This window comes from Azotosporobacter soli, assembly GCF_030542965.1.
Lineage (GTDB): Bacteria > Bacillota > Negativicutes > SG130 > SG130 > Azotosporobacter > Azotosporobacter soli.
On the sequence record NZ_JAUAOA010000002.1, the window covers coordinates 173,014 to 230,684 of the forward strand.

The window sequence follows — 57,671 nt, forward strand, 5'->3', positions numbered from 1 at the left end:
TCAGCCGCCGGATCGCTTCCGTTCCTCCCGTTGAAGCGCCGATCGCAACAATCTTTTCGCCTTTGCCGCTGCTTTTCACCTTCTGTTCCGGCCTGCGGGAGAGCATCTCCCTAAACAAAGCCGAGTCAGTCGCGCTGTTCGCCCGGATCTGTGTCATACGCCCTTCCCCCTTTGCAATCAAGCGTGCTTAGCTTTCTTTACGAAGGCGGCGCAATGTTTCTCTGTCTGCCTTGCTGTACGAGCCGCCCGCCAAATAGATAGGCAGCGCCATAGCTTCATTCGCGTGCGATTCTTTCCAGCACTTCAATGATTTCATCAATATTCACCGGTTTGCTGAAGAAATAGTAAGCGCCATAGTTGACCGCGGCGATCGCCGTATCGACATCGCCGTAACCGGTCATCAGCAAGACCTTCGCTTTGCCGTTCTTCGCTTTGATAAGACGCAGGACCTGGATGCCGCTTAAACCCGGCATTTTGATATCGGTAATGACCGCCTGATGCTTCACGCCATCATAAGCGGCTACCGCCTCTTCCGGCACCGTATAAATATCACAGCTATGTCCGGCCGGTTCAATCACTGCCGCCAGACTTTCCAAACAATCCCTGTCATCGTCAATCAGCAAAATATTCATCCTGCTCGCCGCTCTCCTTTCCGTCGCTTGCGTTTTCAGCCCCGTCTGAGAACAGGCAGTCGAATCGTAAACAAAGCGCCGCCGCCCGTCCGGTCTTGCACTTCGATAGAACCTTCCAACGAGCGAATGATATTGTTGACAATCGCCAGTCCCAGCCCCATGCCGTTCCCCGCCCCTTTCGTCGTGAAGAACGGTTCGAAAATCCGCTCACGCAGGCTGCTGTCGACGCCCGGACCGTTATCGGCCATTTCCAGCACGACGCAATCGTCCTGGCAAAACGTCTTTAAACTGATTTCCTTATCCGGCTTTTGCAGTTTGTCCAGTTCCTGCATTGCATTGATCAGCATATTAATGACCGCTTCTTCCAATCGTTTGGCGTCCGCATTGATCTTTGGCAATTCGGCGGCAAACTGGCGGCTGATGCTGATGCCGTGCGCCTGCATTTGAGCTCCCACCAGTTCCAAGGCATCGTATACCGCCTGGTTGCAGTCGCAGACACCTTCTTTAACGTCAACCTGACCGGAAAATACGCTGCGCAGATGCTTGATGATGTTGTCGATGCGGTTTACCGCACCCGATATTTTTTGCAAACTCGTCGTCAACTTTTCCAACTCCGGCGCTTTGCCTTTTTCCTGCCAGTATAAGAAACCGTCCGCCGCCAATTTGATCGCATGTAACGGCTGATTGATTTCATGTGCGATGCTGGCCGTCATCGCACCGAGCGATGCCATGCGTTCCGCTTTTTCCGCCATTTTCAACGCCTGCAAGCGATCTATCTCGGCTTGCTTCATATCGCTGATATCATAACAAGCGCCAATGTGACCTGCAAAATGTCCCTCTAAATCATAAAAAGGCATTCCCATCGCCACAATCCAGCGATATCCGTGATCTTGAGCGCGCAAGCGGTATTCGATTCTAAAAGGAGTCTGGCGTTCCATGTTTTCACGATACACCAATTGGCACAACTGACGTTCCTCCGGATGGACGCCTTCCAACCAGCCGGAGCCTTCTTCTTCCGTTTTACTCCGTCCGGTAAATTCGAGCCATTTCTTATTAAAGTAATCCAGTTGCCCATTACGATCCGCCCGCCAAATCAAGGTCGGGAAATCCTCGAATAATTGAATATAATAATTTAGCGACTGACGAACTTTTTCCTGCGCCTCGTGCCGTTCGGTGACATCCTGCTTGATCGCAATGAATGCGCTGATTTCTTTATGCTCATCCAACACCGGCGTGATGCTCATTTCTTCGACGTACAGACTGCCGTCCTTACGCCGGTTGACTATTTCTCCGCGCCACAAGTTTCCGCTCAATATTTGTCGCCACAGCTGCTGGTAAAAATTCTTGTCTTGATAGCCGCTCTTGAATATTGCCATACTCTTGCCGACAAGTTCCTCGGCAGCATAGCCGCTAAGGCGACAAAAAGCCGGATTCGCCCACTGGATCACAGCCGCACAGTCGGTAACGACAATGCCGTCGCCGGCATATTTTACAACCGTCGACAGCAAGTTTACCCGTTTGCGCTTTTCCGCCGCTTCCAGCGCAACAGCCGTCTGACTGGCAAAATGCTCAATCTGCTGCAGCAAGCCCGTATCAAAATATCGTTCCTGATTCGAATAGAGATTGATCGTGCCGATCACGTTATCACGGCAAATCAAGGGCACCGCCGCAATCGTACGAAAGCCGAACTGTGCGGCTCGCTCGCGCCATGGTTTAAAGTCAGGGTGATCGACGTCGAACAATTGCGTGCTGGCGCTGCGAATACTCTTGCCTGCCGGCCCCTGGCTTTCCGGTCCTTCGTCCCAGCAAACCTTTATATCTTCCAGATAGTCAACGCTCTCACCGGCCCAGGCCTGCACGGTGAGCGAGCCAGCCGCCTCTTTGCTGCCCACCCAGACCAGTTCCAGCTGATAAATATTGACTAGCGAGCGACAGATCAGTTGCAAAATTTCCTGCGCCGGTTCTTCCGTCAAGACGCGCATCGCCACTTCATTGAGCAATAGATGGCAGACATTGCTGCGCACCAGATCCGTTTCAATTCTGCGCTGCTCTTTTTCGGCCGCCTTGCGGTCGCTGATGTCGCGCACCACGCTGACAATGTACTCTTCACCGTCCAGTGTGATGCCCTGACTGCTGACCTCTACCGGAAAAAACGTACCGTTCTTGCGATAATGAACCGCTTCAAATAGAATGGAGCCGGTATGCGCCTGCTTCATTTGCTTGCTTATCTTTTCTATCGAATCCTGCCGCCTCAATTGATGGATGCTCATGCCAATCAGTTCTTCCCGCGTATAGCCGTATGTCTGCAGGGCAGCCCGGTTCACTTCCTGAAACAAACCGTCCGGATTGATGAGAAAAACACTGTCGCGCGCATATTCACCCAGACACCAGCCGTAGTCACGCGCCTTGACCGTTTCCTCTTGCATACGCTTCACCTGCCTTTTTTTCAACTTGCCGCGCGCAGTTCGCGCATAAAAAGGAGAAGAAGAAAGAGAGTTTATTTTTATCCCTTCGACATTATTCCATTTTTTACCTGCTCTTTTTTTAGCGCACGTTGAAACTAAAAGCATCCCAATCGACAAAGCCGATCGAGATGCTTTTATAGTTTCAACGCCAATTCTTCCAGTTTACGCAGCCGGTGATTGAGGCCGGAGCGACTCACTTTTCCATCCAGCAAATCGACCAGTTCCTGGAGACTCGCTTCCGGGTGCGTGATGCGCAGATGCGCGGTCTCCTGCAACGTTTTCGGCAGTTTTTCCAATTCTCCCCGGCTGGCCAGACGCTGAATCCCTGCCGCCTGGCGTACGGCGGCATTCACGGTTTTTTGCAGATTGGCCGTCTCGCAGTTGACCAGGCGGTTCACCTGGTTGCGCATGCCTTTGACCACTCTGACATTTTCAAAATCAAGCAGCGCATTATGCGCGCCGATAATTTGCAGAAACTCGGTGATCGCATCGCCGCCCTTTAAGTAGACCACATAATCCTGTTTACGTTCGGTCAGTCCGACCGGCAGCGAGAAGCCCTTCATCACCTTCGCCAGCGTCCGGGCGAAATCAGGATTGGCGCTGACAAGTTCCAAATGATAATCGCCTTCCGGTCGATTGACTGAACCGCCGCCGAGAAAAGCGCCGCGCAGATACGCGCGCCGGCAGCATTGTTTCCTGAGCAGCGGACTGTCCTGGCCGATGTTCAGGCCTTCACCGCCCAAGATGCCAAGCGAGAGCAGCACCTCTTTCACATGCGGCGACGGTGTGACCTTGACCAGATAACTGTTGTTCTTTTTCAAGCGTCTCGCCCGACTGACTACGACTTCGGTACGCAGCGAAACGCCGCGTTTGATCAGGCTCAGTACTTTTCGGGCGACCGCCGCGTTTTCACTGGTAAAATTCATGCCAACGCCGCCGCCGCCCAGCACCATCGCGCCGCCCATGCGGAGCAGCGCCGCCAGTTCGGCCCGCTGACAGCAGGTACTTTCCTCATTCAGCCGGGCCAGTTCATTGCGTACTTCGGTAGAAAAGGACGCCATCACTCCAACTCCTTGCTGCCGCTTTTCTGCAACTTCTTCAATTGATTGCCCAGCAGATAATAATCGAGTATCCTGACGCCTTCCGGATTCGGCTTGCATTTATAGATCGTTCCCATCAGCGTGCGACAGAGTTTCAGCGGATCGTGGCGCACCAAATCGGTTTCGCTGATGATGTTTGCGCCGACGACCTTGACGCCCAGCGCTTCAATCGCCGCCGCATCGGCCAGGACCGCTTCCGCTCCCTGATCCGCATAACGCGCTTTTTGATCTTCGGCGACTGCCTGCGTATTAACGATAACATAATCAATAATTCCCGGACCGCCGTGTTTCAGGATCGCCCGGACATGTTCCAATGCGCCATAGCCGTCTGTTTCGCCCGGCTGCGTCATGACATTGCAGATATAGATCTTGACCGCTTTCGCCTGGCGCAGCGCATCGGCGACGCCGTCCACCAAAAGGTTCGGAATGACGCTGGTATACAGGCTGCCCGGCCCAAGCACGATCGCATCGGCCTTCGCAATCGCCTCAAGCGCGCCCGCGAGCGGCGCGGGATTTTCCGGCTGCATCCGGATGCTGCGGATTTTCTTGCCTGACTTCGGAATCGCAGATTCCCCTTCCACGAGGCTGCCGTCAGTCATCTGTGCGATCAAGCGAACTTCCTCCAGCGTAGAGGGCAGCACCTGACCTTTGACAGCCAGAACCTTGCTGGCTTCCTTTAACGCCTGTTCCATATCGCCGGCTACTTCGGTCATTGCCGCGAGAAAGAGATTGCCGAAGCTATGTCCGCCCAGATCTCCTTCGCCTTTAAAGCGATGCTGAAACAGTTTTTCCATCAACGGTTCGGTGTCGGCGAGCGCAACTAGGCAGTTCCTCAGATCGCCCGGCGGAATCATGTGCCGTTCGCGGCGCAAACGGCCGGAAGAACCGCCGTCATCGGCTACGGTGACAATCGCAGTGATATTGCTGGTCACGCCTTTGATGCCGCGCAACAGCACCGACAGTCCGGTGCCGCCGCCGATGACCGCGACGTTCGGCCCCTTGTTCAACTTACGTTTTTGAAAAATCATCTCGATCAAACTGTCCGAACCGTCCGGAATCATCACTTCGACGACGGAACGCACGATGCGGCGCGTCGCAAGCAGCATCAGACCCAAACCTGCGGCCACAATCAAGCTGCCGACGATCGTCGTCACCGCGTAATAATATTGGCCGGTCGTCCGGTATACCATGCGAAAGATCGCTTCTTCCAGCGTACCGGCGTATTGATAATTAAAGACGATCGCCAAGCCCATACTGGCAGAAACCACGCCGAGGGAGAAAAGAAACAGCCAGCGTTTCAGGCGAATGCCAGGATACAGCCATTTTAAAAAATGCATCTTCAGATCCTCACACTTCCTCGATATGTTCTTCGACGACGTTCTGCTTCACATCCCGGTGTTCCAGCGTGACTTTCATGCCCATCTTCTTCACCTGCTCGTAGACTTTGCTGGCGACATAGACCGAGCGATGCATGCCGCCGGTACAGCCGATGGCGATGACCAGCTGGCTCTTGCCTTCTTTTGTATAGTTCGGCACAAGGAACTCGATCATGCCGGATAACTTCTCCATGAACTGCTGCGTCACCGGCCATTTCGAAATATAGTCGCGCACCGCCGGAACCATGCCGGTCTTGCGGCGTAAGTTTTCCACATAATAAGGATTCGGCAGGAAGCGGACGTCAAAGACCATATCGGCATCCATCGGCATACCGAATTTGAAACCGAACGAAACGACGGTGATGTTCATCTTTCCCATGTCACTGCCGTTGGCAAATAAACCAGTGACTTTTTCTTTCAGCTGCGCGGTCGTCATATCGCTGGTGTCGATGATATGCGTCGCCCGGCCGCGAAGCGGCGCGACCTTCTGCTGTTCGCGCTCGATTCCCTCGCTAATCCGGCCGTGCGGCGCCAGCGGATGGCGCAGACGGGTCTCCTTGTAGCGACGGATCAACGCCTGATCGGAAGCCTCAAGAAAAATCATTTCATATTGAATGCCCTGCTCTTCCATATCTTCAAGCACCTGCACCAGATGGTCAAAAAAGCCGCGTCCCCGGCTGTCGACCACCAGCGCCACTTTGCTGACCTGTCCGGCAGACTGCGAACACAGTTCGGCAAACTTCGGAATCAGCATCGGCGGCAAATTGTCCACGCAAAAATAGCCCAGTTCTTCCAGCGCCCGCACGACCTGCGTCTTGCCCGCGCCGGACAGGCCGGTGATAATCACTAATCTTACAGCCTCCATATGCAATCCTCCTTATTTCGGAGCGCGATGCCGCGCCAAATGCGCCAGCACCCGTTCCGGCATCGTGTTCAAGACATAATCGAGCGGTACGCCCGCTTCTTCAAGCAGCACCAACGCTTCGCCAAAATCGCCGACCGCATCGGCAAAGTGGCTGTCGGTGCCCAGCACCAGCTTCGTGCCGGACTGGTAAGCGAGTCTGGCGAATTCCAGGCAAAGCGGGCGGCTGCCGCAGCGCGATTGTTTCAAGGAACTGTTGTTGATTTCAAGCGCCACATCGTTCGCCTTCGCCGCTTCGACGACCGCGCGAATATCGACCGGATACTCCGGGTTTCCCGGGTGGACGATGACGTCGACCAGCGGATTGCGCATGACCGCGATCAGCATCGCCGTATTGGCTTCGCACCCCTGATTTGGCGCGCATTTGGTATGCAATCCGGCCAGGACGATATCGAGCTTATTGAGGCGTCCCACCGGCAAATCCAGTTTTCCCGCCGCATCGAGCACATTCGCTTCAATGCCTTTTAGGATACGCACACCCGACAGATATTCCGGAATCACCTTTTGATTGCCGAAATGATATTCGTGCGGCCCACCCGGCATCGCCGGCCCATGATCGGTCATTGCCAGCATCGTTATGCCGCGCTTGGCGGCCGCCTGCGCATTTTCCATTATCGTACTGTACGCATGGCCGCTGGAAACGGTATGCGTATGCAAGTCCACTAAAATCTGCATGCAAAATCACCTTCCTTATATTTCTCCAATTATAGGGGAAAAGGCGAAAAAAAGCAAAAGCAGCCGAAAACTGCACCTGACTTCAACACGAAAAAAGAAGGGAAGGATTTTTTATAAAAACCCTTCCCTTCTTTATTTTTTTCTTCTCTCTTCGTGTTAAAGCCTTCCCGCTTGCCGTTAAATAAACACCGCCGGACTGTCTTGGCCTGCGCCATCTTCCGTTACGCTGCGGATCGCTTTTTCCAGGATTGCGGTCATTTCCGCCAGTTCTGTTTCCTTGCTGGCGAGCGGCGGCATAAAGACAACGATGTTGCCGAGCGGGCGGATAATCATGCCCAGCCGTCTCGCTTCGGCGCAAACGCGCGCGCCGACTGCGGCTTCCCAGGGATACGGCGTCTTCGTTTTGGCGTCAGCCATCAGCTCGATGCCGACCATCAGGCCGCACTGCCGAATATCGCCGACATGCTTTAGCTTACCAATCTTGTCTAATGCCGTTTTTACCTGCACCACCTTGCCTGGCAGACTCTCCAACAGGCGCTCTTCGCGAAAGACCTGCAGATTGCCGAGCGCCGCCGCACAAGCCAGCGGGTTTCCCGTATAGGAATGGCCATGAAAAAATGTTTTTTGCTCGCCATAGTCGCCCAGAAAAGCCTCATAGATTTCCTGCGTCATGAAGGTGGCGGCCAGAGGCAGATATCCGCCGGTGATTCCTTTGGCCACCATCAGGAAATCCGGCGTAACTCCTTCATGTTCACAGGCGAACATCTTCCCGGTACGACCGAAACCGGTCGCCACTTCGTCGACCAAGAGGAGCACATCATACTTTTTCGTCAGCTCACGCAAACCTTTCAGATATCCCTTCGGCTGCGTCAGCATGCCGGCGGCAGCCTGGATCAGAGGCTCCACGACCAATGCGGCGATTTCTTCATGCCGCTCTTTCAGCACGGTTTCGACAGCCGTCAGACAAGCCATCGCACAAGATTCTTCCGTCTTTGCCAATTGGCAGTGATAGCAGTTCGGACAGGGCACCTGGATGCTGGGAAAGAGCAGCGACTTGAAGATGCGATGAAAGAGATCGATGCCGCCGACGCTGACGGTTCCGACCGTATCGCCATGATACGCGTTGGCCAGCGTGACAAACGTTTTCTTTTTCGCTTTGCCTTTCAACTGCCAATACTGATACGCCTGCTTGATCGCAATTTCAACGGCGGTCGATCCGTCGTCGGAATAAAAGACCTTCTTCAGACCGGCCGGGACAACCTCCATCAGCTCCGCCGCCAGACGGGCAGCCGGTTCATTGATCAGCCCCAGCAAGCTGGAATGGGCGATCTTATCGAGCTGTTCGACAATCGCGCGGTTAATCGTCGGATGGCGATGCCCATGCAGATTGACCCAGAGCGACGAGACGCCGTCATAGTAGCTTCGACCCTCATCATCGATCAGCTTGACGCCTTCGCCGCCGACAATCGTGAGCTGAGGCTGCGCCACCCACTCTTTCATTTGCGTAAACGGATGCCAGACATACTCCTTATCCCACTGTTCCACCTGTTTCATTTCACTTCTCTCCTTCCAGCCACCGCTGTATCGCAGATAAATTTAAATGTTGCTTCGCCAGTTGCGCCAATTGCGCCGGATCCTCAAAGCGCGGAAATCGTCCCAGGATCGGCAGGCCACTCAAACGCTCGATATAGGAGGCATTGCTTTCTTCCAACACGCCCGCCTCCGCCGGCCATTGGTTCAGGATGATGCCGGCGATTTCAAAGCCGCGCCGTCTGGCATATTCGACTGTCAGAATCGTATGGTTAATCGTGCCCAGATTCGCACGCGCGACGATGATCAGCGGCAGCGCCAGTTCCTGCGCCAAATCAGCCAGAATGTAATCATCGCAAAGCGGCGAAATCATTCCGCCGACGCCTTCCACCAGCAAATATTGGTGACGTTCTTCTAATTGATGGTAACTTTGTATGATCTGCTTCATGTCGACGCTGACGCCGCTCACTTTGGCAGCCAACGCCGGCGTCAGCGCCGGTTCAAAGCAGAGCGGATTCACCAGCGGCGCTTCTGACGGGGAAATACCGGCCGCCTGCATTAAAAAAGCGGCGTCTTCCGCCACACGCACACCCTTCCATTCTACGCTGCCGCCCGAAGCCAGCGGCTTCATGACGCCGACGTCAAGCCCCATTTCCTTCAAGCCCGCCGCCAATGCGCCGGTGATCACGGTCTTGCCTACCTCCGTGTCCGTCGCCGTGATAAATAATCCAGCCATACAAAATCCTCCCGTTTTCTTTTGACGTTATCTACTTTATTGCAAAGCCCGCCAGCAACGGATGATTTCATTCGCCGCATAATCGAGCTGTGTTCGGCTATGCGCGGCTGAGACCGTCAGGCGCAGCCGACTTTCGCCGCGCGGCACCGTCGGCGGTCGAATCGCACTGACCAGGATAGAGGCGCTTTCCAGTCGCTTCGACATTTCGCTGGCAGCAGTAGCAGAACCCAGCAAAAGCGGTAGGATTGGCGTCTCGCCCTCAGGAATCGGCAAACCGGCCGCGCGCAGCGTTTGCCGCAGATACTGTCCGTTAGCCTGCAACTTCGTCAGATGCTGCGGTTCGCGCCGCAATACGGTCAGCGCCTCGCGCGCCGCCGCCAGCGTCATCGGCGAAGGCGCGGTCGAAAAAATGAAGCTTCGACTGCAGTTCACCAGATACTCGATGACCTCACGCGAGGCAGCGACATATCCGCCCATGCCCGCCAAACTCTTACTCATCGTCCCCAGCTGGATCGTCACTTCTTTGCCCACGCCGAAATGATGCGCCGTACCGCGCCCCTCGCCGAGCGTGCCCAGCGCATGTGCATCATCCACCATCAGCATGGCGTCATGTGCCTTCGCCAGCGCCGCCAGCTTGTCGAGCGGCGCGACATCGCCGTCCATGCTGAAAACGCCGTCCGTCACGATCAAGCGTCGTCTGACATTCTTGCGTGCAGCGAGTTTTCGCGCCAGGTCGGCCAGATCCAGGTGTTCATAGACGGACACCGCTGCGCCCGATAAACGACAGCCGTCGATAATGCTGGCATGGTTCAGCCGGTCGCTGAACACCGCATCGCCCGCACCGACCAGCGCGCTGATCGTACCGACATTCGCCGCGTAGCCGCTGCTGAAAACAAGCGCCGCTTCGGTCCCTTTCCACGCCGCCAAGTCGTGTTCCAACGCCTGACATAAAGGATGGCTGCCGCTGATCAGGCGCGATCCGCCCGCGCCGACTCCCTCTTCTTGCGCCGCCAACTGCGCTTTTTGCGCAAGCGCCGGGTGCTGCGTCAGACCGAGATAGTCGTTGCCGCATAAGAGCAAACATTCGCGGCCCTGGCGCAGCACCCGTACGGCGTCAAGCGCCTTTGTTTCGACCACTGCGCGATATAGACCGTCGCTGCGCCGTCTTGCCAGATATTCACGGCAGAACTTCATGCTGCAGCCAACTCCTTTCCGTCGCCTCCGGCACGTTCACCAACACCGCCGTCTCTTCCAGATAAAGGCGCAGCGCTCTAAGATCGGCCTCCGGACGAACAAAAAAAATACGGCCGCCGACAGGACTTCCCAAGACTTTGAGATGCGGCAAACGGACATAGCCTGTTTTTGCGGCGACATAGCCTGTCGTATATTCCGGGTCATCCGACCAGCAAAGTTCCGCGACCATACCTGGCGCGGCCGCCACTTTACTCGCCAAAAGAAGTGCTTCTCTTACATGCACGCCGCGCATCGCATGCTGATGCAGCCAGTCGGCAAACGCAGCCGGCTCCGCGCTGCCAATTCGGCTTACTCGTATGCCGCGCGCACCGCTTTCATCAAGACGACAACCTGTTTTTGCGCAGACCAGCATCGCACCGCGCATGCTGTCAGACAAGCCATCCAGCATATTTAGTCCGGAGAGCGCCGCCTCTTTGGCAACGCCCATACGCGTCAACGCCTTTAAGGCCAAACGCCGTCCCTGCTCTATATCCGAATTCGCCTGCGCATAAACCGGCAGCAACGGCGTCGTTTGCAATTCTTCCGGCGTCACACATTCGACTACCAGTTGCAAAAAATCAGCCTTGCCCCGGCTATGGCCCAGCGCGCGTTCCAGCATCGCAAGCGCAGCGCTTTTCAGTTCCGCTTCCGGCAATATCGCTTCCGCGCCGGAAATATGGCGTCCGCCAGCTTCATGCGCTCCGCCCTGCGCGGCGCGCATACGCAAACTATAGAGTTCGCTCATGGCGCGACCACCCGATTCAAGTCGGCAATCATCCTCAGGTCGGCTTGCGGCTCGCGTCCGCCTGTCGTCAGATAACCGCCGATCAGCATGCCGCTGACGCCGCCCAAGAGTGCCGTTCCCTGCAGATCGCGCAAGTTCACTTCCCGCCCGCCGGCAGTGCGGATGCCGCGTTCCGGCAGCAAAAAACGAAAGACAGCCAGCGTTTTGAGAATCTCCTGCGGCGCGAGCGGCGGCTGTCCGGCAAGCGGCGTACCGGGAATCGGGTTGAGGATATTGACCGGCACCGAATGAACGCCGAGCCTACGCAGCGTCAACGCCAATTCGATTCGCTGCGCAAAGCTCTCGCCCAGACCGATGATTCCGCCCGCGCAAACCTCGAGTCCCGCCGCCATCGCATGCTGTATTGTCACGACCCGGTCTTCGTAAGTATGCGTGCTGCAAATGCGCGGATAAAAGCTACGCCCGGTCTCCAGGTTATGATGGTATCGGCTGACGCCCGCCTGTTTCAACTGCAGTGCATGTTCCTGCGTCAGCGTCCCGAGCGAAGCGCAGACTTTAAGCCCCGTCTTTTCTTTGATCGCCTGCAGCGCTTCAAGAATTAGAGAAAACTCCTTATCCTTTTCCGTGCCGCGCCCGCTCGTCACAATGCTGAAACGGCGCGCCCCGGCTTCTTTCGCTTGCAGCGCGGCCGCGACAAGCTCCTGTTTTTCCAGGAGCGGGTAGACCTTGACCTGCGCCCCATAATGCGCCGACTGCGCGCAAAAACGACAATCTTCCGAACATTTCCCCGAACGTCCGTTGATGATCGCGCAGAGATCGACCTCCGCGCCGACAAATTCCTGCCGGATCCGATCCGCCATCGCCAACAGGAACGGCAGATCTTCATACGGCACCGCCGCCAGTTGCAGCGCTTCCTCTTCCTTTAAAGTTCCGCCCTCGAGGACCTTTTCGCCTAAGCGCAGGATGTTTTGTAAGTGTTCATTCATTTTCATTGCTCCTCGTAAACTATTTTATTTTCAAAGTTAACCATGTCTCTAAAAAAAATTACCATTCTATATTTAGAAAGCAATTTAAAGCACGCTTCCCTAAAACAGAATCCGCCCAACTGCTCTCTGAAAAGCAAAGACGTTAACTGTTTTAAAAATACAGTTAACGTCTTTTATCATACCGCAACGTTACTTATTTGTAAAGGCCGCTAGGCTAAGATAAACTGTTCAATCGCCTGCGCGACGCCGTCCGCGTCATTGCCGTCGGTCACGAATTGCGCCACTTTTTTTACCCGCTCTGAAGCATTGCCCATCGCAACACCAAGCCCTGCATATTCAAGCATCGCATAGTCGTTGTTGGAATCGCCAATCGCCATGATTTCGTCGCGTTCGACGCCCAAATGTTCGCCCAGCATGGCAAGCGCCCGTCCCTTATTGACGTCGGGATGCATCAGTTCGAGATAGGTCGGCTTCGAGGTGGCAGTAAAAATCCGCCCGCCTAATGCCGCATTGACCGTCGCTTCTATTTCCGCCAACAGCTCCGGTTCAGCCATCGCCAGCATTTTGGTCGGCGCCTGCGCCTGCGCAAAAAAGTCGTCGCCCAAAGCGATCGAACGGATGCCCGCCAAGGCTTCATAAGACTTCGCTTCCCTGCCCCGTTCTTTCACATATAATTGGTCATTCACATACGCCTGCAGATACCAGCCACGCTCTTTGAAGAGCTGCCTGACCTTCGTCGCCGCTTCGTCTTCGATCGTCTGATGAAAAAGCGTGGCATCCGTTTGCGGATGGCGGATCAGAGCGCCGTTGTAAGTGATGATCGGCACCTGCATCGCCAGCTGTTTCGCATACGGCAGTGCGGAGGAAAACATCCGCCCGGTCGCAATCGCCACTGCGACGCCTTTTGCCTGTGCGGCCGTCACTGCGGCAAATGTCCTTTCACTGATCGCCAGTTCGCTGTTTAAGAGCGTGTCATCCATGTCAATTGCGATTAATTTGATTTTCATCGTGTTCCTCCTAAATAGTGTGTGACGAATGGCTATGGGCTATGGGCTTTGGGCCCGTGGCTCGAAGTCGTTCTGCCCATCCTGCCATTAACTATGCGCCATGCGCTATGAGCCGTCCTGCCATGTGTCCGTTCAAACTAAAAACAGGCGCCTCGGCGCCTGCTGTTATCGGTCTTGTACAACTTTGCTCAGCGCTGCACTAGAAGCGCTCAGGAGCAGTAGTGCCGCCGCGGCCTGGATCGCGCTGTCCACGCGAAAGCCCGGTAGCAGTTTCATCAGCATACCAGGAACAATCATATTTACGAGCAACGCCGCGCCAACCAGCCATGCGCCCTTCATCGGCCAGCCTTTACGGGCAAAGACGGGACGCAATATTCCATTCGCCAGGCCAACAACCAGTGCGGCAACCAGCAAAGCGCCGAGCGTATCGACAAACAGCCCCGGCAATTCGAGCGCGACCAGCATCACCAATAGCGCGATCGCCAAGATTCGCAGTAAAAACCCGCTCATAATCAATGATATCCTCCTTGCACTGCATCAAGCTAGCCCCTATTATACTCTCTCTTGCAGTCCAAGACAATGCCTTCTTTGCCAGCATTCATACTTTCTGCAGCCAAATTTCAAGTTCTGCCGCGGCCAGCGCATATTGCCGCCGAACCGGCTCGATCCTCGTCGCCGCATCGGCCACATTCTCTGCGTTCGCGAACGCTTCGATCGCCGCCAGTTCACCGGCCAGATCAACCGCTCCCACGTAATGGCTGGAGGATTTGAAACTGTGCGCAACGCGCTTTAAGTTCAGCGCATCTTCCGTTTCCACAGCCTGCGCCAGTTTAGCCACACAGTCCGAGCCGGCAGCCAGATATTCTCGGACGATCTCCGTTACGCACGCCTGATCGCCGTCCATCATTTCCAAGAGTTCCTGCAGTTTTTCCACCTGTATGCAGTTCATCGTCCGCGCCTCCTCCCGATTACTCTAAGCGCACCAAGGCCATCGCCACATCGTCTTTTAGCTCCGCTTCGGCTAAGAAGGCCTGACGCAAATATTCCAGCACTTCCTTTTCCCGTCCGGGCAACCAGTCCCTGCAGTCGTGGAGCAAACTCGTCAGGCGACGCTTGACGTCCGCCTGAAACCAATTGCCTTCCGTCAGCAAGCCGTCCGTATATAAAAGCAGCCAGGCACCGTCTTTGATCGGGCACGTCTCCTCTTCGTACACGGCTTCGGCAAACAGGCCGAGCGGCAAACTGTCCTGTCCGAGAAAATCAGGCGCCGCGTCTTCTCTCCACCAGGCAGGATTCGGATGTCCAGCATTGGCATAACGAAATACACCGTCGCTTGCCTGACCGACAAAAGCGGTCAGAAAGACATCGCCTTCTGTCAGATGGTGAAAAACCGCATTCATCTGCATTAAGATCTCTGCCGGACTGCCGCCGCGCATCACGCAATGATAAAATTCCAATTTGACCATCGAAGCCACCATCGCCGAGACCATGCCGTGCCCGGAAACGTCGGCCATCATCACCCAGAACGCGTCGCCGACCTGCAGACAATCGTAGACATCGCCGCCGATCATCTGGCAGGGCAGGTATAAGCCGACCAGGCTGCCATTTGTGCAAATGCGTTTTTCTTCGCCGACAAGACGTCGCTGAAAAGCAGCAGCCAGGCGCAATTCGCGCGCCACCAGTTCATTGGCGCGGCGCAACTCCTTTTGCACGCCATAGCTGTCAAGTGCGTTGCGCACTTTTAACGGGATGATGTATTTCATTTGTTCCGGCGTCAAAGGCTTGGTGAAATAATCATACGCGCCCATGCCGAGCGCCTGATGGATGCTGTCAAGATCCTGCACCGCCGAATGAACGAGAATCGGAATATGCTGCAGGCTGCGTTTGGCGCGCATCGCCTGCATCACTTGAAAACCGTCCATATCCGGCATCAGCAAATCCAGCATCAGCAAATCGACGTCCTCTTTCTCCATGATCTCCAATGCTTCACTGCCGCTGGCGGCTTCCAACCAAACCACATCCGGCATCTTGCCGAGCACTTTGATCAAAAGCGTCCGGTTTACCGGCAAATCATCGGCTACCAGTACATGCCACATTCCTTTCCCTCCAGTACAGCCTGCTCAACGCTTTACCGTCTTTGGCTCCACTATCCTTTCGGGCCGATACTCCAGCGCCGCAGGAATTTCCTGCCCAGCGCCTTTGCTCTTTCTACAATGATTGTATATTCTCGCCGCGATTCTCATATTCCTTTTTTTAACAAGCGTCCGTCGCGCAGAAAAAAACGCAGTACCTGCGCTCAGAGTGTAGACAATTGAAAAATAGCATGCGATAAAATTAAGGGGCAGAAGGAGTAAAAAAAACGATAACACGAAGAATCGAAGCGGACCGATCATATCGGCCCGCTGGGAAGAGAGGAAGAAGAATTTAAAAATCCTTCCGCTCTTCCCTTCTTCAACTCTTCGTGTTAAAAACGCCCCACTTGATTGCGTTTTGGCGAAAGTCTCAAAGCACAGCATCTGCGCTTTTTTCGTTCATATTTTAAAACGCGCCGCCTGTTGCGCCAGTTCTCTTGCCAGGTTTTCCAGATCGACCGCGCTACGGTCGATGCCGTGCATGCCGGCTGCCTGTTCTTGCGCTGCTGCGGCAACGGCCTGTGAATTCGAGGATGTACCTTCGGCAATGCCGCTGATCGACTCAATGCCATGTACCATCTGCTGCGTGCCGCGCGCCGTCTCTTCCATCGCCTCGGCGATGCTGCGAATGCCCTGCTGCACGGTCGCCAGTTTCTCTTGAATGGAGGAAAAGCCTTGCCGCGTGCTGTCCGCAGCCTCGCGCCCTCTGGCCGCTTCCTGGTTGGCATCGCCGACCGCAACGGCAGCCCGGCCGATTTCATCGCCCATTACGCCAATGATCCCGGTGATGTCTTCCGTCGCCTTGGCGCTTTGTTCCGCCAGTTTGCGCACCTCTTCCGCCACGACCGCAAAGCCGCGTCCGGCCTCACCGGCCCGCGCCGCCTCGATCGCGGCATTGAGCGCGAGAAGATTCGTCTGCGCCGCGATCGAACTGATCACGCCAACGATGCCTTTGATCTGCTCCGAGCCTTGAACCAGGTGATCGGTCACTTCGGTGATATTGCCCATTGCCTGACCAATCGAAGCGTTCTGTTTCACCACCTGCTCGAGCAGCGCCATTCCCTGGTTCGTTTCACCAACGGCGATTTCCGTGCTGCCGCTCACTTCCGCCGCGCTGGCGCTGATCGCCTGCGCATTGGCCGATATTTCCTGCACCGTCGCCGACAAACCGGCGAGGCTGTTCGTATTTTGCGCGACGCCGCCGGCGATTTCCGTCACGCTTTGCGCAACGGTATCGACCGCCTTCAATTGTTCGGCAACCGCCTGCGACAACATTTCGCTCGCACCGGCCAGCGACTGGCTGCCTTGGTTGACGCCGCCGACAAAACGGCGCAGTTCGCGTTGCACATCCTGCAGCGCAGCGGCCATATCGCCGATCTCATCGTTCAGCGCTGCCCGATGGCTGTCCTGCGATAAATCAAGCAAACTGACGCGATGCAGATCGTTCTTCAGTTTCTCCAAACGACCGGCCGTACGTTTGCTGTAGAAATAGACGATCAAAATCACCAAGAGCAAGATCATCACCGCCGCCGCGACGGCCAGGCGCACGCTCGTCCGGCTGTTTTCCACCAGCTGATTGGCGCCCGTTTCCATATACTGTTCCTGCAGCTGCGTCAGGACCGAGAATTGATCATCGATCTCCTTGACCAGTTTTCGCCCCTGCGCCGTCATGGCGGTCAGACCCGGATCATTCTTCTGCTTCGCGACGATCAGTCGCTCACCCAGATCAATATAGTCCGCCACCAGTTTTTGCAGCTTCTTCGAGGCTTCGACCGTGTCCGGCTGCTTTGAATTTTCCTGGAAGAGCTTCACATTATCAAAACTCTTTTTGATATTATCACGGTAGCCTTGCGCATATGCCGCGCCATCCGGATAAAACAAGAAGCCTCGCATATCCAGCAAAGCCCGCGTAAAATCGGTATGCGCGCTCTTAACGAGCGACAAACGAGCCGCCGTGTGTTTCAGCAGATTCTCCCCTTGCGCACTACTTCCCTGCAGCTGGTAAAGACTAAAACCCAATACGCCCAACAATAAAACCGCTACCAAGGAAAACATACAGGCCAATTGCAGCGCCATCGGCATCCGACGTGTCGACAAAAGAATTCCCTCCCCATCCCTCTGACCTTATTGTCAGAAAAAACATTACTTTCTTATTTTACGACATTTTTTTCTAAAAAGCGACACGTTTTTCTCCGCTTTCATAAATAAAAAACGGAGCGACCGCAGTCGCCCCGTTTTTTCACTTCGTCAGCCTGACTTAGATCACTTTCATGTCGGCCAGGACCTGGTTCATTTTGCGAACCGCATCGGCGCTCTTATTGAACTCGGCTTGTTCTTCCGCGTTCAGTTTGAAATCGACGATTTCTTCGCAGCCGTTCTTGCCGATAACGACAGGAACGCCCAGGCAGATATCTTTTTGGCCATATTCGCCATCCAATGCTACGCAGCAAGGATATACTTTCTTTTCATCGCGTACGATCGCTTCGACCAGCAACGCACCGGCAGCGCCAGGAGCATACCAGGCAGACGTTCCGAGCAGACCGGTCAGCGTAGCGCCGCCGACCATCGTGTCAGCCGCCACTTTTTTCAGGCAATCGGCAGACAAGAGCTGAGCAGCCGGGATGCCTGCACGGGTAGCAAAGCGAGTCAACGGAATCATCGTAGTGTCGCCATGGCCGCCGATTACGACGCCTTGTACATCACTGGACGGGCATTCCATCGCTTGGCTGAGATAATATTTGAAGCGGGAGCTGTCCAAAATGCCGCCCATACCGATGATGCGGTTTTTAGGCAGTCCGCTGGCTTTCAACGCCAAATAAGTCATCGTGTCCATCGGATTGCTGATGATGACGAAGATTGCATCCGGGGAATACTTCAGGATGTTTTCGACAACGCCTTTTACGATACCAGCATTCGTGCCGATGAGTTCTTCGCGGGTCATGCCCGGTTTGCGGGGAATACCGGAGGTGATCACGACTACATTCGAGCCAGCCGTTTTGCTGTAATCGTTAGTGCTGCCGCTTACGCGGCTGTCGAAACCAAGCAATGCCGACGTTTGCATCATGTCCATCGCTTTGCCTTCAGCTACGCCTTCCTTGATGTCCAAGAGCACCAATTCGCTAGCTAATTCTCTCTGCGCAATGACGTTTGCACAAGTTGCACCGACATTGCCTGCACCTACAACGGTAATTTTCATTCTGACATCCTCCTCTTAAATCGAATTCAAAATAGAGTATATAGATGTGAACCCAACTCAAATTATATCCTTGCCTTTCCGCTTTGTACAGGGGCAAGTGAAATTTATTACGAACCGTTCAAATAGCAAGATTCGTCACTCAATTCCGACATTTCTTCCGCTTCCCGCCGCCTCTTGCGCGGCGATTCCTGCGAGACATTCTTTCAACTTCGCCGTCAGCGCCGGAATTTTTTCCACTTCGCCGCCCTCGATCGATGTTTCCGCCGTTTTTGCCATTTCGGCGACTTCATCAATGCGCAAACTGGCCGCGGCTCCCTTTATCTTGTGCAATATCGCCTTTGCCTCCGGCTGCTGCTGCGCCGCCAACACGGTCTCCAGCTCCGTGAGCAATGCCGCGATGCCGGGCAGCCCCTCGCGCAAAAGTTCCGTCGCGGTTTCCTTTTCGAAACCGACTTCCGTCATCAGACGTTCCACGGCCGCCTCATATTCGTTTGCCGCGCTCGGTTCGCCACAGGAGGCGGAGTAGCGAAGGATTACGCTTAATAAGCGCTCCACTTCCAGCGGTTTGCTCAAATAATCGTCCATCCCGGCCGCCCGGCATTTTTCGGCCTCGCCGGCCATCGCATTCGCAGTCAGCGCAATGATCGGCGTATGCCGCGCGCTGCCTTCCGCCGCACGGATGCGCCGCGTCGCTTCGTAGCCATCGAGCAGCGGCATCTGACAATCCATGAATACCATGTCATACGACTTGGCCAGGCAAGCGCGCAGCGCTTCTTCACCATTGACCGCGATATCACAGCGCAGCCCTTTCAAGCGCAAAAGGCGGATGAAGAATTTTCGGTTGACCTCGTTGTCCTCGACCAGTAAAATCTTAAGCCGCTTGTTAAAGACGACTTCCTGCACGGAATGGCGCGTGACGAACGGAACGCTTTCCTTCGCTCCCGCGCTGCGGCCTTGCAGAACCATCGCCATACAGTCGAGCAGCTCTCTGCGCCGATAAGGCTTGGCCAAATAACTGGAAAAGCCTTTTTCCTGCGCCTTTTTCGCTTCTCCCTTTACTGCCGCAGACGTCAAGAGGATTCTTGGAATGTCACGCGTCCCCGGAATCATCTTCAGCATAGCCGCCAATTCATAGCCGTTCATGCCCGGCATATTGGCATCGATCAAAAACAGATCGCACGCCAGCTCTCCGTCCTGGCCGATAGCGGCAATCGCCGCGGCCGCGCTGTTAGCTTCGCTCGCTTCACACGCTACATCCTTGAGGTACATTTTGACAATGCCCCGATTAGTCGCATTGTCGTCAACCACCATGATTTTCTTGCCTTGCAAGACGGCATAGTCCAGTTCGCACGCTGCCACCTGATTGGCGGCAGGCGGCAAACGGAGGCTGAAACTGAAGCGGCTGCCGCGTCCGAGCTGGCTTTGCACCTCGATTTCGCCGCCCATCAGCTCGACGATGTTTTTGCAGATCGTCAGTCCCAAACCGGTCCCCCCGTAATAACGCGTTGCCGAACTGTTCCCTTGTACAAACGGCCTGAACAGTTTTTGCAGCGTCGGCCCGTCAATGCCGATTCCGGTATCCTGTACAGCAAAACGGATTCGCTCCGCATCACGCTCGACTTCCAGCGTGACTTCGCCAAAATCGGTAAATTTTACGGCATTGCCGATCAGATTGATGATCACCTGCTTCAACCGCGTCGGATCGCCGCTGACAAATTGCGGCACATCGCCTTTGATCAGAAGATTGAGCTCGAGCTTTTTTTCTCTGGCGCGGGCAACCAGCGGCAGCACCGCCCCTTCGACCGTCGCCCGCAAATCAAAATCAATCTCTTCCAGTTCCATTTTTCCGGCTTCGATCTTTGACAGATCCAAAATATCGTTGATGATCGCAAGCAAGGTATCGGTCGAAGCTTCCATCGTCCGCACATATTCCGCCTGTTCCTCTGAAAGCGGCGTATCCGCCAGCAGTTGCATGAAACCGAGGATACCGTTCATCGGCGTTCTGATCTCATGGCTCATATTGGCGAGAAAATAACTTTTCTCAATATTGGCGGCCTCCGCCTGGAGCGCTAATTCTTTCGCCTGGCAGGCCGCTTCATTCAACTGACGGTTGCTGGCCTTCAGCTCCCGCTCCCGGCGGACAAGTTCCTCCAACAGCGCATTCACCGCATTGCGCAGCATTTCAAGTTCTGGAATATCGTTCGCGCTAAAACGCTGTTGGCGATCCGCCCCAGGCTGCGCCATTTTATGGATCTTCAGCGTCAGTTCGGCCAAGGGCTGCGCAATTCCGGCGCCGATTTTCTGCGCCAGCCCGACGCTAAAGAGCAGCACAAGCAGCATCGCCGTCAAGTAATAATTCATGAAATTCCGGATCGGTTGGTACGCTTCCTCGAGAGGATAATTGGCCGCCAGGATCCAACCGGTCGTCGGCAGGCGTTTAAAAGAAGCCAGCATCGGCACGCCATTGGAATTGATCGTTTCGCCCGATCCCTCAAAACCGAGCAGCGCCTTGTCAAACAACTCATTTTTCCCCGCTGCGGCATCCTGTTTCATGATGCGCGACATCTCCGGATGCATGATCAACGTCCGATCCGGCGCAAACATATACAAATAGCCCGTTTCTCCATCCTTCGTCGCCCGCACAACATCAAAAAAGCCGCTTTTGTTGTAAAGATCGATTGCGCCGCCAAGCAGTCCCAGCACTTCGCCCTGCGCATCATAAATCGGCGCTGTCATCATGATGACCGGATTGTCGTTCACTACTGTCTGAAATGGCGCGCTGACATAAGGCTTTCCGCTTTGCATACTCTCTTTAAAATACTCACGGTAGGCATACGATTTACCGTAAATCTCCGGCCTGGCCGGTGACGCCGAAATTAAGACGCCATTTTTATCCAGCAGGATCATACTGTGCGTGAACACCGTCCGAATGCCGGTACGATTATCAAGCCACGTCTGCGCTTTTGCCGGATTGGTTATGACATCTCTCGGCGCAACGGCGGCCACATTGCTTAAACTCTCCAAAGAAACGGAAATATCCGTATCGACGCCTTGCGCCATACTGGAGACCAGTGCAAATTGCTGCTGCAGGATCAATTGCTTTGCCGAATGCCAAAAGTAGGCGTAGGTTCCGCCGGCAATCGCCAACAATAATGCGGTCACCAAAAAACTGATGCTCCAGATCAGGCGTTGGCGGATGCTGCTTTTCACTTTGCCCATCTCGTCGCCTCCTTACTCCGGCTTTAGCCGACCATTCAACGCATCTCTTTGTGTTTTTCTATATTATTCCAATTTCCCCTGCTCTTTTCGTTCCGCTAATTGCAAAAGCAATAAAAAAAAGAGCCCCGAAGGGCTCTGTTTTGCTAAATCTTAACGACCTTTGCTGAAGCAATCGCGGCAGTATACCGGACGATCGCTGCTCGGACGGAAAGGCACTTGGGTGTTCACACCGCAAGCGGCGCAAACGACATCATGCATTTCACGTTGACGGCCAGCGTCGCCACCAGTGCGTTGCTTGCGAGCTGCACGGCAAGTCGGGCAACGGCCCGGCTCATTAGCGAAACCTTTTTCAGCGTAGAACGCTTGTTCGGATGCGGAGAAAATGAATTCCACACCACACTCTTTACAGGTCATTGTTTTGTCTTCGTACATGTTCAAACTCCTCCTCAGGACAAATATTGGGCCAGAACGGTTTGGAGTCCACTACGTCCCATGCCAAGGACTTCTCTTGAGCAGGAGCATAAGTTAGCTCGCGAAACCAATTTTCATGGCTACACCTCTAGTATATCTATTTTTATATAAATGTAAAGAGGAAAAATTCTGTATAAACAACGCTCCAAAATTCACAAAACAAATGGATTTTATTCCACTTCCAGTGTACATTCGCGTTGTCGAATATTTTTCAGCGCCTTCGCTGCTCCTACGGATCGGAACTGCAAAAGAGCATAAAAAACACGCGGAGACGATTGTCATTCGCGTGTTCACACTTCTTATTGCTTTTCGAACTGATCCTTGCCAACGCCACAGAGAGGGCAGACCCAGTTATCAGGAATATCGGCAAATTTGGTTCCCGCTGCAATACCGCTGTCCGGATCGCCGACCTCTTCGTCATAGACATAGCCGCATACTACACATACCCATTTTTCCATTTGCTTCGCTCCTCTTCATTTTTTTACTGGCTCCATTTTACCATAATCAATAAACATTCGCAACTAACATTCTGTATCTTTTTCTACCAGTTGCGATTGGAACCGCCTCCGCCACCGCTGCCGCCGCCAAATCCATCGGAGCCTCCGCCGCTTCCGCCACCGCCGCCTCGGCGTCCCATCGTTAGAATCAGGATGATCAGCGACGTGATATTGCCGCCCAAAAACAGCCAGTCAATCAAAAGCAAGCCGATCAGGCCAAGCGCAGCCAAGACCTTGACCCAGGTCGGCAGATCATCGAACCAGTTTGCGGAGTGTTTGGCCGGCGCGGTTTGCGTGCCGCCGGCCTTTAGATCCACGTTGTATTCTTTCGCCACAACCGTCGTCAGCACCTGATAGCCATTGACGATTCCGGCTTCATATTTTCCCTGCTTAAAGAACGGCACCATGCTTTCGTCCTGGATCCGCCCTGTCTTGCCATCCGGCAATGCGCCTTCCAGACCATAGCCTACTTCAATGCGCGATACCCGATCCTGAACCGCGACCAGCATCACGACGCCATTATTCAACGTCTTATCGCCGACGCCCCATTGACGCAAGATCGCAAGTCCGAATTCATCCGGATTTGCGCCGTCCAGTGTCGGAACCGTCACGACAATGACCTGCGCCTTCGTTTGCGAAGCAAGCTTCGCACCTAGTGAACGGATGCGCCCCTTCGCTTCTTCTCCCAATACGCCGGCATAGTCCTGTACGTAAATGCTGGATGTCGGACGCGGCGGAATCGGCGTTTCCGCTCCCGCCGCACCGGCCCAACTCATCAGCAAAAGCAGGAGAAGCAAGGCAGACAACCATCGTTTCATATCCATCGCCCCTCTATCTACCCTTTTGGACGGCAGATCTTCGCTTTCTAAAATAATAAAAGCAAAGCATATTTTTTCAACACGAAGCTGGGAAGGGGCAGATAATATCTGCCCTGTTGAAGAAGCGCTTCGCCTCTAAAAAGTCTTCCGTTCTTCCTTCACGCTTTGTGTCTTCGTGTTAAAAACTTATCCTTATCGCATCGTTAAAACTTAACCTGCGGCACTGCTTTGGCAGCTTCGTCCGCTTTGAAGTATTCTTTCTGCGTAAAACCGAATGCGCCTGCAAAGATGCTGGTCGGCAAGGATTTTATCTTCGTATTGTAGACCTGCACCGCATCGTTATAATCTTTGCGTGCTACCGCGATTCTGTTTTCTGTGCCGGCCAGTTCATCCATCAGTTGTTTGAAGCTGGCATCCGCTTTCAGGTTCGGATAATTTTCCGCCACCATCAGCAAACGGCTAAGCGCGCCGTTCATGTCGCTGTTGGCTTGCGCCTTGGCTGCAGGGCCTTGGGCGCCCGCTAATTTGGCACGCGCATCCGAAACAGCCTGAATTGCGGCCTGTTCATGCGCCGCATAGCCTTTTACCGTATTGACCAGATTCGGAATCAGATCGCCGCGTCGCTGCAGCTGATTTTCAATCTGACTCCATTTCCCGTTAACGCTTTCGTTCATGCCGACCAGACCGTTATAGCTGGAAAAAGCGCCTATAGCGATCACCGCGACTAAAGCCAGGACTATCCACAATGCTTTATTGTTCATTTTAAATTCCTCCTTAGATGCTGTGCCTTATTGCACAGAATTCCCTTTCATTGTACTACGACTCGAAGCAACTTGTCACGCGAAGATGAGACTCAGGCGGATTGTCTCGTAGCTATTGGCTTAGGGCTCCTGGCTCAAAAAGCTTCTAGCCGTTCTGCCCGTCCTGCCATTAACCATTCTTTTATTAACCATCCTGCCGCCGTTGCTCCGTAGCGCGAAAGAAATTCTGCATCTCTTCCGCGGCCTTGCGGTTCATGCCGGGAACAGCGCACAGCTGTTCGAGCGTCGCCGCGCGCATTTCCTCGATGCTGGCAAACGCCTGCCAGAGCGCCTGCCTTCGTTTCGGCCCAATGCCTTCGATATGATCGAGTACGGAGGCGACATTACGCTTGCTGCGCAATTTACGGTGATAAGTGATCGCGAAACGATGCGCCTCGTCGCGAATGCGCTGCACAAGGTACATCGCCGCCGATTCCTTCGGCAGGATGACAGGCTCGCTTTCGCCTTCGCGAAAGATATGTTCGAATTCTTTCGCCAGTCCAACGACCGGTATCTGATAATGTCCCGCAGCGCGAATGATTTCAAGCGCCGAGGAAAGCTGGCCCTTACCGCCGTCGATGATGATCAGATCCGGCAAGTCCTTCGGCGTACCGCTGTAGCGACGGCCGACGACTTCGCGCATCGAATTGAAATCATCCGGTTTGCCGTCCTGGCTTGCCAGCCTGAATTTTCGGTAGGCGGCCTTATGCGGTCGTCCGCCTTGGAAGACAACCATCGATGCCACCGTTTCCGCGCCCTGGATATGGGAAATATCGAAACACTCGATGCGCTGCGGCGCTTCGCTCAGGCCGATCGCATCGGCAAGCTGTTCGATCGCCCCGTCTTCCAACCTGATCTTGGCGGCGAGGCGCAGATTCTCCGCCGCCAAAACGGTGGATGCGTTATCCGCAGCCATTGTCACTAAATCTCGTTTGCTGCCGCGTTGCGGCACCAATAGTTCAACCTTGCCTTCGCGTAGTCCGCCCAGCCAACCAGCAATCAACTCCGCCTCCGGCAGTGCAGTCGGTAATAATATTTCCCGGGGAATAAATGCGGCCTGACTATAATATTGCTTGAGAAAAGCCGTCAAAACATCAGCCTGTTCTTCATCCAATCCCGCTCCCGTCAAAAGGAAATGATCGCGCCCCACCAATTTGCCGCTGCGAATAAAAAACACCTGTACGCAACTGCCATTTTCACTTTGCGCAATACCGATCACATCCTGATCGCCTGCACCGGTCACACCGTTATTCCGTGCGGTAATCTGCTCGACCGCCGCCAACTGGTCACGAAAGCGGGCGGCGCGTTCGAACTCCATCGCCTCCGCCGCTTCGGCCATACGCCGTTTCAACTCACGCGCCAGCGTATCGCTGCGACCTTCCAGAAGCAAACAGACATCCTGCACCATCTGACGATAGGGCGCCGCTTCAACGAATCCCGCGCAAGGGCCCAGGCAACGCTTAATGTGATACTCCAAACAAGGACGACGCTGTTCAAGCGTCCGGCAGCTGCGCAACGGAAACATCTTGCGCAACAGTTTTATCGTTTCATGCACCGCGCCGGCGCTGGTATACGGCCCGAAATAGCGCGCGCCGTCCTTCGCCACGCGCCGCGCAACGTATAGACGCGGGAATTCCTCCTGCAGACTGACTTTGATATACGGGTAGGTCTTGTCGTCGCGCAGACTGATATTGTATTTGGGCCGATGCTGCTTGATCAGATTGCATTCCAGGATCAACGCTTCCACTTCGCTGCCGGTCACGATATATTCGAGATCTTCAATCCGACTGACCATCGCTTTCACTTTAGGCGAGTGATTCTTATGCGATTGAAAGTAGGAACGCACACGGTTTTTCAGAACAACGGCTTTGCCGACATAGATGATATGACCGCCGCGATCCTTCATCAGATAAACGCCTGGTTTTTCCGGCAGATGTTGCAATTTTTCTTTGATTTTTTCTCTGATTTCTTCGTCCATCCTGCTCGTCCTTTCTTCCTTTCACTGTCAAACACCTACTCTTAGTATCTGCCTATAACGAATCGCTTGCAAGCCTTGTTTTCATTGCTTTCTGACAACTCGTTGTTCTTTGTATACATTGACATTATCGGTTGTGGAATCGCTTTTCCTATACTATAATGAAAACTATTAGTTTATTTTTTAACACAGTAAAAATTTTTGCTGATGCAAATGGGGGGTCTACTTCGATGTTCAAACGACTACTAATCGCCAACCGCGGCGAAATTGCGGTCAGAATCATCCGGGCCTGTCAGGAGCTGGAAATCGAAACCGTTGCAGTTTATTCCGACGTGGATGCGGAAGCCTTGCATGTAAAGCTGGCTGATCAGGCATATCACATCGGTCCGGCGGATCCGGCCAAGAGCTACCTGAACATGGACGCAATCATCATGGCGGCAAAAGCAGCCAAGGCAGAGGCCATTCATCCCGGTTACGGCTTTCTCTCGGAAAGCGCCGAATTTGCTGAAAAGGTCACGAACTCCGGACTGATTTTTGTCGGTCCGCACGCAGAAACCATCCGCCAGGTAGGCAACAAGGACGCGGCCCGCGAAGCGATGCGCAGCGCCGGTTTGCCGATGACGGTCGGCAGTGAGCCGATCAGCAGCGCCGATCACGCCTGCCGTATGGCGGAAGAAATCGGTTACCCCGTCATCTTAAAACCCATTTCCGGCGGCGGCGGCAAATCGATGTACGTCGCACAATCGCAGGCCGAATTATTATCCGCTTTGGTAAAAGTTGACGTCAGTCATAAAGGTTTCTACCTGGAAACTTATATTTCGGAAGCCCGCCACATTGAAGTGCAGATTATGGCCGACAACTTCGGCAATGTCCTGCATGTCGGCGAACGCGAATGTTCCTTGCAGCGACGCAACCAAAAGATCCTTGAAGAATCACCGTCCAGCGCCCTGACGCCGGAAATGCGTCACAAGGTCGGCGCACTTGCGATTCGTGCGGCGAAAAGTATCCATTACACCAATCTCGGTACAGTCGAATTCTTACTTGACGTACGCACCGGAAAATTCTACTTCATGGAAATCAATCCGCGCATCCAGGTGGAACACGCGGTCACCGAAATGGTGACCGGCATCGACCTGGTTCGCCGTCAGATCCGCATTGCGGCCGGTGAACCGTTAAATAAGAAACAGGAAGACATCGATTTTATCGGTCACGCGATCGAATGCCGCATCAATGCGGAAGATCCAGAAAATGAATTCCGTCCGTCGCCCGGTTTGATCGACTTTTACCATCAACCCGGCGGCCCCCGTGTTCGCGTGGATAGCGGAGTTTGCGCCGGTGAGACCGTGCAGCCCTACTACGATCCGATGATCGCCAAAGTCATCGCACACGGGCGCACCCGCGGCGACGCGATCAAGATCATGCGCCGCGCCCTCTCCGAATTCCGTCTCTCCGGCATCAAGACGAATATCGGCTTTCATTTGGAAGTCCTGAATAACTCCCATTTCTGCAGCGGCAATATCGATACGCAGTTCATCTATAAGCGGATGACCCCAGCCAAAGACAGCTCCCCTGCAGAAGCGGAAGAAAAACTGATCCATCATCACAGATAGGTTATCAAAAGCGACCGCCGCTAGGTGGTCGCTTTTTTATGGAGTTACGATTCAACACGAAGAGGGGAAGAGCTGAAGAATTAAAGAAATTCAAACCTCTCCTTTTCTTCTTTTTCTTCTTTTCTTCGTGTTAAAACTCCACCTTTTTCACCCTTTATTCTTTTATCCCTTTCGCCAGGACCGGCGCGAGGTATTGGCCGGTGTAGGACTGTTTCACTTTTACGACCTGTTCCGGCGTGCCTTTCGCGACGATCATACCGCCGCCGCTGCCGCCTTCCGGCCCGAGATCGATGATGTAGTCCGCCGTCTTGATCACGTCGAGATTGTGTTCGATCACGACCACCGTATCTCCGCCGTCCACCAGACGCTGCAGCACTTCCAGCAGCTTGTGGATGTCCGCGGTATGCAGGCCGGTCGTCGGCTCGTCGAGAATATAGAGCGTCTTGCCGGTACTGCGTCGCGCCAGTTCCGTGGCCAGCTTGACGCGCTGCGCCTCGCCGCCCGACAGCGTCGTCGCCGGCTGGCCCAGCTTGATATAGCCCAGTCCTACGTCCTGCAGCACCTGTAGCTTGCGGTGGATCTTCGGTATGTTCTGAAAGAATTCTACGCCATCGGAGACTACCATGTCCAGCACTTGTGAAATCGTCTTGCCTTTATAATGAACCTCCAGCGTTTCACGATTATAGCGCGCGCCCTTGCAAACTTCGCACGGCACGTAGACGTCGGGCAGAAAATGCATTTCAATCTTAATGATGCCGTCGCCGCGGCAGGCTTCGCAACGGCCGCCTTTGACGTTGAAGCTGAAGCGACCCGGCTTGTAACCGCGCATCTTTGCTTCCGGCGTCTGGCTAAACAGTTCACGAATCGAATCAAACAAGCCGGTGTACGTTGCCGGATTGGAGCGCGGCGTGCGCCCGATCGGCGATTGGTCGATGTCAATGATCTTGTCGACATGCTCCAGGCCCCGGATGTCGTCATGCGCACCGGCGCGCAGGCGGCTTTCGCGCTGCAGACGATTCGCCAGCCCCTTATAGAGGATCTCATTGACCAGCGTACTTTTGCCCGAACCGGACACGCCGGTCACCGCAGTAAAGACGCCCAGCGGAAATTTCACATTGATCGAACGCAGGTTGTTTTCCCGCGCTTTCCTCACTTCCAAATAGTTCCCTGTACCGCTGCGCCGTTTCAAAGGCACGGGAATATAACGCTTGCCGTTCAAATATTGTCCGGTGATCGACTCCGGCGTCCGGCAGATCTCATCGACCGTTCCCTGCGCCACCACCTGCCCTCCGGCCGCTCCGGCCGCCGGGCCGATGTCAATGATCTGATCGGCCGCATACATCGTGTCTTCATCGTGCTCGACCACCAGCAACGTATTGCCGATGTCGCGCAGATGTTTCAGCGTCGCCAGCAAACGATTGTTGTCACGCTGGTGCAGGCCGATGCTCGGCTCATCAAGAATATAAAGCACGCCGACCAGGCCGGAACCGATCTGGGTCGCGAGACGGATCCGCTGCGCTTCGCCGCCGGACAGCGTTCCGGCCGCCCGATCAAGAGTCAGGTACTCCAGGCCGACATTCAGTAAGAAGCCCAGTCTGGCATTGATTTCTTTCAAAATCTGCTGCGCGATTTTCTGTTCGCGCTCCGTCAGCTCCAGGCCGTCCAAAAACGCCTTTGCCTCGGCAATCGTCAGACAGGTGTATTGGTAGATATCCTGACCGCCGATCTTCACCGCCAGCGCCTCCGGTTTGAGACGCGCTCCGCCGCAGGCCGGGCAGGGACTGGATGTCATATAAGCCTCGATGTCCTCGCGCGACCAGTCCGAACTGGTTTCCATATAGCGGCGGTTCAACATCGGGATCACGCCTTCGAACGGCGTATGATACATTTTGTTGTCGCCGTACATGTTCTCATATTGGAAGGAGAAGCGTCGATTGCCGGAACCGTGCAGAATCAATTTCTGCAGTTCCTCCGGCAACTCATTCCAGGTGACTTCGAGACCATAGCCATGTTCTTTCATCACCGCTTCCAACTGGCACATGAAATAAGAATTCATATTTTTGCTGAGCGGCGCGATCGCGCCGTCCTGCAACTCTTTCTCCCCATCCGGTACCACCAGCTCGGGATCCAGTTCCATGTTGCTGCCGAGTCCGGTACAGACCGGACAGGCGCCAAATGGGCTGTTGAAAGAAAAAAGGCGCGGCGCAATTTCCGGCAGACTGATGCCGCACTCCACACAGGCAAAATTTTGGCTGAAGACCAGTTCCTTGCCGCCGACCACATCGACGCCAACGACTCCTTCGCCCAGTTGCAGCGCCGTTTCCAGCGAATCGGCCAAACGGGTTTCCATGCCTTCCTTGACCACCAGCCGATCGACAACGACTTCGATCGTATGCTTCTTGTTTTTTTCTAAAGTAATCTCTTCGTTGACGTCGAGCACCTGACCATCGACCCGCACTCTGGCAAAGCCCTGCTTGCGAATGTCGGCCAGGATTTTTTGGTGTTCGCCTTTTTTGCCCCGCACAACGGCCGCCAATAAAATGATCCGACTGTCCGACGGCAGTGCGGTGATTTGATCGACCATCTGTTCTACGGTCTGCTGACTGATCGCTTTGCCGCAGGTCGGACAATGCGGCCGCCCGGCCCGAGCGTACAAGAGGCGCAGATAATCATAAATTTCCGTAACCGTGCCGACCGTGGAACGCGGATTGCGGCTGGTCGTCTTTTGATCGATCGAAATAGCCGGCGATAAGCCTTCGATGTAATCGACATCCGGTTTGTCCATCTGTCCGAGAAATTGACGGGCATATGCCGAGAGCGATTCGACATAGCGTCGCTGCCCTTCGGCATAAATCGTGTCAAAGGCCAATGACGATTTTCCGGAACCGCTGAGTCCGGTAATGACAACCAGCTTATCGCGTGGTATTTCCAGATCGATATTTTTTAAATTATGCTGCCTGGCGCCTTTAATGATGATATTTTCCTGCACAACCATTTCCTTCTTTCTCATTTAGGATGCGACGGATTTTTAACACGAAGATGGGAAGTGAAAAATAAAGAATAGAAGAAATGCATTTTTATTTCTTCGTGCCTTTTGATTTTCTTCGTCTCTTCGTGTTAAAATCCCCATTACTTTTTCCGCTTTCCAGTCGCCTTTTTCTTTACAGTTCCTGCCGCGCCGAGGCGTTGGCGCAGTTCCAGTATCATGTCGCGCAGCTCGGCCGCGCGTTCGAATTCCAATTTACGCGACGCTTCGCGCATTTCTTTATCCCAAGCCGCAATCAAATCTTCCATTTCGTCGCGGCTCATCGTTTCCACCCGGCCGCTATGATAGGACACGCTTTCCTCGGCCACTTTGGTCGTTTCAATCAATTCCTTGACCTTCTTGATGATGCTCTTCGGTTCGATGCCGTTCAGTCGGTTGTATTCCATCTGCACTTCACGCCGCCGTTTCGTCTCTTCCATCGCCCGCGCCATCGAATCCGTTATCTTGTCGGCATACATGATGACGCGTCCTTCGACGTGACGCGCCGCGCGGCCGACCGTCTGAATCAGCGACGTGTCGGAACGCAGGAAGCCTTCCTTATCAGCATCGAGAATCGCCACCAGACTGACCTCCGGCAAATCGAGGCCTTCGCGCAGCAGATTGATGCCGACCAGGACATCGAATTCGCCGGCCCGCAGATCACGGATGATTTCCACCCGTTCAATCGTCGCGATATCGGAATGCAGGTAACGCACGCGAATGCCCATTTCCTTCAAATATTCGGTCAGATGTTCCGCCATTTTCTTCGTCAGCGTCGTGACAAGCACGCGCTGGTCGTTGGCGCTGCGTCGTTTGATTTCAGCGAGCAAATCATCCATTTGGCCGGGAATCGGGCGGATTTCAATTTCGGGATCGACCAGTCCGGTCGGACGGATGATTTGCTGTACGACCTGGCCGTGAGCCTCTTCCATTTCAAACTTGGCCGGCGTAGCCGAGACATAGACGACCTGATTCACGCGCTCCTGAAACTCCGGAAACGTGAACGGCCGGTTGTCATAGGCCGACGGCAGACGAAAGCCGTTTTCGACCAGCGCGGTCTTGCGCGCCCGGTCCCCCGCATACATCGCGCGGATCTGCGGCAGCGTGACATGCGACTCATCCATCAAGATCAAGAAATCATCGGGGAAATAATCGATCAGCGTAAACGGCGGATCGCCGGCCTTGCGTCCGGTCAAATGTCTTGAATAATTTTCAATGCCGGAACAATAGCCCATTTCCAGCATCATTTCCAAATCATAGCGCGTCCGTTGCTCGATGCGCTGCGCCTCAAGCAGCTTGCCCTGGCTGCGAAACGAAGCCAGCTGTTCCGCCAGTTCGCTTTCTATATCTGTAGCCGCGCGCAGCAGGTTTTCTCGCGACGTGACATAGTGAGACGCCGGATAAATCGCGATATGCTTGCGCTCCGTCAAGATCTGACCGGTCAGGACATCCACTTCCAAAATCCGTTCGATCTCATCGCCGAACCATTCGACGCGCAGCGCCCGCTCGCCGTAAGCAGCCGGAAAAATTTCGACCACATCTCCGCGTACGCGGAACTTGCCACGGACAAAATTGACGTCGTTGCGTTCATATTGAATCGCGATCAATTTACGCAGGACCGAATCGCGGTCGCGCATCTGTCCCTGGCGCAGCGACAGTACCTGGTCGCGGTATTCTTCCGGCGAACCGAGGCCGTAAATGCAGGATACGCTGGCTACGATGATTACATCGCGGCGTTCGAAGAGCGAACTGGTCGCGGAGTGACGCAGCTTATCGATTTCATCGTTGATCGACGCATCTTTTTCAATATAGGTATCCGTCTGCGCGATATACGCTTCCGGCTGATAATAATCATAGTAACTGACGAAATACTCGACCGCATTATTCGGAAAGAATTCCTTGAACTCGCTGGCCAGCTGCGCGGCCAGCGTTTTATTGTGCGCGATGACGAGCGTCGGACGCTGCACCGCTTCGACCAGTTTAGCCATCGCAAACGTCTTACCGGTTCCGGTCGCGCCAAGCAAAACCTGGCAACGCTCGCCACGCTCAACGCCGGCCGTCAGCTGCCGAATCGCTTCCGGCTGGTCGCCGGTCGGAACGAACGGCGCTTCGACACGAAAAGGAATTCCGCCCTCGCGGGTTATCGTATTCAACTTTGGTACCGTTGCCATAATTGCACCTCATATCACGAACAATTTTCCATTGATAGATATTATATGATATATCCTGTCAAAAACCAAGTTGTTTTTGCTCAAGAAAAACGTGCCGTGGTTTTGACGCGAAGAGGGAAAGAGACTATTTTCTTCTTTTTTTCGTGGTGAAATCAAAACTTTCGCTGCAGCCAATTCCAAGCCTTATTCAGCAGACTGGACTGCGCTAGAGTCAGATACGCGCCGACCGGGCGATTGGGTACGAGCAGCAGGCCGAGCGCCGTCAGATCCGACGACCAGGTCTGCCGGATGCTGAAAACCCGGCCTTCGCGCAAGATCAAAAGTTCCTGCGGCCACTGCGCTGAAAGCGTCAGCGCAAGAAAGAAATCGTCCCTCGAATGCAGCGAAAGATCATCCACCGCCAAAATAACGTCTTCGCGCCGCAAACCGGCACGACTTGCCAGGCTGCCCGGCACGACATCCAGGATCAGCACGCCGCGCTGCGCCGGTGCGTAACGCGCTTCGCCCTTCAGTTCACGACGCATCTGCCACTGCACCATGCCTTCGTGTCCGAGCGGAGCCAAGAGCGCCGCCGGCCAAGCAAAAACTGGCCATTTTAACGAAAGCAGCGCCAAAGCAAGCAGGCTGACGCTATAAAGCACAAGCTGCGCGGCCGCGCGTCGCCCGCGTTCTTCCGGCGGACAAACGAGCGCCAGATCGCCATAGCCCAGCGCGGCAACAACCGGTAAGAGCAAATAGGTCAACTGTTCCGGCGGCGCCAACGCCGCGGGGAAAACAGGCCACCACGCAGGCATCGCCAGTGTGCCGCTCAGCACCTGCGTCTCCTGCAGCGGAACTGCCAGTAAAAGCGCCAACGGCAGCGGCCAAAAATTGAGTAGACTAAAGCCGCCGACAATTCCGTTCTTACCCTGAACGAGAACCGGCAGAAAACTGTCCTGCCCGCTCGCATAAATCAACAAACCTTCGGTCAGGTGAAGCACCGCGACCAGTGCAACGAGCTGCGCAACATCGACGTCCGGCCAGCCGGTGATCAGATGACAAAGGGCAATCAGGCCGCCCGCATAAGCAAAACAAAGCAGACGCAGATCGATCAGCAGAAGTGCGATCGCGACCGGCCAGATATAAGCGAGTCCCAAGCGACCAAGATCGATGCCGATCAGCGCAATGACCAGGCTGGCAAGAATACCGCCCGCGCTGCCCAAGAGCAGCGCGCGCAACGTGTGACGCCAGACCTGAAAACCGGAGAGACCGAACATCAGCCGTTGCTGTTTGGCGCTGCGCCGCTGCTGCAGCCAGACAAAGAAGATGATCAGCCAAAAGACCGGCTGCAGATAAACCGCTCCAACCGTAAAAAGAATCATCGCACCCAGAGAGTATAACACTTCCATCGTCACGCCCCCCTTTTTTCTCTAAAGGGTTTCACGCACCAAACATATGTTCCTCATATTATATCATAAACTTCTCTATAACAAAACAGCTGATGCGGCATTCCTCTGCCGCATCAGCTGTTTTTATCATTGCACCGCCGACGCGCCCTGCGCCAGCTTCATTTTTAAAACGTCGATCGCCTTCTCTAAGACAAGGTCATTCTGCCCCGCTTCCTTGCCGCCTTCGACCGGGATGTCGGGTTCGATGCCGACGCCGTTGATCGAACGGTCTTTCGGCGTCAGATATTTGGCAATCGTCAGTTTGACGGCGCCGCCGTTAATCAGCATCGGTTTAATCGTCTGCACCGAGCCTTTGCCGTACGTCTTGCTGCCGACCAACACGCCGACGCCCGTATCCTGCAGCGCTCCGGCAACGATTTCCGAGGCGCTTGCGCTGCCGCCGTTAACCAGTACCGCGACGCTGTACTTGGCGTCCTGCAGCGTCGAAGAATGCACTTCACGCTGTCCGTCGCGCGTCACGACCGAGACGATCGGGCCTTTCGGCACCATTTTTCCGGCCACTTTTACCGACTGATCGAGCAGTCCGCCCGGATTATCGCGCAAATCGAGAACCAGCGCCTTCATACCAGCCTGCTCAAGTTCACGGAATTTGGCATCAAAATCGGCGCCGGTATGTTCATTGAACATCGAGATGCGGATATAGCCCAAGTCACCCGACAGCATTTTTCCCGCCACCGTCTTGATTTCAATCTTCGCTCGAGTCAGCGTATACTCTTTCGGCTCTTCTTCGCCGCGCCGCACGGTCAAGACAACTTTCGTCCCTTCGTCGCCGCGAATCTTACCGACCGCTTCGTCGAGCGCCATGTCTTTGGTGTCTTTGCCGTCAATGCGCAGCACCTGGTCGCCGCTCTTGATGCCGGCCTTTTCGCCCGGTGTTCCTTCAATCGGCGCGACAACGGTCAGCATCTTGTCCTTGACGCCGATCACAACGCCGATTCCGCCAAAGGAACCATTGGTCTCGAGCAGAAATTCCTTATACATTTTTTCATCCATATACAGGGAATGCGGATCGCCGAGCGATTTAACCATGCCCTGGATCGCACCCTGCACCAGCATTTCACTCTGCACCGGCTCCACATACTGCGTGCGCAGCATCTTCATCGTCCGCTGCAGACGAAGCACCGCGCCAAAATCGCCGGTATCGAGCCCCATCAAATAAAGCATGCCGCCCACCGTGCCGGTCATCGTCAAAAACACCAAAAGAATCGCGCTGATAATGAGTTTGCTGCGTTTCAATCCATCCACCTCAATTATAGTAAAATAGGGTGCCCAAGCGGGCACCCTGCTCTTCGATCTACGGCAAATAGCCAGTGGGATCCACCGGCGAACCGCCTTGGCGAACCTCGAAATGCACATGGGGTCCGGTGGAATAGCCGGTCGAACCGGCACGGGCAATCATCTGTCCTTTCGACACCGCCTGCCCCTCGCTGACGACCAGTTCCGAATTATGACCATACAGCGTCTGTAAGCCATTGCTGTGTTCAATGATGACCGCCTTACCATAACCGCCGAGCCAGTCGGCATGTACGACTACGCCGCCATCGGCCGCCACTACCGTATCGCCATAATCGGCGGCGATATCGAGACCGCTATGGAAACGGGCGCTGCCGAAGACCGGATGCGTCCGCCAGCCGAACGGCGATGTGATTTCCCCGTTAATCGGCCACATCATTGAACCGCTGCTGACCGCCGGACCTTTCTTCCCGCCGCCGTTTTGACGGTTGCGCAGCATCTGCTCGATGCGCCGCGACGTATCCATCAGCTCATTATACGCCTGTTCGGCGATTTCCTTTTCGCCGACCGCCATATTGAGCATTTCTTTTTGTTCATTGCGGCGCGCTTCGATGATCTTTTTCCGCTCATCGGCCGCACGCTTCAATTCCAGGATGACGGCCCGATCCTGTTCGAGCTCTTCCTTCTTCTGCATGACCAATTGACGTTCGGCTTTGACCTTGACGATCAGCTCCACGTCGCGGTTGATGACGCGTTTCAATAAGTCCATCCGGGTGGTAAAATCGCCAAAATCGCTCGCACCGAGCAATACGTCAAGATAGCTCAGCTGACCGTTTTGATAAATATCCCGGATCCGCTTGTCAAGCACCTTGCTCCGCTCTGCCAGACGGCCTTCCGCCTGGACGAGAATGACTTTGTTCGCTTCGATCTGGCTTTCGGTCTGGCTCAGTTGGGCCTGAATGCTTTTGTATTCCTTCTGCGCGGTTTCCAAATCGGATTGTATGCCCTGCAGCCTTCCCGATACGCTATTCACCTTTTCCTGCGCCTGCGCCGCCTTGTTCTGTTGCGACTGCATTTGCTGCTGAACCTGCTGGTGCTGCTCTTCAAGCTCATTCGCCAACACCGGCGCAACGAGTCCGCTCAGCATCGCTCCGGTCACTAAAATCGCCGCATAATTTCGGAATTTCAAATCCTCATCCCTCCTGTCCTTACCTCTTAGCTCTTAATCCTTAGCCGCAAATTATACATCCATAAAGCGCCGCAGCGAAATCGTGCTGCCCAGCGCGCCGATGCCGGTACCTAAGAGAACCAGCACTACACTCAGATTCGTAATAAACGGGTATTTCGGAATCAACGGCAAAAATGCCAGCGAATCATGCACCTGGTTGACTAGCGCTCCATACGTCTGGTTTAAAAGAAGCACCGCCAACAGTGCGCCGCCAAAGCCAAGCATCATCCCTTCGATCAAGAACGGCCAGCGGATGAACCAGTCGGTCGCGCCGACATATTTCATGATGCCGATCTCGCGCCGTCTGGCAAAAACCGTCAGGCGAATCGTATTCGAGATGATGAACAGCGCCGCCAGCGCCAGGAAGATGATCAAAACCAGGCCAAAAATCCGGATCATTTTCGTCAGCGTGAACAGCTGTTCCACCACGTCCTGACCGAATTTGGCGTTTTCGACGCCCTTCAGCTGGCCGATCGCCTGCGCCACCGGTTTGACGCGCTCCGGCTGCTCGACCTTTACTTCAAACGCATTCGGCAGCGGGTTTCCGTCGCCCAAAGCATTCAGCAAGCCTTTTTGATCGCCTAAACGATCCTTGAAGCGTTTCATCGCTTCATCTTTGGTGACAAACGTCACCTGAACGACGCCCGGTAATTTGCTGATCCGCGTTCCGACTTCGCGCATTTCGAGATCGCTTTGATTATCCTGAAGAAAGACCGATATCTGAACCTGCGATTCCAGGTTGGAGGCCATGTTGTTCAGATTCAGCACCATCACGAGGAACATGCCGAGAATCAAAAGCGACAAGGCCACTGTGCTGATCGAGGCGAAACTCATCAGGCTGTTGCGTTTTAACGAGACCACCGCATCTTTGATGAAATATTCCCAGGTACTAATCTTCATAGCCGTATAGTCCTCCCGTCTGGTCACGGACAATGCGGCCCTTTTCAATCGCAATGACCCGTTTGCGCATCGCATCCACGACGGTTTTATCATGGGTCGCCATGACCATCGTGGTGCCGTCCTTGTTGATCCGTTCGAATATCTTCATGATTTCCCAGGACGTTTCCGGATCCAGATTGCCGGTCGGTTCGTCGGCAATCACGATCGCCGGTTTGTTGACGATCGCCCGTGCAATCGCGACGCGCTGCTGTTCGCCGCCGGAGAGTTCGGTCGGGAAATGTTTCGTCTTGTGACGCAAGCCGACCAAATCGAGCACATGATAGACCCGTTTTTGAATTTCGCGGCGCGGCGCTTCAATAACCTGCATCGCAAACGCGACATTTTCATAAATGGTCTTTTTCGGCAGCAGACGATAATCCTGAAAGACGATACCGAGACTGCGGCGCAGAAAAGGAACATCTTCATTCGCCAGTTCACTGACGTTGCGTCCGTTAACAATCAGATGACCGCGCGTCGGCAACTCTTCGCGAAACAACAATTTAATAAAGGTTGATTTTCCCGCGCCGCTCGGCCCGACGACAAAAAGAAAATCGCCGCGCGGAATCGTGATGTTAATATCGGACAAGGCTACCGAGCCATTGTCATAAATCTTAGTTACGCCATCCATTTCAATCAAAGTTTTGCCACTCCCACCGTGAAAAATCGTAATAAACTATCCTGTTTTAAGTTAGACGCCGATCGAAAAATCCCTTTATTTTTAATAAAATTATTAGCTCGTGGCTAGGGAGGCTATGAGCTTATGGCTTATGGCTCAAAGCGGTCCTGCCCGTTCCGCCATGCGCCATCTGCCCGTTTTCCCCTTTGCCTTTGCGGTCGAATCCGTTCAACCGCAAAGGCAAAGGGCGGTGTGCGACCACCGCCCTGATCCAACGACGCTATGCCTTGCGGCTGATCGCCTTTTTTGCTGCGGCTACGATATCGTTAGCCGTCAAGCCGTATTTCACCAGCAAATCGCCGGGCGTACCCGATTCGCCAAAGGTGTCTTTTACGCCAACCCGTTCCATCGGCGCCGGCGTGGTTTCCGCCAATACTTCAGCCACGGCGCTGCCGAGACCGCCAATCACGCTGTGTTCCTCGCAGCTCACCAGCGCGCCGGTTTCTTTGGCCGCTTTCGCAATCGCGTCGCGGTCAATCGGTTTGATCGTATGGATATTCAGCACGCGCGCGCTAATGCCTTCTTCAGCCAAGGTCTTGGCCGCTTCGAGCGCCGCCGAGACCATGATTCCGGTAGCCGCCAGCGTGACATCCTTGCCGTCAGCCAATTGCAGCGCTTTGCCGTGCGCAAACTGATAGCCTTCGCCAACCACATCCGGCACAGCCATGCGGCCGAGGCGGAGATAAACCGGTCCGTTATGCTTTGCGGCAAATTCGACCGCCTGACGAGTTTCTTCGGCGTCAGCCGGTACGATGACCGTCATGTTCGGCAGACTGCGCATCAGCGAAATATCCTCGATCGATTGATGCGATGCACCGTCCTCGCCGACCGTCAGACCCGCATGCGTCGCCGCCACTTTGACGTTCAGCTTCGGATAGCAAATTGAGTTGCGCACTTGCTCAAACGCACGACCGGTTGCAAACATGGCAAAGGTGGATACGAATGGAATCTTGCCGCTGGCAGCCAGGCCCGCCGCAATCCCCATCATATTCTGCTCGGCAATGCCGACATTGATGAATCGATCCGGATGCGCTTTCGCAAATACAACCGTCTTCGTTGATTTAGACAGGTCGGCATCCAATACCACTACCGCCTGATTCTTGTCGCCCAGTTCTTTCAGGCTGTCGCCGTATGCTTCACGTGTAGCTAATTTTCCCATGATTCACACCTCCCCTTAGTCGTCCAAATCTTCGAGTTCTTGAATGAACAATTCGCATTCCTGCTGGCTCGGCGCTTTGCCATGCCAGTCGACTGCGTTTTCCATCTTGCAAACGCCTTTACCCTTGACGGTCTTCGCGACGATGACCGTCGGACGGCCTTTATGCGCTTTGGCTTCCTGCAGTGCGGCATAAATCGCCTGATGATCGTGTCCGTCAATCTGCAGCACATTCCAGCCGAACGCCTGCCATTTTTCCGGAATCGGCAGCGGCGACATGACTTGTTCGATCGGTCCGTCAATTTGCAAACCGTTGAAATCGACAAAGGCGGTCAGATTGTCCAATTTATAATGCGCGGCAAACATGGCTGCTTCCCAGACCATGCCTTCCTGCAGTTCACCGTCGCCGAGCACGGCGTATACACGGCTGCTGCGGCCATCCATGCGTGCGGCCAGCGCCATGCCGGAAGCAGCGCTGAGACCCTGTCCGAGCGAACCAGTCGACATGTCGATGCCCGGCAAATCCTTGATGCTCGGATGTCCCTGCATCCGGCTGTTGATCTTACGCAGCGTCAGAAGTTCCTCTTCGGGGAAAAAGCCTTTCGCTGCCAATGTTGCATATAGCACCGGAGCGGCATGTCCTTTGGACAATACGAAGCGATCCCGTAAAGGATCCTGTGGATTCTTGGCATCCACCTTCATCTCCGCAAAATATAAGGTGGCCAAAATGTCGGTAGCGGAAAGAGAACCGCCAGGGTGACCGGATTTTGCTTCGCTGACCATAGCGATGATATTCCGGCGGATGACCCGGGCCTTAGCCTGCAGGTCGCTGATCTGTTCCGGCGTAAGTTTGTCTGCCATCATTAAATCCTCCTTGTCTCTTTTACTGCTGTATTTCTACCATCTATGGACGCACTTCCTATTTTATCGGCGTCTCTTTGAATCCTTCGCCCAAGACTTCATGTGCATCCGCCACGATGACAAACGCCTTGGGATCCAGTTGATAGACAATTTCTTTCAGCTGGCTGATTTCGCCCTGTCCGACGACGCTCAGCAGCATTTCCCGTTGATCGCCTGTATAACCGCCGCGCGCCTGCCAATAGGTCACGCCGCGATCCATCTGTTCGATGATCATATCGCCGACTTCCTGCGGCTTGTTGGAAACGACGAAGAACGCCTTCGCCGTAGTCGGTCCTTCCTGGACAAGATCAATGATTTGCGCGCAGACAAAAATCGAAATTAATGCATAAAGCGCCAGTTCCGGACTTTGAAAGACGACGCCGGCAAAGACGATGACGCCGAAATCCGACATCAAAAGAGCCTGCCCGATTCGAATGCCAAAGACCTTGTTCAAAATCGCCGCCATCAGCGCGGTTCCTGCAGTATTGCCTTTGAAACGGAAAATAAGGCCGCAGCCAACACCGCCCACAACGCCGCCATAGAGCGAAGCCAGCAGTAAGTCATGCGTCATCACCGGCGTATACGGCGCGGTCACGTCAATGATGATCGAGAGCATCGCCGCGCCGTAGAGCGTGTTCATACCGTAACGCGCGCCGAGGATCTTTACGCCGATCAAGAATAACGGGATGTTAAAGACCAGCATCACGACGCCGACCGGCCAGCCGGTCAGATGATAAAGTACGGTCGCCAAGCCGCTGATGCCGCCTGCAGCGACCTTGTTGGGAATAAGGAACATGTTCAAACTGACGGCCAAAAGAAAAATCCCCACCGTCATGCCGATATAATCTTTCACTACTAATTTTTTCATGCTTATCGCCTCCTGTCGGCCAATTCCAAGGCCAGTTCGGCGCTTAAAAGCGCTTTCTTACGTAAGCCGTTAAGCAGTGTCGCCCGCTCCTTCTCCTTTCCGTCGACCGTCAACAGCTGCCCTGCACGTGCCGCCAGATTCTGCGCCGTAACGGTCTCTAGACTCCCCACCGGCTGATCGCCAAGTGTCGCCAAGAATCGTTCGATCTTCGGATCGTAGGAAATGCCAAGCAGAGGAACTTGCATCACTGCGGCAAAAATCAGGGCATGCAGCCGGATGCCGATCAAGAGGTCCAGATTCCCTACGATGGACATCAGTTCGCTCGTCGTATAATCGCCTTCGAGCACCGTCACCTGACCGCCGATCTGTTCGGCCAAACGCTGCGATACCGCGCGGTCGTCCGGCCACTGCATCGGCAAGAGCACGATGCGCGCGCCTTGTTCTTGCTGCAGTCGGTGCGCCGCATCGATCAGCGCCTGCTGGTAATTTTCCCGGCCCTGCCAGTCGCGGGCCGAAATCCCGATCAGCGGCGATACGCCCGCCACATTGTGCTGGCGCAGAATCGTCCGACCGAGATGCTTGTCGACCGGATGCAGCGCCAAGACCGGGTCGGCCGTGACATGCACGGCCGGTTTCGTAATCTGCAAGCGCCGGAGTTCTTCGCGTGAACCTTCGTCGCGCACCGTGATCAGATCCACCTGGTTGCCCACGCGGCGCATCACCGACTGCGCGAACGAACCGTTGACCGGCCCGATGCCCTGCGCATAAAGCATCACCTTCGTGCCTAAGCGTTTTGCCAGATAGATGATGCCGAGATAATAATACAGGCTACGTTCACTGGTCACATCCTGCAGCAGGCTGCCGCCGCCGCTGATCAGAAGATCGCTTTTTGCCAGCGCCATTACGATGGCCGGCGCATTCACCCGATCCACCGCTTTGACGCCATGGCGCTTTCGCGTATCGGCGGCGTTACCGGAGATCACGGTAATCCGCGCCGACGGATTCAGTTCGGTCAGCACTTCGATCATGGCCGCCAGCATCGCTTCATCGCCGGCGTTGCCAAAACCGTAGTAACCGGAAATTACGATATCGGTCATATCAGGCAGATCTCCTTCCCAGCAGGGACGACAGATAAGCAAGCACCTGAACGCCCACTACGGCCAAGAGGCCAAACGCCATGCCCGCCGCCATTCCATCCAGACCCCGGACAAACGACATCAGTACCGGCGTGCGCATGTGCGCGAACGTCTCGACCAACGAGCCCTGCCCGATTGTCGCGACGAGCACCAACGCATAGTGCAGAATACGCGGCCATTGACGGTAAGCCGCCATAACCAGTAAGAAGAACGCCGGGTGACCGATCATAAATTCTTTTTCCCGCGGTCGCGCAAACATGACCCGTTCCAGAAAGGCCCGCAGTTTCAGTTCGATGTCCGGCACCGGCACGCCAGCCGTATGACCGGAACGTCCGACATAAACCAACGCGACCAGCGCGACCAGCGCACAGCCCAACAGCGTTTTGATCTGTACCGGATAATTAAGCAGCGCCTTGAGCTGCGCGCCGATGCCGGCCGGAACTTCATCCAGCAAACGGTAGCGGCTGAAATAGGTCAGCGAGACCATCAGAATCGGCGCGACAAAGGTCAGTTTAACACCGCGGAAAATTTCCATTTCAAGAAAGAAACGCACGTCGGCCAGCAGCGCGGCCACATAAAGACCGCCGATCAACGAGATGCCGACCGTCAAAGCCAAGTAGAGGCAACCATCGCCCATGATGCGCGCCAGACTGCCTTTACCGCTCAGTTCCTTTTTTCGCCAGGCGTCAAGAAACCAGGTCATCGACAAGGTCGGAAAAAGGATCGCACTGGCCAGCGCGGCCATTTGACGCGCCAGCGTACCGCCGCCTTTGAGCAGCGGCAACGTCAATGCGAGGCTGAGCAACAGCCAGAGCAGATATTGCCAGCGTTTGCCGAACGGGTGGACCAGACTCAGGAAAAGAACGCCGGCCGCGACTGCCCCAGCAATGCTGAGCGCGGTCAGCCAGGCCGGAGCAAAATAATCCTGATACACGCCCGCCTTGCCCAGCGTGAAGCCTTTGGCCAGCAGTTCCTGCTTGACGCCGCTGACATAGGCCAGATTCGTTTCCACCAGCGTCTTACCCGGTTCCGCTTTGTCAAATTTGCGCAAGAGATTGATTCGGATGTTGCGTTCCTGATCGGTAACGCCCCAGCGTTGAATCGCGTCCGCCATGCGCAGTTTCGGCTGCTCATCCTTCGGAATCACATAGACTCGGGCCGCGCGATACGCGTCGGCGGCCACCAGATTTGTCAAGCCTTCCTGTTTAACGAACTGCAGCTGCAGCGGGTGTTCGATCAGCGCTAGCGTGTAGCCGTTCTCTTTCAGTTTGGCGAGCGTCAGCGGTAGTTTATCTGGAAAGCCTAGCGCTTCCTCGCCGACAAACATCACCGCCGAGATAGTATCAATGCCTGCCATACGGTTGAAGACGCTTTCAACGTCCGACGTCTCCACTTTCGTGTAGTTCGACGGCCGGGCAATGACATAGAAGCCCTGCTCCGCCGCATGCAGTATTTCCGCGCGCGGCAGACCCAGGTTCCATTTCTGCACCTTTTCAAAGTTGGCCTTCGCCGCCAGGATCCGGTGCGGCGCATCGAGCACTGCGACACGTTCCGGGCTGAGGCGGCGGCTCAGATCGTCTCTGATCTCATTGAACGAGGCCTCATCCTGGCCGACTACATAGACATCCTGCGGCAGGACGCGACCGGCTGCGATCAAAGGCTGCCAGATCGGATCGCTGCGATGCAGGCTCTGAATCTCGGCGCCGGAAATCACGGCCGCCTTGCCGCTCTTGCTTAACTTTTCCAGACTGGTCTCATAAACGGCGAGCGAAGTCACGCCCGCAGCTTTCAGCTGCTGCATCAATGCATCCGTCGGCACGCCGTCAAGCTGCGCCAATTCGATGACATCCTCGTATTCCATCGCCAGTTCAACCTGGTTGTTTGCTTTTTCCACCTGATGCCGCTGCCAGACTACCGTCAAGGAAGCCAACAGGCCTATGACGATGATGGCGATGAGCAGCCGGTTATAACGAAACTCTTTCAAACACTTCGACCACCTTACGCAATAAATATCGTTATCCTATGGAGCGCTAGCGTCCGGCATGCAGCAGCACGCGCGCCTGTCCGTCTTCCTGCACGACGCTTGTCGGGCGCAACGCGAACGGCAATTGTTTGCCGTCCATGACCGGAATCTTGCCGAGCGCCGACCAAATCAAGCCGCTCGCATCGCTATTGTTGATCATCAGTTTTTTCGTTTGCAAGACGATGACCTGATCCTGAAGAATCAGCTGACCTTCGAGTGACAGGCGCAATTTAAGAAGTCCGCCGGGGGAAAACGTCCCCTGCACCAGAACGAGGTCCGGCGTGATCGTGACGCTGACTTCTTTGATGCCCTTTTCTGGGCGACTCAGTAAGCGCACGAGTTCCTCTTCGCCGATCGTCGCCGTCACGTCGACCTGCCCGGCCGTGAGGCTTTCCAGCCGGCCATTGACAAGCTGCTTCAGCGACAAATGCACATCGCTGAATACGCCATGTACCTGCCTGAGCGCGAGTTTCTCGCCCTGCAGCTGCGGTATGTTCATCTCGATGCGCGGTATCGTACCGCTCAGCCAGGCCAACGCCGGACGGCCCGACAGCACAACCTCGCTGTCGTCTGACGCGCCCGGCACTTTGGCCAGGATAAAATGTCCCCAGATCATCGGCAGCAATAATTCCGCCAGCAGCAAACAAGCCGCCAGGGTTGCCGCGCCTCTTCGCCAGCCTTTCATCGCGCGCCTCCTTATTTGCTATCGCCTTTCAAGTACGCTTCAATGAACTGCGTCAGTTCTCCGTCCATGACCGCCTGCACGTTGCCGGTCTCGGAACCGGTACGATGGTCCTTGACCAGGTTATAAGGATGGAAGACATAGGAGCGGATCTGACTGCCCCATTCGATCGCCTGATAATCACCGGCAATCTCACTGAGCATGTTCTCCTGCTTCTTGCGTTCCAGTTCAAACAGCTTCGCGCGCATCAGCTTCAGACATTGCTCGCGGTTCTTGATCTGCGAACGTTCGCTTTGGCATTGCACGATCACGCCGGTCGGAATATGCGTCATCCGCACCGCCGAATCAGTCTTATTGATATGCTGACCGCCCGCGCCGCTGGCGCGATAGGTGTCGACCCGCACATCGACCATGTTGATGTCGACGCTGACCGCGTCGTCAATTTCCGGCATCACATCCACCGCCGCGAACGACGTGTGCCGCCTGCCGCTGGCATCGAACGGCGAGATGCGCACCAAACGATGCACGCCTTTTTCCGAACGCAAATAGCCGTAGGCATTGTGTCCGGAGATCAGAAGCGTCGCGCTTTTAACGCCCGCTTCGTCACCGGCGAGAAAATCCATCGTCTCGACCTTGTAGCCCTGCTTTTCCGCCCAGCGGACATACATGCGAAGCAGCATCTGCGCCCAGTCCTGCGCTTCGGTGCCGCCCGCGCCCGCATGCAGCGTCAAAATCGCATTGTTGCGGTCGTATTCGCCCGATAAGAGCAGCGTCAGCTGCAGCGCTTCCAGTTCGCTGCGCATTTCATCAAGCGCCGCGGTCACTTCGTCATAGACGCTTTCATCCTCTTCTTCCGTACCCATCTGCCAGAGCAGTTCGACGTCTTCATGCCGCTGCGTCAGCTGATAGTACTGCGCGATGTTGTCCTTGATGCCGGTCAGTTCCTGCGCGACTTTTTGCGCTTCGGCGGGATCGTCCCAAAAACCGGGCGCCGCCATCTTGTCTTCTAATAATGCGATTCGTTCCTCTTTGCCGACGACGTCAAAGAGAATCCCTCACTTCCTGCAATTGTTTAGCTAACTCCACTATCGGCAGACGCAAATCTTCCAATAACAACGCATTCCACCCCGTTTCACACGGCCAACAGGGCGTGCTTTCGCCCCGCCCTGCCTGTCCGCTATTTCTTCTCTATTGGCTCATGGCTTTTGGCTCATGGCTTACGGCTATTGGCTCGTAGTAGCCCGAAGCCATTAGCCGTTCTGCCTAGCCCATCGCTATGGCTCATAGCTCGTAGCCCTGAGCCCTTAGCCGTACTGCCACTAACCGCTCCATCATCGCTATCCGTTGACGCCGCAGCATTTCTTATACTTCTTGCCGCTGCCGCACGGGCACAGTTCGTTTCGTCCGGTCTGGTCGCCGTGTTCGATCGGCTTCTTCGCCGCCGCTTCGCCGTCTTCGCCGTGCGTGGCATGAGCCTGCTGCAGGCGGTCTTCCGGTTGCGTCACGATATTGACATGGTACATGTATTTGACGATGTCGCCCTGAATGTTTTCGATCATCTGTTGGAACATATCGAACGCTTCGATCTTATATTCGATCAGCGGATCTTTTTGGCCGTAAGCGCGCAGGCCGATGCCCTCACGCAGCATGTCCATCGCATCGAGATGTTCCATCCATTTGTTGTCGACCACTTTCAGCATGACCACTTTTTCCAGTTCACGCATGTTATCCGCGCCGAACGCTTCCTCACGCGCTTCATAGCCGTCGCGCGCCACTTCCAGCAAACGCTCGTGCAGCTCTTCGCGGCTCAGTTTTTCCAGCTCGCCGACCGTCAGTAGTTTCGGCGTCGCAAAATATTCTTCGCACTCTTCAATCAACGCCGCATAGTCCCAGTCTTCCGGATACAGCTTTTCATTGGCATGCGCATCGAGCATGTCCTGCACCAGTTTCTCCAGCATATGCGTGATGTTTTCCTTCAGGTTGTCGCCGAGCAGAATCTGACGCCGCTGTCCATAAATGACTTCGCGCTGCTGGTTCATGACGTCGTCATATTCGAGGACATGTTTGCGGATATCGAAGTTGCGCGCTTCGACCTTCTTCTGCGCCTGTTCGATCGAACGGGTAATCAGACTGTGCTCGATCGGTTCGTCTTCTTCCATGCCCAGCTTGTCCATGATGCCGGCGATGTTGTCCGAACCGAAAAGGCGCATCAGGTCATCTTCGAGCGAAAGATAAAAGCGCGAAGATCCGGCGTCGCCCTGACGTCCGGCGCGGCCGCGCAGCTGATTGTCGATCCGGCGGCTTTCATGCCGCTCGGTGCCGATGATATGCAAACCGCCGAGCGCAGCGACGTTTTCGCCCAGCACGATATCGGTGCCGCGACCCGCCATGTTCGTGGCAATCGTTACCGCAGCGTATTGGCCCGCCTGCGAAATGATGCTCGCTTCCTGTTCATGGAACTTGGCGTTCAAGACGTTGTGAGGTACGCCGCGTTTTTTCAATTGCTCGCTCAGCATTTCCGACTGAACGATCGAAGTCGTGCCGACCAGCACCGGTTGATGCTTGGCATGGCACTCGATGATTTCCTCGACGACCGCGCGATATTTGGCGCGACGGTTCTTATAGATGATGTCCGGATAGTCCGTACGCGTCACTTCGCGATTGGTCGGAATGACGATGACATCGAGTTTGTAGATCTTTTGGAATTCCGCTTCCTCGGTCTTTGCCGTACCGGTCATACCGGCCAGTTTTTCATACATGCGGAAGAAGTTCTGGAAGGTGATCGAAGCGAGCGTTTGGCTTTCGCGTTCGATTTTCACGTTTTCCTTCGCTTCGATCGCCTGATGCAGACCGTCCGAATAGCGGCGGCCGAACATCAGCCGTCCTGTGAATTCATCGACAATGATGACCTCGCCGTCTTTCACGACATAGTCGCGGTCGCGATGCATCAAGGCGCGCGCTCTGAGCGCCTGGTTGAAATGATGCGACATTTCCATGTTCTCATGTTCATAGAGATTGGAAACGTTCAGCATCTTTTCTGCCTTCGCGATGCCGCTTTCCGTCGGCGCTACCGTCTTCAGCTTCTCATCGACCGTGTAGTCTTCGCCCGGAATCAGTTTCGGCACGACCTTGGCCAAGACATAATAAAGATCGGTCGACTTTTCTCCCGGTCCTGAAATGATCAGCGGCGTACGCGCCTCATCGACCAAAATGCTGTCCACTTCATCGACAATCGCATAGTTGAGCGGCCGCTGCACCATTTGCTCGGCATGGATGACCATGTTGTCGCGCAGATAGTCAAAACCGTATTCGTTATTCGTACCATAGGTGATGTCCGCCTGATAGGCGGCGCGGCGCTCGGCAAAATCGAGCCCGTGCACGATCAGACCGACCGACAGGCCAAGGAAATTATAAACCTTGCCCATCCATTCGCTGTCGCGACGCGCCAGATAATCATTGACGGTAACGACATGCACGCCTTTGCCGGTCAATGCATTCAGATAAACCGGCAGCGTCGCGACCAGCGTCTTGCCTTCGCCGGTACGCATTTCCGCGATATTTCCTTCATGCAGCGTGATGCCGCCGAGCAACTGGACGTCAAAATGACGCATGCCCAGTACACGCTTCGAGGCTTCCCGCACAACGGCGAACGCTTCCGGCATCAACTGATCAAGCGTTTCCCCCTCGTCCACGCGTTTTTTGAATTCTACGGTCTTGGCGGCTAACGAAACGTCGCTCAATGCGGCAATTGTAGGTTCCAGAGCATTAATCTGCTCAACATATTGCATCATGCGTTTGATTTCCCGTTCGTTGTCATCACCGAACAATTTCTTTAAAAACCCAAACACTGAAATCAGCTCCTTACTTCTGTCAGGGCTAGCTTCGACATTCTACGCCCTAATTTTAGATTTTAGCACAACCAGGGCCGTGAAGTCAAAAAAATCCAGACGATTGCTGTTCATTTTCGCTACTAAATCATCTGTCAGATTAACCAGCACGACGGGGCTTTTAACACGAAGAAAGGCAAAGATAGGAAGAGTTTAAATTTATCTTTCCTCCTTCCCTTCTTCCTTTTCTTCGCATCTTCGTGTTAACCGTCCCCTACATAAAAGCAAACCCCCTCGCCGCGGCGAGAGGGTTTATACCTAGTATGTTACACCGTTTTGTCTTTGGGCACGACCTTGGTTTCCACCCAGAGCGGCGTGTGATGTTTGGCTTCCGAAAGCGACTGCGTTCCGTCGCCGAACATCGTCTTGAACTCACCCCAGTTGTAGATGCCGAGGAAGATATGCGCGAACATGAACAGTCCCAGACCGACGCCGATCCAAAGATGTCCGAGATCCAGCCAATAGATGAAGGCTTTGGGCGCGAACGGAATGAACGCGTACAAAATCCAGCCGCTGAAGATCAGGAACAGCGCGCCCGGCAGGAGCGCCAGCGCAAACTGCTTTTGACCGGCATGCATCTTGTCGACCGGCGGCAACGGGATTTCCTTGCCGAGCAGCATTTTTTGCGGATAACCGCCGCCGACTTTCAACCAGGCAAAGTCGTTTTCTTCCCAGGTGAACGTCAAACGAATGAACGCGATGACGCGGTCGAACGCAAAGATAAAATACAAGAGCGAAGCAATCGAAAAAATCGCTGCACCGATAATATGGATCTGCATCGCCTGATGCACGAACTCCGAACCGCCTGGCTTAAGCCAGATGATAAATCCGGTGATCGCCGCCGGTACAAACCCCAAGACCAGACTCCAATGAAACAAACGGGAAGGCAATGCGTGTTTTAAAACACGCGACTCATTGCTATCGTGTGTATGCATCACAAGCTATCCTCCTACACCAGTTTTGTCCGATTCACATAGCGGGTATGGAACAACTCTTCCGACAAAGGACTCAACGGCTTGCCGGCAAAATTCTTATACATCTCCTGGATGGCCGGGTTATTATGGCTCTGCCGAACGGCCGCTTTCTTGTCATCCTTATACAGACCGGCGGTCCGCATCTTGATGTATTTGGTCCGATCCTGAATCAAATCGCTGGCCACATACGCGCCGCCCCAGAGCATTGCACCGGCTACGCCCATCACGCCGAGAAATTCACGCCGGCTGACCTTGACCGCTTTTTCAACATAATCATATCGTGCCATTATCTGACTCCTCCTTAACTCCAGGGCAATAATGCCTTATATTTGTCAGTCCACGAAGTCCCCATCGGATTGATCGGCTGTCCGCCGCCGTTGACGCAACCGCCCGGACAGTTCATCACTTCAATGAAGTGATATTTTGATTTTCCGGCAACCACTTCATCGGCAACCGCCTTGATGTTTTCCTTGATGCCATGCACGACTGCCACCTGCAAAACAATCTCTTTGCCGGTTTTAGCATCTTTGATCGGCACACTGGCTTCCTTGACGCCTTGTAAACCGCGCACCGGCGTAAACTCGAGCACGCCCAGCTCCTCGCCGGAAATCACATAGTAGGCCGTCCTGAGTGCAGCCTCCATGACGCCGCCGGTGTTGCCGAAAATCGTTCCGGCGCCGCTGTACTGCGCCATCGGATTATTATCGCTGCGCTCCGACTGATTCGCCAGGTTGATGCCTTTTTGTTTCATTAGACGCGCGATATCGCGCGTGGTCAGGACGACGTCGACGTCGGGGTAATCTGCACTGCGACCCTGTTTATGCCAATATTCGGCCGCACTGTGGAATTCCGGACGCGCCGCTTCGAATTTTTTCGCGGTACAGGGCATGATCGCGACGACGAAAACTTTTTCCGGTTCCGTCTTGTACAACTCTTTCGCGGCATACGTTTTTAACAACGGTCCGTGCATCATCATCGGCGATTTGGCCGAGGAGAGATACGGCAATAATTGAGGATAGTATAATTCCGTATAACGGATCCAAGCCGGGCAACATGAGGTAAACTGCGGCAGGGGGCCGACATGGCCTTCGCCCGTTTCACCCAAAAGGTGGTGGCGGATCCGGCCGATCAGCTCAGTGCCTTCTTCCATAATCGTCAAGTCGGCCGCATAATTGGTATCGCCGATGACAAAGCCTAACTGGTTCAAAGCACTGTACAACTTTTCCGTTGCCAGCGTCCCCGGCGCCATGCCGAACTCTTCGGCGATCGCAACGCGGACCGCAGGCGCGATCGTTGTCACTACGGTAAACTGCTTGTCCGCGAGCTTCTGCTCGACGGCCGCTACGGGATCCACGACATCCGTCGGTGCGCCGAACGGACAATTCACCAGACACTGCCCGCAAAAAACGCATTTTTCCTTGTCGATGTGATGTACGGCACCATATTTCCCATCAATGGCATCGCTCGGACAGAATGCCTTGCAACTGTCACAACCTTTGCATTTTTTGCGATCAATGGTGATTACCTGGGACAATTCCTGTTGCTGAAAACCTTTCATCCCATATCCTCCCTACACTTTCTTTACCCTATACTTTACCGCGTTTTGTGACTTAATATTTCATTATTCGCTATTATTCGACACAATTCGCGCTTCCCCTGCTAGGTTAACGCCTAAATTTAGATAAAAAAAAGCAGGGGGAACAACGGCGACAAACGCCTCGTTGCCACCCCTGCGCACATTCTCTATCTCTCACGCGCGCCCTAACGGACAATGTGATTATATCATACTTGTTTTTCACATTAAATAGGTAAACTGTATTTAAGTTTGTATTTTTTATACAAAACTAGTAAAAAAACGTTTTTTAAGTTTTTATCGGATTTGTCCTCTTTTTTTACAGTCTGCATTGCCCGTTATCTGCATCGCAGCAGAAGAAAAAGCGCCCTGCCGGTATTGGCTCCGGCAGGGCGTCTTATTAGAATTCTGGTTCGATCAAACCGTAATGCCCGTCTTTGCGGCGATACACCACATTGACTTCTTCCGTTTCCGTATTGGTGAAAACATAGAAGTCATGGTTGATCATGTTCATTTGCAGCACCGCTTCTTCGACATACATCGGTTTCACGGCGAAGCGTTTCGTCTTGACGACTTTGGTGTCATCATCCTCTTCCTGCAGTGCGCTTTGCACCAGTTCACTCTTGAAGGTGCCGCTCTTCATGCGTTTGGCCAATTTGGTTTTATATTTTTCAATCTGCTTTTCAATTTTTTCCACAACTTGATCAATGGATGCATACATATCAGCAGTGGCTTCTTCGCCCCGCAGAATCATTCCATTGATAGGAACAGTCAGTTCGACGATATGACGTCCCTTTTCAACCTTTAATACAGCACTCATCTCACCTATATTATCGAAATACTTGGTGACTTTACTGACACGTTTTGTTACATAATCTTTCAACGCTGGAGTGATTTCAATGTTCTTTCCTCGTACGGCAATGGTCATATTGTCCATCTCCTTCCGTGTGTCTTATAAGTAATATTCGCCGCCCTGCGTTAAATTCCTGTTAAAAAAGCCAAGTTCACCATAAAAATTTCAAAATCTTTTTACAATTTCTTTTTTCAACCTTCCAAAGCCGCATTTTTAAAGGCTTTCATCGATTTTCGGCTCTTGCTATATTCGCAAACAAACATTACAGAAAGTGGAAAGTCACTGTTAAAAAGACGCCTGCCACTGCCGCAGAAGTTGCTGCGCGTTTCAGCCGTCAAAACGCCGCATCATGCCGCGCTGCCCGGGCCGCCGGAATCGTCTCGCTTTAAAACGTTCTTTTATTCTTGATAACACAAAACCCGGCTGCTTTTACGCAACCGGGTTGGCGATTTATGAATTATGACTTATAGACGTTGGCAGCTTGCGGCCCACGAGCGCCTTCTACAATTTCAAATTCAACTTCTTGACCTTCGGCCAAGGATTTGAATCCTTCGTCTTGAATAGCGGAGAAGTGTACGAATACGTCAGCACCGTCTTCTCTCTCGATGAAACCAAAACCTTTTTCTGCGCTGAACCATTTTACCTTACCAATCATGTCCAATTCCTCCTAATACATAAAAACTCTACGGCCAATCCAAAGACTGGAACCTCATGTTTAGTATATCATCGGCTAAATCAGACTGTCAACGTAATGTACGGGGTCTATTCCCGCAAACCTTGTCAAACAAGGTCGAATAGTTTACAAAATTTTCGACAAAAAGCTCTTCGTGCGCTCTTCGGTCGCCGCGCTGAAAATTGCCTCCGGCGTTCCTTCTTCCACAATGCAGCCTTCATCCATGAAGATCACCCGGTCACCGACTTCACGCGCAAAGCCCATTTCGTGCGTGACAATCACCATCGTCATGCCCTCATTCGCCAGTTGTTTCATGACGTCGAGGACTTCCTTGACCATTTCCGGATCAAGCGCCGACGTCGGTTCATCGAAGAGCATTACTTTAGGACGCATCGCCAGCGCGCGTGCGATCGCAACCCGCTGCTGCTGTCCGCCCGACAATTGCTCCGGATACGCTTTCGCCTTGTCGGACAAGCCGACCTTTTCCAATAGATCCAGCGCAATTTTTTCCGCTTCCGCACGCGCCAGCTTACGCACTTTTTGCGGCGCCAGGCTGATGTTTTCCAAAACCGTCATATGCGGAAAGAGGTTGAAGCGTTGGAAGACCATACCTACTTCTTCGCGCACTTTATTAATGTTGGATTCATTCGTCAGCGGAATGCCGTCGACGACGATTTCGCCGCTGCTCGGCTCTTCCAAATAATTGATGCATCTGAGCAGCGTGCTCTTGCCGGAGCCGCTCGGTCCGATTACAACGACGACTTCCTGTTCCGCCACTTTAAGACTGACGTCTTTTAGGACATGCAGTTGGCCGAATTTTTTATGTATATTCTTAATGCTTATCATCGATCTTATACCTCCGCTCCAAATAAGCCACGAGACGCGAAATCGTGAACGTCATCGTCAGATAGATGAGCGCGACCATCGTCCAGATTTCGAACGAGGCATAGGTTCGCGCAATGATCAGCTGGCCGCTGCGCGTCAATTCTTCAAAACCGATGACCGAAACCAGCGACGAGTCTTTCAGCATCGCGATGAATTCATTGCCAAGCGGCGGGATGATCCGTTTGAACGCCTGCGGCAAAACAATGTAACGCATCGTCTGCGCCCAGGTCATGCCCAGCGAGCGTCCCGCTTCCATTTGCCCTTTATCGATCGACTGGATGCCGCCGCGAAAGATTTCCGCAACGTATGCACCGCTGTTGATGCTGCACGCCGTGATCGCGGCAATGAACGGATCGACGCGCTGGCCGACGATAAGCGGCAACGCGAAATAAATCAGGAAGATCTGCACCAAAAGCGGCGTACCACGCACAAAATCGACATAGACCGCGGCAAAGGCCCTAAGCAGCCACTTGCTCGAGAGACGCCCAAGGCTCATCAGCATGCCGATGAAAAGGCCGAAAGCCACACTTAGCGCCGTAATCTTAACAGTCACCATCGCCCCTGCCAGCAGCAGAGGCAAGGAGCGGCTAATGAGTTCAAAATTCAAATCCATACCCAGTCACACCCTTGTCTTTATAATCAAAAAAGCCTTGCATATAAATGCACATACTGATTATATGCATCCAACCCTACCCTGTCAATGATTGTAAGGCTAAAGTTGGAGATTTTTTTAAAATCGCAAAGGCACAACGTCGACATAGTAAGACGAACGATGTTAGCAAATCAACACGAAAAGCAGGCGATTGAAAAAAAGGAAACCGCCCCTAAGCGCCAGCGGTCAGAGTGTAGAAAATTGAAAAATAGAATGCGCTAACACGAGAATTTGAAGTGGACCAGTCATCGACCCGGCGAGAAGAAAAAACCTCTTCCCGTCTTCGTGTTAATGGCCTTTGTGTCTGAAAATGCAAAAGGCTGCCGCGAATCGGTTTCCCTGTCGCGACAGCCTTTTCATTCATATTACGCTTGCGGCTTTTTGCCGAACCATTTTTCGTAGATCTTGTCATACTCGCCGTTTTTCTTCAATTCTTCGAGCGCTTTGTTGACTTTCTCGGTCAGTTCGCCGTTCTTCTTGGCAATCGCCATGCCGTAGTCCTCGGCATTGCTGATTTCGCTCAGCAGCTTGGCGGACTTGTCGCCGCTCTTGGCCATGTAATATTGATTAACCGGCAAGTCGTTGACCACCGCATCGACGCCGCCTGCCTTCAATTCCATATACGATTCGGCATTGCTGTTAAACTCGCGCACTGTAGCGCCTTTGATTTTCTTAGCTTCCTCTGCGCCGGTCGTACCGATCTGCACGGCAATTTTCTTGCCTTCCAGTTCTTTAAAGCCTTTGATCGTCTGATTGTCCGCTTTTACGATGATCGAAAGACCGGATTTGTAATACGGTTTGGAAAAGCTGACTTTTTCCGCGCGTTCCGGCGTGATGCTCATGCCGGATACGATCAAGTCGATGTTGCCGCCTTCGAGCGCCGGGATCAGGCCGTCAAAGCCCATGCTTTGGATTTGCACTTCATAGCCCATCTGTTTGCCGACCGCTCTGGCCAGATCCATATCGAAGCCGACATACTCCTTGCTCTGCTCATCTTGGAATTCAAACGGCGGGAACGTCGTTTCCGCACCGACTTTCAATACCTTTGCCGCCGGCTTGTCCGCCGCTTTTTGGCCGCAGCCCGCCAGGCCCAGTAAGAGAACCAGCAACGCCGCCATCATTACCATCATCCGTTTGTTAAACATCTGTCCGCCCCCTGTTAATAGATAATTTTTCCACTTATAATAATACACATTTTACGTACTTTTATCAACACTTGTCCCTCGTTTTTTTGCAATAATCACATACTGCGCACAAAACAGGCTGTCTTCGTGATGAATGTAATCCACCAAACCAAGACAGCCTGTTCCTCTTCTTACTTTATTGGACGGGCTTTTTGCCGAACCATTTCACGTAGATTTTTTCATACTCGCCATTTTTCTTCAGCTCATCGAGTGCTTTGTTGATTTTCTCGTTCAGCTCGGCATTCTTTTTGCTGCTGGCGATGCCGTATTCTTCAGAGCTCATCGGCTCGCCGGTGAGCTTGGCATCTTTGGCTGCGCTCTTCGCAATGTAATATTCGTTAACCGGCAGATCGTTGACCACCGCGTCGACGCCGCCGGCCTTCAACTCAAGAAAAGCTTCCGGTGCGGTGTTGAATTCGCGAATCTGAGCGTTCTTTATCTTCTTCGCTTCCTCGGCTCCGGTCGTGCCGATCTGCACGCCGATCCGCTTGCCTGCAAGATCCGCAAATGATTTGATCGCGGTGTTATCCGCTTTTACCACGATGGACTGACCCGATTTGTAATACGGCTTGGAAAAATTCACTTTCGCCGCGCGTTCCGGCGTGATCGTCATCGCCGAAATGCTGACGTCGATGTTGCCCGCTTCCAATGCCGGTATGATGCCGTCAAAGTTCATGCTCTGCACCTGCACCTCATAGCCCATCTGCTTGCCGACCGCCTTGATCAAATCCATATCGAAACCGACATAGTCTTTGCTGCCTTCGTCCTGGAACTCAAACGGCGCGAATGCAGTGTCCGAACCGACTTTGAGAATTTTAGCCTCTTTCTTTTGTTCAGCGCAGCCGCCGAGCAGCAGCGCCAATGCAACGACAGTTAACAGGATACTCGTGAACCATGTTTTCTTCATCATCATCTTCCTCTCCAAATACACTTTTGTTTTTACATTTATAACTATACGCACTTGCGCATATTCAAGCAATATGTTGCAAGAAAATATCCATGTATACTTTTATGAAAAGACACTGTGCGTTTTCTGCACAGTGTCTTTTCTATCACCTTATGCTTGCGGCGGTTTCTTGCCGAACCATTTCAGGTACAGCTTCTCGTATTCGCCGTTTTTCTTCAGTTCATCGAGCGCTTTGTTAATCTTCTCGGTCAGTTCCGTATTCTTCTTGCCGATCGCAATGCCGTATTCTTCCGCGCTCACTACGTCGCCGACGATCTTCGCGTCTTTCGCGCCGGTCTTAACGATGTAGTATTCATTGACCGGCAGGTCGTTGACCACCGCATCCGCACCGCCCGCTTTCAGTTCCATGAATGCTTCGGCAGAGCTGTTAAACTCACGCACCTGTGCATTTTTGATTTTCTTTGCTTCGCTCG

50 protein-coding genes (2 of these 50 only partly in view) are annotated in these 57,671 nt (G+C 54.0%); 1 reads left to right on the top strand and 49 read right to left on the bottom strand.

Annotated features, from left to right (window positions below):
* The 24 genes from QTL79_RS02775 to uvrC form a co-directional block, all read right to left on the bottom strand.
* A protein-coding gene (locus tag QTL79_RS02775) for a CheB methylesterase domain-containing protein (RefSeq protein ID WP_346353411.1) crosses the window boundary here: on the bottom strand, positions 1–157 show its start. It extends 518 nt beyond the left edge of the window; 157 of the gene's 675 nt are visible here — the first part of the coding sequence; it begins with the start codon at positions 155–157; its stop codon lies beyond the left edge, outside the window.
* Positions 158–275: 118 nt separating this feature from the next.
* Positions 276–632: a response regulator gene (locus QTL79_RS02780; RefSeq protein ID WP_346353412.1), complete on the bottom strand. Its 357-nt coding sequence runs from the start codon at positions 630–632 to the stop codon at positions 276–278.
* Positions 633–667: 35 nt separating this feature from the next.
* Positions 668–3,058 (bottom strand): PAS domain S-box protein, encoded by a 2,391-nt coding sequence (locus QTL79_RS02785; protein ID WP_346353413.1) that lies wholly within the window; start codon positions 3,056–3,058, stop codon positions 668–670.
* Between the two features lie 173 nt (positions 3,059–3,231).
* Entirely contained in the window at positions 3,232–4,158 is a 927-nt protein-coding gene (gene whiA, locus QTL79_RS02790) for a DNA-binding protein WhiA (protein WP_346353414.1), read from the bottom strand.
* Positions 4,158–5,534, bottom strand: a complete 1,377-nt coding sequence (locus tag QTL79_RS02795; protein ID WP_346353415.1) for a gluconeogenesis factor YvcK family protein — start codon at positions 5,532–5,534, stop codon at positions 4,158–4,160. Before QTL79_RS02795 ends, whiA begins: the two co-directional genes overlap by 1 nt.
* A 10-nt stretch (positions 5,535–5,544) precedes the next feature.
* Positions 5,545–6,438, bottom strand: coding sequence for an RNase adapter RapZ (rapZ, locus tag QTL79_RS02800; RefSeq protein ID WP_346353416.1), 894 nt, complete (start codon positions 6,436–6,438; stop codon positions 5,545–5,547).
* A gap of 12 nt (positions 6,439–6,450) precedes the next feature.
* Positions 6,451–7,170: a phosphatase gene (locus QTL79_RS02805; RefSeq protein WP_346353417.1), complete on the bottom strand. Its 720-nt coding sequence runs from the start codon at positions 7,168–7,170 to the stop codon at positions 6,451–6,453.
* Between the two features lie 177 nt (positions 7,171–7,347).
* Positions 7,348–8,724 carry an adenosylmethionine--8-amino-7-oxononanoate transaminase gene (gene bioA / locus QTL79_RS02810; protein WP_346353418.1) on the bottom strand — a complete coding sequence of 459 codons (1,377 nt, stop codon included), beginning with the start codon at positions 8,722–8,724 and terminating at the stop codon, positions 7,348–7,350.
* A gap of 1 nt (position 8,725) precedes the next feature.
* On the bottom strand, positions 8,726–9,436 hold the full coding sequence (gene bioD, locus QTL79_RS02815) for a dethiobiotin synthase (protein WP_346353419.1): 711 nt from the start codon (positions 9,434–9,436) through the stop codon (positions 8,726–8,728).
* A gap of 36 nt (positions 9,437–9,472) precedes the next feature.
* Entirely contained in the window at positions 9,473–10,630 is a 1,158-nt protein-coding gene (gene bioF, locus QTL79_RS02820; RefSeq protein ID WP_346353420.1) for an 8-amino-7-oxononanoate synthase, read from the bottom strand.
* Positions 10,614–11,414: a 6-carboxyhexanoate--CoA ligase gene (locus QTL79_RS02825; protein WP_346353421.1), complete on the bottom strand. Its 801-nt coding sequence runs from the start codon at positions 11,412–11,414 to the stop codon at positions 10,614–10,616. The genes bioF and QTL79_RS02825 overlap by 17 nt, the downstream gene beginning before the upstream one ends.
* Positions 11,411–12,400, bottom strand: a complete 990-nt coding sequence (gene bioB / locus QTL79_RS02830; RefSeq protein WP_346353422.1) for a biotin synthase BioB — start codon at positions 12,398–12,400, stop codon at positions 11,411–11,413. Before bioB ends, QTL79_RS02825 begins: the two co-directional genes overlap by 4 nt.
* Before the next feature lie 209 nt (positions 12,401–12,609).
* Entirely contained in the window at positions 12,610–13,407 is a 798-nt protein-coding gene (locus tag QTL79_RS02835) for a Cof-type HAD-IIB family hydrolase (protein ID WP_346353423.1), read from the bottom strand.
* A gap of 165 nt (positions 13,408–13,572) precedes the next feature.
* A complete protein-coding gene (locus tag QTL79_RS02840; protein ID WP_346353424.1) occupies positions 13,573–13,917 on the bottom strand; it encodes a phage holin family protein in 345 nt (114 codons plus the stop codon).
* Positions 13,918–14,005: 88 nt separating this feature from the next.
* The gene (locus tag QTL79_RS02845; protein ID WP_346353425.1) at positions 14,006–14,356 is read right to left on the bottom strand and encodes an Hpt domain-containing protein; all 351 of its coding nucleotides are present in this window, start codon (positions 14,354–14,356) and stop codon (positions 14,006–14,008) included.
* Between the two features lie 19 nt (positions 14,357–14,375).
* Complete coding sequence (locus QTL79_RS02850) at positions 14,376–15,503, bottom strand: SpoIIE family protein phosphatase (RefSeq protein WP_346353426.1); 1,128 nt, start codon at positions 15,501–15,503, stop codon at positions 14,376–14,378.
* Positions 15,504–15,938: 435 nt separating this feature from the next.
* Entirely contained in the window at positions 15,939–17,636 is a 1,698-nt protein-coding gene (locus QTL79_RS02855; protein WP_346353427.1) for a methyl-accepting chemotaxis protein, read from the bottom strand.
* Positions 17,637–17,796: 160 nt separating this feature from the next.
* On the bottom strand, positions 17,797–18,735 hold the full coding sequence (gene mdh, locus QTL79_RS02860; RefSeq protein WP_346353428.1) for a malate dehydrogenase: 939 nt from the start codon (positions 18,733–18,735) through the stop codon (positions 17,797–17,799).
* A 135-nt stretch (positions 18,736–18,870) separates the two neighbouring features.
* The gene (locus QTL79_RS02865; RefSeq protein ID WP_346353429.1) at positions 18,871–21,954 is read right to left on the bottom strand and encodes a response regulator; all 3,084 of its coding nucleotides are present in this window, start codon (positions 21,952–21,954) and stop codon (positions 18,871–18,873) included.
* Between the two features lie 150 nt (positions 21,955–22,104).
* Entirely contained in the window at positions 22,105–22,386 is a 282-nt protein-coding gene (locus QTL79_RS02870; RefSeq protein WP_346353430.1) for a zinc-ribbon domain containing protein, read from the bottom strand.
* Positions 22,387–22,724: 338 nt separating this feature from the next.
* Positions 22,725–22,883 (bottom strand): rubredoxin, encoded by a 159-nt coding sequence (rd, locus tag QTL79_RS02875; RefSeq protein WP_346353431.1) that lies wholly within the window; start codon positions 22,881–22,883, stop codon positions 22,725–22,727.
* A gap of 83 nt (positions 22,884–22,966) precedes the next feature.
* Positions 22,967–23,740 carry a TPM domain-containing protein gene (locus QTL79_RS02880; RefSeq protein ID WP_346353432.1) on the bottom strand — a complete coding sequence of 258 codons (774 nt, stop codon included), beginning with the start codon at positions 23,738–23,740 and terminating at the stop codon, positions 22,967–22,969.
* 203 nt (positions 23,741–23,943) lie between these two features.
* Positions 23,944–24,501 (bottom strand): LemA family protein, encoded by a 558-nt coding sequence (locus tag QTL79_RS02885; RefSeq protein ID WP_346353433.1) that lies wholly within the window; start codon positions 24,499–24,501, stop codon positions 23,944–23,946.
* 184 nt (positions 24,502–24,685) lie between these two features.
* Positions 24,686–26,506, bottom strand: a complete 1,821-nt coding sequence (uvrC, locus tag QTL79_RS02890) for an excinuclease ABC subunit UvrC (RefSeq protein WP_346353628.1) — start codon at positions 26,504–26,506, stop codon at positions 24,686–24,688.
* Positions 26,507–26,745: 239 nt separating this feature from the next.
* On the opposite strand from uvrC, the gene QTL79_RS02895 reads away from it, so the two are divergent.
* A complete protein-coding gene (locus QTL79_RS02895; RefSeq protein WP_346353434.1) occupies positions 26,746–28,125 on the top strand; it encodes an acetyl-CoA carboxylase biotin carboxylase subunit in 1,380 nt (459 codons plus the stop codon).
* 154 nt (positions 28,126–28,279) lie between these two features.
* Here QTL79_RS02895 and uvrA read toward each other — a convergent pair whose 3' ends face one another.
* The 25 genes from uvrA to QTL79_RS03020 all read right to left on the bottom strand — a co-directional run.
* The gene (gene uvrA, locus QTL79_RS02900) at positions 28,280–31,114 is read right to left on the bottom strand and encodes an excinuclease ABC subunit UvrA (RefSeq protein WP_346353435.1); all 2,835 of its coding nucleotides are present in this window, start codon (positions 31,112–31,114) and stop codon (positions 28,280–28,282) included.
* 140 nt (positions 31,115–31,254) lie between these two features.
* On the bottom strand, positions 31,255–33,321 hold the full coding sequence (gene uvrB, locus QTL79_RS02905) for an excinuclease ABC subunit UvrB (protein WP_346353436.1): 2,067 nt from the start codon (positions 33,319–33,321) through the stop codon (positions 31,255–31,257).
* 152 nt (positions 33,322–33,473) lie between these two features.
* On the bottom strand, positions 33,474–34,709 hold the full coding sequence (locus QTL79_RS02910) for a PDZ domain-containing protein (protein ID WP_346353437.1): 1,236 nt from the start codon (positions 34,707–34,709) through the stop codon (positions 33,474–33,476).
* 126 nt (positions 34,710–34,835) lie between these two features.
* The gene (locus QTL79_RS02915) at positions 34,836–36,005 is read right to left on the bottom strand and encodes a S41 family peptidase (protein WP_346353438.1); all 1,170 of its coding nucleotides are present in this window, start codon (positions 36,003–36,005) and stop codon (positions 34,836–34,838) included.
* Between the two features lie 58 nt (positions 36,006–36,063).
* Complete coding sequence (locus QTL79_RS02920; RefSeq protein WP_346353439.1) at positions 36,064–37,191, bottom strand: murein hydrolase activator EnvC family protein; 1,128 nt, start codon at positions 37,189–37,191, stop codon at positions 36,064–36,066.
* A 51-nt stretch (positions 37,192–37,242) separates the two neighbouring features.
* Complete coding sequence (gene ftsX, locus QTL79_RS02925; RefSeq protein ID WP_346353440.1) at positions 37,243–38,130, bottom strand: permease-like cell division protein FtsX; 888 nt, start codon at positions 38,128–38,130, stop codon at positions 37,243–37,245.
* Entirely contained in the window at positions 38,120–38,806 is a 687-nt protein-coding gene (ftsE, locus tag QTL79_RS02930) for a cell division ATP-binding protein FtsE (RefSeq protein WP_346353441.1), read from the bottom strand. The genes ftsX and ftsE overlap by 11 nt, the downstream gene beginning before the upstream one ends.
* 259 nt (positions 38,807–39,065) lie before the next feature.
* Positions 39,066–40,004: a transketolase family protein gene (locus QTL79_RS02935; RefSeq protein ID WP_346353442.1), complete on the bottom strand. Its 939-nt coding sequence runs from the start codon at positions 40,002–40,004 to the stop codon at positions 39,066–39,068.
* Between the two features lie 15 nt (positions 40,005–40,019).
* Complete coding sequence (locus tag QTL79_RS02940; protein ID WP_346353629.1) at positions 40,020–40,862, bottom strand: transketolase; 843 nt, start codon at positions 40,860–40,862, stop codon at positions 40,020–40,022.
* A gap of 58 nt (positions 40,863–40,920) precedes the next feature.
* Complete coding sequence (locus QTL79_RS02945; RefSeq protein ID WP_346353443.1) at positions 40,921–41,769, bottom strand: YitT family protein; 849 nt, start codon at positions 41,767–41,769, stop codon at positions 40,921–40,923.
* 2 nt (positions 41,770–41,771) lie between these two features.
* Positions 41,772–42,866 (bottom strand): polysaccharide pyruvyl transferase CsaB, encoded by a 1,095-nt coding sequence (csaB, locus tag QTL79_RS02950; protein ID WP_346353444.1) that lies wholly within the window; start codon positions 42,864–42,866, stop codon positions 41,772–41,774.
* Between the two features lies 1 nt (position 42,867).
* Entirely contained in the window at positions 42,868–44,889 is a 2,022-nt protein-coding gene (locus QTL79_RS02955; protein ID WP_346353445.1) for a DUF5693 family protein, read from the bottom strand.
* A gap of 46 nt (positions 44,890–44,935) precedes the next feature.
* Entirely contained in the window at positions 44,936–45,613 is a 678-nt protein-coding gene (locus tag QTL79_RS02960; protein WP_346353446.1) for an LmeA family phospholipid-binding protein, read from the bottom strand.
* A gap of 11 nt (positions 45,614–45,624) precedes the next feature.
* Positions 45,625–46,726, bottom strand: a protein-coding gene (gene prfB / locus QTL79_RS02965; protein ID WP_346353447.1) for a peptide chain release factor 2 whose coding sequence is annotated in 2 segments (ribosomal slippage) — positions 45,625–46,653 and positions 46,655–46,726 — 1,101 coding nt in all. Because the reading frame shifts where the segments join, the coding sequence is not laid out codon by codon here.
* Positions 46,727–46,947: 221 nt separating this feature from the next.
* The gene (gene secA / locus QTL79_RS02970) at positions 46,948–49,458 is read right to left on the bottom strand and encodes a preprotein translocase subunit SecA (protein ID WP_346353448.1); all 2,511 of its coding nucleotides are present in this window, start codon (positions 49,456–49,458) and stop codon (positions 46,948–46,950) included.
* A 305-nt stretch (positions 49,459–49,763) separates the two neighbouring features.
* Positions 49,764–50,432, bottom strand: a complete 669-nt coding sequence (locus tag QTL79_RS02975; RefSeq protein ID WP_346353630.1) for a cytochrome b/b6 domain-containing protein — start codon at positions 50,430–50,432, stop codon at positions 49,764–49,766.
* A 14-nt stretch (positions 50,433–50,446) separates the two neighbouring features.
* Positions 50,447–50,758, bottom strand: coding sequence for an iron hydrogenase small subunit (locus QTL79_RS02980; RefSeq protein WP_346353449.1), 312 nt, complete (start codon positions 50,756–50,758; stop codon positions 50,447–50,449).
* 14 nt (positions 50,759–50,772) lie between these two features.
* Complete coding sequence (locus QTL79_RS02985) at positions 50,773–52,029, bottom strand: [FeFe] hydrogenase, group A (RefSeq protein WP_346353450.1); 1,257 nt, start codon at positions 52,027–52,029, stop codon at positions 50,773–50,775.
* Positions 52,030–52,444: 415 nt separating this feature from the next.
* A complete protein-coding gene (gene hpf / locus QTL79_RS02990) occupies positions 52,445–52,972 on the bottom strand; it encodes a ribosome hibernation-promoting factor, HPF/YfiA family (protein ID WP_346353451.1) in 528 nt (175 codons plus the stop codon).
* Between the two features lie 382 nt (positions 52,973–53,354).
* Complete coding sequence (locus tag QTL79_RS02995; RefSeq protein WP_346353452.1) at positions 53,355–53,552, bottom strand: cold shock domain-containing protein; 198 nt, start codon at positions 53,550–53,552, stop codon at positions 53,355–53,357.
* Between the two features lie 144 nt (positions 53,553–53,696).
* On the bottom strand, positions 53,697–54,416 hold the full coding sequence (locus QTL79_RS03000; RefSeq protein ID WP_346353453.1) for an amino acid ABC transporter ATP-binding protein: 720 nt from the start codon (positions 54,414–54,416) through the stop codon (positions 53,697–53,699).
* Positions 54,403–55,068 carry an amino acid ABC transporter permease gene (locus tag QTL79_RS03005; RefSeq protein WP_346353454.1) on the bottom strand — a complete coding sequence of 222 codons (666 nt, stop codon included), beginning with the start codon at positions 55,066–55,068 and terminating at the stop codon, positions 54,403–54,405. The genes QTL79_RS03000 and QTL79_RS03005 overlap by 14 nt, the downstream gene beginning before the upstream one ends.
* Positions 55,069–55,472: 404 nt before the next feature.
* The gene (locus QTL79_RS03010) at positions 55,473–56,252 is read right to left on the bottom strand and encodes a basic amino acid ABC transporter substrate-binding protein (RefSeq protein ID WP_346353455.1); all 780 of its coding nucleotides are present in this window, start codon (positions 56,250–56,252) and stop codon (positions 55,473–55,475) included.
* Positions 56,253–56,427: 175 nt separating this feature from the next.
* On the bottom strand, positions 56,428–57,198 hold the full coding sequence (locus QTL79_RS03015; protein WP_346353631.1) for a basic amino acid ABC transporter substrate-binding protein: 771 nt from the start codon (positions 57,196–57,198) through the stop codon (positions 56,428–56,430).
* A 150-nt stretch (positions 57,199–57,348) separates the two neighbouring features.
* Positions 57,349–57,671, bottom strand: partial view of a basic amino acid ABC transporter substrate-binding protein gene (locus QTL79_RS03020; protein WP_346353456.1) — the 3' end only. 454 nt of this gene lie beyond the right edge of the window; only the last 323 of its 777 coding nucleotides appear in the window; the start codon falls outside the window, past its right edge — the gene reads right to left on this strand; the stop codon is at positions 57,349–57,351.

Bases quoted from the DNA above. Each gene is read 5' to 3' on its own strand.
- QTL79_RS02780 (WP_346353412.1), bottom strand. From the start codon at position 632: ATGAATATTTTGCTGATTGACGATGACAGGGATTGTTTGGAAAGTCTG.
- QTL79_RS02785 (WP_346353413.1), bottom strand. From the start codon at position 3,058: ATGCAAGAGGAAACGGTCAAGGCGCGTGACTACGGCTGGTGTCTGGGT.
- whiA (WP_346353414.1), bottom strand. From the start codon at position 4,158: ATGGCGTCCTTTTCTACCGAAGTACGCAATGAACTGGCCCGGCTGAAT.
- QTL79_RS02795 (WP_346353415.1), bottom strand. From the start codon at position 5,534: ATGCATTTTTTAAAATGGCTGTATCCTGGCATTCGCCTGAAACGCTGG.
- rapZ (WP_346353416.1), bottom strand. From the start codon at position 6,438: ATGGAGGCTGTAAGATTAGTGATTATCACCGGCCTGTCCGGCGCGGGC.
- QTL79_RS02805 (WP_346353417.1), bottom strand. From the start codon at position 7,170: ATGCAGATTTTAGTGGACTTGCATACGCATACCGTTTCCAGCGGCCAT.
- bioA (WP_346353418.1), bottom strand. From the start codon at position 8,724: ATGAAACAGGTGGAACAGTGGGATAAGGAGTATGTCTGGCATCCGTTT.
- bioD (WP_346353419.1), bottom strand. From the start codon at position 9,436: ATGGCTGGATTATTTATCACGGCGACGGACACGGAGGTAGGCAAGACC.
- bioF (WP_346353420.1), bottom strand. From the start codon at position 10,630: ATGAAGTTCTGCCGTGAATATCTGGCAAGACGGCGCAGCGACGGTCTA.
- QTL79_RS02825 (WP_346353421.1), bottom strand. From the start codon at position 11,414: ATGAGCGAACTCTATAGTTTGCGTATGCGCGCCGCGCAGGGCGGAGCG.
- bioB (WP_346353422.1), bottom strand. From the start codon at position 12,400: ATGAATGAACACTTACAAAACATCCTGCGCTTAGGCGAAAAGGTCCTC.
- QTL79_RS02835 (WP_346353423.1), bottom strand. From the start codon at position 13,407: ATGAAAATCAAATTAATCGCAATTGACATGGATGACACGCTCTTAAAC.
- QTL79_RS02840 (WP_346353424.1), bottom strand. From the start codon at position 13,917: ATGAGCGGGTTTTTACTGCGAATCTTGGCGATCGCGCTATTGGTGATG.
- QTL79_RS02845 (WP_346353425.1), bottom strand. From the start codon at position 14,356: ATGAACTGCATACAGGTGGAAAAACTGCAGGAACTCTTGGAAATGATG.
- QTL79_RS02850 (WP_346353426.1), bottom strand. From the start codon at position 15,503: ATGTGGCATGTACTGGTAGCCGATGATTTGCCGGTAAACCGGACGCTT.
- mdh (WP_346353428.1), bottom strand. From the start codon at position 18,735: ATGAAAATTACCGTTGTAGGTGCAGGCAATGTCGGTGCAACTTGTGCA.
- QTL79_RS02865 (WP_346353429.1), bottom strand. From the start codon at position 21,954: ATGGGCAAAGTGAAAAGCAGCATCCGCCAACGCCTGATCTGGAGCATC.
- QTL79_RS02870 (WP_346353430.1), bottom strand. From the start codon at position 22,386: ATGTACGAAGACAAAACAATGACCTGTAAAGAGTGTGGTGTGGAATTC.
- rd (WP_346353431.1), bottom strand. From the start codon at position 22,883: ATGGAAAAATGGGTATGTGTAGTATGCGGCTATGTCTATGACGAAGAG.
- QTL79_RS02880 (WP_346353432.1), bottom strand. From the start codon at position 23,740: ATGAAACGATGGTTGTCTGCCTTGCTTCTCCTGCTTTTGCTGATGAGT.
- QTL79_RS02885 (WP_346353433.1), bottom strand. From the start codon at position 24,501: ATGAACAATAAAGCATTGTGGATAGTCCTGGCTTTAGTCGCGGTGATC.
- QTL79_RS02895 (WP_346353434.1), top strand. From the start codon at position 26,746: ATGTTCAAACGACTACTAATCGCCAACCGCGGCGAAATTGCGGTCAGA.
- uvrB (WP_346353436.1), bottom strand. From the start codon at position 33,321: ATGGCAACGGTACCAAAGTTGAATACGATAACCCGCGAGGGCGGAATT.
- QTL79_RS02910 (WP_346353437.1), bottom strand. From the start codon at position 34,709: ATGGAAGTGTTATACTCTCTGGGTGCGATGATTCTTTTTACGGTTGGA.
- ftsX (WP_346353440.1), bottom strand. From the start codon at position 38,130: ATGAAGATTAGTACCTGGGAATATTTCATCAAAGATGCGGTGGTCTCG.
- QTL79_RS02935 (WP_346353442.1), bottom strand. From the start codon at position 40,004: ATGGGAAAATTAGCTACACGTGAAGCATACGGCGACAGCCTGAAAGAA.
- QTL79_RS02940 (WP_346353629.1), bottom strand. From the start codon at position 40,862: ATGGCAGACAAACTTACGCCGGAACAGATCAGCGACCTGCAGGCTAAG.
- QTL79_RS02945 (WP_346353443.1), bottom strand. From the start codon at position 41,769: ATGAAAAAATTAGTAGTGAAAGATTATATCGGCATGACGGTGGGGATT.
- csaB (WP_346353444.1), bottom strand. From the start codon at position 42,866: ATGACCGATATCGTAATTTCCGGTTACTACGGTTTTGGCAACGCCGGC.
- QTL79_RS02960 (WP_346353446.1), bottom strand. From the start codon at position 45,613: ATGAAAGGCTGGCGAAGAGGCGCGGCAACCCTGGCGGCTTGTTTGCTG.
- QTL79_RS02975 (WP_346353630.1), bottom strand. From the start codon at position 50,432: ATGCATACACACGATAGCAATGAGTCGCGTGTTTTAAAACACGCATTG.
- QTL79_RS02980 (WP_346353449.1), bottom strand. From the start codon at position 50,758: ATGGCACGATATGATTATGTTGAAAAAGCGGTCAAGGTCAGCCGGCGT.
- QTL79_RS02985 (WP_346353450.1), bottom strand. From the start codon at position 52,029: ATGAAAGGTTTTCAGCAACAGGAATTGTCCCAGGTAATCACCATTGAT.
- hpf (WP_346353451.1), bottom strand. From the start codon at position 52,972: ATGACCATTGCCGTACGAGGAAAGAACATTGAAATCACTCCAGCGTTG.
- QTL79_RS02995 (WP_346353452.1), bottom strand. From the start codon at position 53,552: ATGATTGGTAAGGTAAAATGGTTCAGCGCAGAAAAAGGTTTTGGTTTC.
- QTL79_RS03000 (WP_346353453.1), bottom strand. From the start codon at position 54,416: ATGATAAGCATTAAGAATATACATAAAAAATTCGGCCAACTGCATGTC.
- QTL79_RS03005 (WP_346353454.1), bottom strand. From the start codon at position 55,068: ATGGATTTGAATTTTGAACTCATTAGCCGCTCCTTGCCTCTGCTGCTG.
- QTL79_RS03010 (WP_346353455.1), bottom strand. From the start codon at position 56,252: ATGTTTAACAAACGGATGATGGTAATGATGGCGGCGTTGCTGGTTCTC.
- QTL79_RS03015 (WP_346353631.1), bottom strand. From the start codon at position 57,198: ATGAAGAAAACATGGTTCACGAGTATCCTGTTAACTGTCGTTGCATTG.